49 protein-coding genes and 9 tRNA genes (2 of these 58 only partly in view) are annotated in these 56,710 nt (G+C 63.0%); 35 read left to right on the forward strand and 23 right to left on the reverse strand.

What is annotated here, in order from left to right:
- Both bufB and bufA2 read right to left on the reverse strand, forming a co-directional pair.
- Positions 1-446 carry the beginning of an MNIO family bufferin maturase gene (gene bufB / locus AC5WNI_RS01565; RefSeq protein ID WP_487885862.1) on the reverse strand. It extends 514 nt beyond the left edge of the window, so 446 of the gene's 960 nt are visible here — the first part of the coding sequence; the start codon lies at positions 444-446; its stop codon lies beyond the left edge, outside the window.
- A gap of 181 nt (positions 447-627) precedes the next feature.
- The gene (bufA2, locus tag AC5WNI_RS01570) at positions 628-894 is read right to left on the reverse strand and encodes a BufA2 family periplasmic bufferin-type metallophore (protein ID WP_487885863.1); all 267 of its coding nucleotides are present in this window, start codon (positions 892-894) and stop codon (positions 628-630) included.
- A 268-nt stretch (positions 895-1,162) separates the two neighbouring features.
- Here bufA2 and AC5WNI_RS01575 point away from each other — a divergent pair, with 268 nt between their 5' ends.
- On the forward strand, positions 1,163-3,661 hold the full coding sequence (locus tag AC5WNI_RS01575) for a fatty acid cis/trans isomerase (RefSeq protein ID WP_487885864.1): 2,499 nt from the start codon (positions 1,163-1,165) through the stop codon (positions 3,659-3,661).
- 170 nt (positions 3,662-3,831) lie between these two features.
- Here AC5WNI_RS01575 and fnr read toward each other — a convergent pair whose 3' ends face one another.
- The 4 genes from fnr to AC5WNI_RS01595 all read right to left on the reverse strand — a co-directional run bounded on the left by fnr (position 3,832) and on the right by AC5WNI_RS01595 (position 7,347).
- Positions 3,832-4,581: a fumarate/nitrate reduction transcriptional regulator Fnr gene (gene fnr, locus AC5WNI_RS01580; RefSeq protein ID WP_175090012.1), complete on the reverse strand. Its 750-nt coding sequence runs from the start codon at positions 4,579-4,581 to the stop codon at positions 3,832-3,834.
- A 368-nt stretch (positions 4,582-4,949) separates the two neighbouring features.
- Entirely contained in the window at positions 4,950-5,219 is a 270-nt protein-coding gene (locus tag AC5WNI_RS01585; protein ID WP_175090010.1) for a hypothetical protein, read from the reverse strand.
- Positions 5,220-5,242: 23 nt separating this feature from the next.
- Positions 5,243-5,860: a cbb3-type cytochrome c oxidase subunit II gene (locus tag AC5WNI_RS01590; protein WP_175090008.1), complete on the reverse strand. Its 618-nt coding sequence runs from the start codon at positions 5,858-5,860 to the stop codon at positions 5,243-5,245.
- Positions 5,857-7,347 (reverse strand): cbb3-type cytochrome c oxidase subunit I, encoded by a 1,491-nt coding sequence (locus AC5WNI_RS01595; protein ID WP_487885865.1) that lies wholly within the window; start codon positions 7,345-7,347, stop codon positions 5,857-5,859. Before AC5WNI_RS01595 ends, AC5WNI_RS01590 begins: the two co-directional genes overlap by 4 nt.
- 322 nt (positions 7,348-7,669) lie before the next feature.
- Between AC5WNI_RS01595 and AC5WNI_RS01600 the strand changes: the two genes are divergently transcribed.
- The 12 genes from AC5WNI_RS01600 (at position 7,670) to AC5WNI_RS01655 (ending at position 20,015) form a co-directional block, all read left to right on the forward strand.
- Positions 7,670-8,536 (forward strand): alpha/beta family hydrolase, encoded by an 867-nt coding sequence (locus tag AC5WNI_RS01600; protein ID WP_487885866.1) that lies wholly within the window; start codon positions 7,670-7,672, stop codon positions 8,534-8,536.
- Between the two features lie 216 nt (positions 8,537-8,752).
- A tRNA-Val gene (locus AC5WNI_RS01605) sits at positions 8,753-8,828 on the forward strand.
- Between the two features lie 78 nt (positions 8,829-8,906).
- Positions 8,907-8,983, forward strand: a tRNA-Asp gene (locus AC5WNI_RS01610).
- Positions 8,984-9,024: 41 nt separating this feature from the next.
- Positions 9,025-9,101, forward strand: a tRNA-Asp gene (locus AC5WNI_RS01615).
- A gap of 49 nt (positions 9,102-9,150) precedes the next feature.
- Positions 9,151-9,227, forward strand: a tRNA-Val gene (locus tag AC5WNI_RS01620).
- Between the two features lie 4 nt (positions 9,228-9,231).
- Positions 9,232-9,308, forward strand: a tRNA-Asp gene (locus AC5WNI_RS01625).
- Between the two features lie 461 nt (positions 9,309-9,769).
- Positions 9,770-11,797 (forward strand): FAD-dependent oxidoreductase, encoded by a 2,028-nt coding sequence (locus AC5WNI_RS01630; RefSeq protein WP_487886401.1) that lies wholly within the window; start codon positions 9,770-9,772, stop codon positions 11,795-11,797.
- A 203-nt stretch (positions 11,798-12,000) separates the two neighbouring features.
- Entirely contained in the window at positions 12,001-13,074 is a 1,074-nt protein-coding gene (locus tag AC5WNI_RS01635) for a 1-aminocyclopropane-1-carboxylate deaminase/D-cysteine desulfhydrase (RefSeq protein ID WP_175090003.1), read from the forward strand.
- A 199-nt stretch (positions 13,075-13,273) separates the two neighbouring features.
- A complete protein-coding gene (locus AC5WNI_RS01640; protein WP_175090001.1) occupies positions 13,274-14,359 on the forward strand; it encodes a threonine aldolase family protein in 1,086 nt (361 codons plus the stop codon).
- A 703-nt stretch (positions 14,360-15,062) separates the two neighbouring features.
- Positions 15,063-16,985: a PrkA family serine protein kinase gene (locus tag AC5WNI_RS01645; protein ID WP_175089999.1), complete on the forward strand. Its 1,923-nt coding sequence runs from the start codon at positions 15,063-15,065 to the stop codon at positions 16,983-16,985.
- A gap of 97 nt (positions 16,986-17,082) precedes the next feature.
- A complete protein-coding gene (locus AC5WNI_RS01650) occupies positions 17,083-18,366 on the forward strand; it encodes a YeaH/YhbH family protein (RefSeq protein ID WP_107335619.1) in 1,284 nt (427 codons plus the stop codon).
- A gap of 83 nt (positions 18,367-18,449) precedes the next feature.
- Positions 18,450-20,015 carry a SpoVR family protein gene (locus AC5WNI_RS01655; protein ID WP_254627129.1) on the forward strand — a complete coding sequence of 522 codons (1,566 nt, stop codon included), beginning with the start codon at positions 18,450-18,452 and terminating at the stop codon, positions 20,013-20,015.
- A 177-nt stretch (positions 20,016-20,192) separates the two neighbouring features.
- Here AC5WNI_RS01655 and AC5WNI_RS01660 read toward each other — a convergent pair whose 3' ends face one another.
- Positions 20,193-20,510, reverse strand: a complete 318-nt coding sequence (locus AC5WNI_RS01660; protein WP_487885591.1) for a high-potential iron-sulfur protein — start codon at positions 20,508-20,510, stop codon at positions 20,193-20,195.
- Between the two features lie 448 nt (positions 20,511-20,958).
- Here AC5WNI_RS01660 and AC5WNI_RS01665 point away from each other — a divergent pair, with 448 nt between their 5' ends.
- Positions 20,959-21,825, forward strand: coding sequence for a DNA/RNA non-specific endonuclease (locus tag AC5WNI_RS01665; protein ID WP_254627112.1), 867 nt, complete (start codon positions 20,959-20,961; stop codon positions 21,823-21,825).
- A 297-nt stretch (positions 21,826-22,122) separates the two neighbouring features.
- Here the strand turns inward: AC5WNI_RS01665 and AC5WNI_RS01670 are convergent.
- The 4 genes from AC5WNI_RS01670 to AC5WNI_RS01685 all read right to left on the reverse strand — a co-directional run bounded on the left by AC5WNI_RS01670 (position 22,123) and on the right by AC5WNI_RS01685 (position 22,735).
- Positions 22,123-22,209, reverse strand: a tRNA-Leu gene (locus AC5WNI_RS01670).
- A gap of 100 nt (positions 22,210-22,309) precedes the next feature.
- Positions 22,310-22,396 (reverse strand) — tRNA-Leu (locus tag AC5WNI_RS01675).
- A gap of 42 nt (positions 22,397-22,438) precedes the next feature.
- Positions 22,439-22,525: transfer RNA gene (locus tag AC5WNI_RS01680), tRNA-Leu, on the reverse strand.
- Between the two features lie 123 nt (positions 22,526-22,648).
- Positions 22,649-22,735: transfer RNA gene (locus AC5WNI_RS01685), tRNA-Leu, on the reverse strand.
- A gap of 339 nt (positions 22,736-23,074) precedes the next feature.
- Here AC5WNI_RS01685 and rnr point away from each other — a divergent pair.
- The 10 genes from rnr to AC5WNI_RS01735 all read left to right on the forward strand — a co-directional run bounded on the left by rnr (position 23,075) and on the right by AC5WNI_RS01735 (position 33,840).
- Positions 23,075-25,786, forward strand: a complete 2,712-nt coding sequence (gene rnr / locus AC5WNI_RS01690) for a ribonuclease R (RefSeq protein WP_285460547.1) — start codon at positions 23,075-23,077, stop codon at positions 25,784-25,786.
- A gap of 170 nt (positions 25,787-25,956) precedes the next feature.
- Entirely contained in the window at positions 25,957-26,868 is a 912-nt protein-coding gene (rlmB, locus tag AC5WNI_RS01695) for a 23S rRNA (guanosine(2251)-2'-O)-methyltransferase RlmB (protein WP_368448000.1), read from the forward strand.
- A gap of 310 nt (positions 26,869-27,178) precedes the next feature.
- Positions 27,179-27,559 (forward strand): 30S ribosomal protein S6, encoded by a 381-nt coding sequence (gene rpsF / locus AC5WNI_RS01700; protein ID WP_043334756.1) that lies wholly within the window; start codon positions 27,179-27,181, stop codon positions 27,557-27,559.
- A 26-nt stretch (positions 27,560-27,585) separates the two neighbouring features.
- On the forward strand, positions 27,586-27,813 hold the full coding sequence (rpsR, locus tag AC5WNI_RS01705; protein WP_024952281.1) for a 30S ribosomal protein S18: 228 nt from the start codon (positions 27,586-27,588) through the stop codon (positions 27,811-27,813).
- 12 nt (positions 27,814-27,825) lie between these two features.
- Positions 27,826-28,680, forward strand: a complete 855-nt coding sequence (locus AC5WNI_RS01710) for a hypothetical protein (protein WP_285460619.1) — start codon at positions 27,826-27,828, stop codon at positions 28,678-28,680.
- A 12-nt stretch (positions 28,681-28,692) separates the two neighbouring features.
- On the forward strand, positions 28,693-29,139 hold the full coding sequence (gene rplI, locus AC5WNI_RS01715; protein ID WP_175089989.1) for a 50S ribosomal protein L9: 447 nt from the start codon (positions 28,693-28,695) through the stop codon (positions 29,137-29,139).
- Positions 29,140-29,425: 286 nt separating this feature from the next.
- Positions 29,426-30,814: a replicative DNA helicase gene (gene dnaB / locus AC5WNI_RS01720; RefSeq protein ID WP_175089987.1), complete on the forward strand. Its 1,389-nt coding sequence runs from the start codon at positions 29,426-29,428 to the stop codon at positions 30,812-30,814.
- An 86-nt stretch (positions 30,815-30,900) separates the two neighbouring features.
- Positions 30,901-31,188 carry a hypothetical protein gene (locus AC5WNI_RS01725; RefSeq protein WP_043334752.1) on the forward strand — a complete coding sequence of 96 codons (288 nt, stop codon included), beginning with the start codon at positions 30,901-30,903 and terminating at the stop codon, positions 31,186-31,188.
- Positions 31,189-31,401: 213 nt separating this feature from the next.
- Entirely contained in the window at positions 31,402-33,264 is a 1,863-nt protein-coding gene (locus tag AC5WNI_RS01730) for a bifunctional diguanylate cyclase/phosphodiesterase (RefSeq protein WP_495928573.1), read from the forward strand.
- A 219-nt stretch (positions 33,265-33,483) separates the two neighbouring features.
- A complete protein-coding gene (locus AC5WNI_RS01735; protein ID WP_495928574.1) occupies positions 33,484-33,840 on the forward strand; it encodes a DUF6482 family protein in 357 nt (118 codons plus the stop codon).
- 16 nt (positions 33,841-33,856) lie between these two features.
- Here the strand turns inward: AC5WNI_RS01735 and AC5WNI_RS01740 are convergent, their stop codons facing one another.
- Complete coding sequence (locus AC5WNI_RS01740; RefSeq protein ID WP_054555274.1) at positions 33,857-34,243, reverse strand: thiol-disulfide oxidoreductase DCC family protein; 387 nt, start codon at positions 34,241-34,243, stop codon at positions 33,857-33,859.
- A complete protein-coding gene (locus AC5WNI_RS01745) occupies positions 34,240-35,922 on the reverse strand; it encodes a cryptochrome/photolyase family protein (protein WP_495928575.1) in 1,683 nt (560 codons plus the stop codon). Before AC5WNI_RS01745 ends, AC5WNI_RS01740 begins: the two co-directional genes overlap by 4 nt.
- Positions 35,923-36,117: 195 nt before the next feature.
- On the opposite strand from AC5WNI_RS01745, the gene hemH reads away from it, so the two are divergent.
- Positions 36,118-37,107: a ferrochelatase gene (gene hemH, locus AC5WNI_RS01750; protein WP_054555275.1), complete on the forward strand. Its 990-nt coding sequence runs from the start codon at positions 36,118-36,120 to the stop codon at positions 37,105-37,107.
- Positions 37,108-37,281: 174 nt separating this feature from the next.
- Here the strand turns inward: hemH and AC5WNI_RS01755 are convergent, their stop codons facing one another.
- The 6 genes from AC5WNI_RS01755 to AC5WNI_RS01780 are packed head-to-tail and all read right to left on the reverse strand — an operon-like array spanning position 37,282 to position 43,151.
- Entirely contained in the window at positions 37,282-37,683 is a 402-nt protein-coding gene (locus AC5WNI_RS01755) for a Na+/H+ antiporter subunit G (RefSeq protein WP_175089984.1), read from the reverse strand.
- Between the two features lie 18 nt (positions 37,684-37,701).
- On the reverse strand, positions 37,702-37,971 hold the full coding sequence (locus AC5WNI_RS01760; RefSeq protein WP_175089982.1) for a K+/H+ antiporter subunit F: 270 nt from the start codon (positions 37,969-37,971) through the stop codon (positions 37,702-37,704).
- Positions 37,965-38,465, reverse strand: coding sequence for a Na+/H+ antiporter subunit E (locus tag AC5WNI_RS01765; RefSeq protein WP_043334742.1), 501 nt, complete (start codon positions 38,463-38,465; stop codon positions 37,965-37,967). Before AC5WNI_RS01765 ends, AC5WNI_RS01760 begins: the two co-directional genes overlap by 7 nt.
- Positions 38,462-40,003, reverse strand: a complete 1,542-nt coding sequence (locus AC5WNI_RS01770; protein ID WP_175089980.1) for a monovalent cation/H+ antiporter subunit D — start codon at positions 40,001-40,003, stop codon at positions 38,462-38,464. The genes AC5WNI_RS01765 and AC5WNI_RS01770 overlap by 4 nt, the downstream gene beginning before the upstream one ends.
- Positions 40,003-40,359, reverse strand: coding sequence for a Na+/H+ antiporter subunit C (locus AC5WNI_RS01775; RefSeq protein WP_166019703.1), 357 nt, complete (start codon positions 40,357-40,359; stop codon positions 40,003-40,005). Before AC5WNI_RS01775 ends, AC5WNI_RS01770 begins: the two co-directional genes overlap by 1 nt.
- Positions 40,359-43,151: a monovalent cation/H+ antiporter subunit A gene (locus tag AC5WNI_RS01780; protein WP_495928576.1), complete on the reverse strand. Its 2,793-nt coding sequence runs from the start codon at positions 43,149-43,151 to the stop codon at positions 40,359-40,361. The genes AC5WNI_RS01775 and AC5WNI_RS01780 overlap by 1 nt, the downstream gene beginning before the upstream one ends.
- A 715-nt stretch (positions 43,152-43,866) precedes the next feature.
- Here AC5WNI_RS01780 and AC5WNI_RS01785 point away from each other — a divergent pair.
- On the forward strand, positions 43,867-45,543 hold the full coding sequence (locus AC5WNI_RS01785) for a deoxyribodipyrimidine photo-lyase (RefSeq protein ID WP_495928577.1): 1,677 nt from the start codon (positions 43,867-43,869) through the stop codon (positions 45,541-45,543).
- Between the two features lie 74 nt (positions 45,544-45,617).
- Here the strand turns inward: AC5WNI_RS01785 and AC5WNI_RS01790 are convergent, their stop codons facing one another.
- Positions 45,618-46,343: a 16S rRNA (uracil(1498)-N(3))-methyltransferase gene (locus AC5WNI_RS01790; protein WP_175089974.1), complete on the reverse strand. Its 726-nt coding sequence runs from the start codon at positions 46,341-46,343 to the stop codon at positions 45,618-45,620.
- Between the two features lie 197 nt (positions 46,344-46,540).
- Here AC5WNI_RS01790 and phaR point away from each other — a divergent pair, with 197 nt between their 5' ends.
- The 4 genes from phaR (at position 46,541) to AC5WNI_RS01810 (ending at position 50,103) form a co-directional block, all read left to right on the forward strand.
- On the forward strand, positions 46,541-47,059 hold the full coding sequence (gene phaR, locus AC5WNI_RS01795) for a polyhydroxyalkanoate synthesis repressor PhaR (RefSeq protein ID WP_175089972.1): 519 nt from the start codon (positions 46,541-46,543) through the stop codon (positions 47,057-47,059).
- A 164-nt stretch (positions 47,060-47,223) separates the two neighbouring features.
- Positions 47,224-48,516 (forward strand): phosphoribosylamine--glycine ligase, encoded by a 1,293-nt coding sequence (gene purD, locus AC5WNI_RS01800; protein WP_043334731.1) that lies wholly within the window; start codon positions 47,224-47,226, stop codon positions 48,514-48,516.
- A 259-nt stretch (positions 48,517-48,775) separates the two neighbouring features.
- Positions 48,776-49,231, forward strand: a complete 456-nt coding sequence (locus AC5WNI_RS01805) for an acyl-CoA thioesterase (RefSeq protein WP_495928578.1) — start codon at positions 48,776-48,778, stop codon at positions 49,229-49,231.
- Entirely contained in the window at positions 49,231-50,103 is an 873-nt protein-coding gene (locus AC5WNI_RS01810; RefSeq protein ID WP_043334728.1) for a phosphoribulokinase, read from the forward strand. The genes AC5WNI_RS01805 and AC5WNI_RS01810 overlap by 1 nt, the downstream gene beginning before the upstream one ends.
- A 34-nt stretch (positions 50,104-50,137) precedes the next feature.
- Here AC5WNI_RS01810 and AC5WNI_RS01815 read toward each other — a convergent pair whose 3' ends face one another.
- Entirely contained in the window at positions 50,138-50,968 is an 831-nt protein-coding gene (locus AC5WNI_RS01815) for an RIO1 family regulatory kinase/ATPase domain-containing protein (protein ID WP_495928579.1), read from the reverse strand.
- 221 nt (positions 50,969-51,189) lie between these two features.
- Between AC5WNI_RS01815 and AC5WNI_RS01820 the strand changes: the two genes are divergently transcribed.
- Positions 51,190-51,531, forward strand: coding sequence for a histidine triad nucleotide-binding protein (locus tag AC5WNI_RS01820; RefSeq protein ID WP_368448015.1), 342 nt, complete (start codon positions 51,190-51,192; stop codon positions 51,529-51,531).
- A 241-nt stretch (positions 51,532-51,772) separates the two neighbouring features.
- Positions 51,773-52,438 (forward strand): 2-polyprenyl-3-methyl-6-methoxy-1,4-benzoquinone monooxygenase, encoded by a 666-nt coding sequence (coq7, locus tag AC5WNI_RS01825; protein ID WP_205700843.1) that lies wholly within the window; start codon positions 51,773-51,775, stop codon positions 52,436-52,438.
- Between the two features lie 166 nt (positions 52,439-52,604).
- On the opposite strand, the gene AC5WNI_RS01830 is transcribed toward coq7, so the two are convergent.
- Both AC5WNI_RS01830 and AC5WNI_RS01835 read right to left on the reverse strand, forming a co-directional pair.
- On the reverse strand, positions 52,605-52,958 hold the full coding sequence (locus AC5WNI_RS01830; RefSeq protein WP_487885597.1) for a hypothetical protein: 354 nt from the start codon (positions 52,956-52,958) through the stop codon (positions 52,605-52,607).
- Positions 52,959-53,293: 335 nt separating this feature from the next.
- Positions 53,294-54,130, reverse strand: a complete 837-nt coding sequence (locus AC5WNI_RS01835; RefSeq protein ID WP_495928580.1) for a hypothetical protein — start codon at positions 54,128-54,130, stop codon at positions 53,294-53,296.
- Between the two features lie 258 nt (positions 54,131-54,388).
- Between AC5WNI_RS01835 and AC5WNI_RS01840 the strand changes: the two genes are divergently transcribed.
- The 3 genes from AC5WNI_RS01840 to AC5WNI_RS01850 all read left to right on the forward strand — a co-directional run.
- Positions 54,389-54,892, forward strand: coding sequence for a PepSY domain-containing protein (locus AC5WNI_RS01840; RefSeq protein WP_495928581.1), 504 nt, complete (start codon positions 54,389-54,391; stop codon positions 54,890-54,892).
- Between the two features lie 152 nt (positions 54,893-55,044).
- The gene (locus tag AC5WNI_RS01845) at positions 55,045-55,743 is read left to right on the forward strand and encodes a winged helix-turn-helix domain-containing protein (protein WP_285460537.1); all 699 of its coding nucleotides are present in this window, start codon (positions 55,045-55,047) and stop codon (positions 55,741-55,743) included.
- Positions 55,740-56,710 carry the 5' portion of a sensor histidine kinase gene (locus AC5WNI_RS01850; protein ID WP_285460536.1) on the forward strand. Its footprint extends 394 nt past the window's final position, so the window shows 971 of its 1,365 coding nt (coding positions 1-971); its start codon is at positions 55,740-55,742; its stop codon lies beyond the right edge, outside the window. Before AC5WNI_RS01845 ends, AC5WNI_RS01850 begins: the two co-directional genes overlap by 4 nt.

A 56,710-nucleotide genomic window follows, 5' to 3' on the forward strand; every position in this document is an offset into this window, starting at 1 on the left:
GCCAGGTGGTCGATGGTGGCATCGGTGTAGGGCAGCGGCAGCAGGTCATGGAACTGATGCGCGCCGGTACGCGTCCAGCACAGGTGGTCGGAGACCCACAGCGGTTCGATGCGCTCGCACAAGGCGCGCAGTTCGCGCAGGTAACGGCTGTCGACAGGATGGCTGCCGCCGATGGATAGCGAGACGCCATGCAAGGCGATGGGGTAGTGCTCGCGGACTCGCTCGAGATGATGAAGTGGCTTGCCACCGGCGCTCAATCCGCCTCCCCTCATGCCGCCGGATTCGCTGGCGCCGTGTCCCATGTAGTTCTCGCTGATGGCTTCGAACCAGTCGATATCCGGCAGCGTCGTCAGAATCTCGTGGTAGTACTCGGGGCGCAGGCCCAGCCCCTGACCGATGCCGGCGCTGGCGGGTGTGGGCAGGCGAGTGGTGACCGCTGTCGTCATGTGTGAGTCCTCTTCTGAGCGAAGGCAGAGGGCGCGGAAAAGGGCGAGGCAGATGGCGAGTCAGGAGGGCTGAAAGACACTCGCCAAGGCTCTCAGACAGAAACAGAATCAGAGCCAGAATCAGGAACGGGAGGACGGTGTGCCGTCCTCCCGTCGGTAATTCGCCAGAGGCGTCTGAGGATCAACCCTCGACGACACTACCACCTTCGCCGACACAGGATTCAGCGCTGGCAGTGTACGACCAGCCCTGGCCCTTGCAGGCGTTGTGGCCCTTGCAGGCGCTGTTGGCGGTCGCGCATTCGGAGGTGCCCTTGCAGGAGTTGATGCCGGAGCATTTCACGGCATTGTCACCGGCGTGCACCGGCAACGAGGTCAGAGCGGCAGTGGAGAACAGCGCGGCGGCAGCGGCGGCGAAGGTGGCAGCAGTAACGGTCTTCTTCATGGTCATGATGGCTTCCTATCGGGCAGGGCCCGTATTTTTTGAATTATGGATCAGGAACATCGTGGCACCCGCTGCGTCAGACAGCTCGTTCAGGCGGGTCATGACGTCATACGCCGTCAAAATAAAGTTGGATGCGGTAGCGCCAAAAAAATCTGACATCATTGTTCACTATGCTTGGAAAGGCAGTCTTGCCGAATTAGTGAGCATGCTTATGGTACGCTTTCGCCATCATCTGCCCGATTGCCGATATCCCTTCCTCTTGCTGGAGTTCCCCATGCCGGACCTACTTCGACGCCTGTGGCGCATACCGCGCTGGCGCTGGAGCATCGTGCTCGTTCTATTGTTGGGGGGCTGCAGTGCCGTCGCGATTCATCAGCTCGATGAGCGTTTCGGCCCCGCGTCACCGCGTGAGCGGGTGGTGTCTCACGACAGCCTTGCCGGGCGTCAGTGGGAGGATGAGGTAAAGCCGGTGATTGAGACGCGCTGCGTGGTCTGTCATGGCTGCTACGACGCTCCCTGTCAGCTCAAGATGTCATCGGCCGCCGGGATCGATCGCGGCATGAATCCGGCGCCGGTCTACGATGGCACGCGCTTGCTGGCGGCCAATCTGACGCGCATGTTCGAGGACGCGGACACCACTGAGCAGTGGCGCAGCATGGACTTCTCGCCGGTGCTCAATGAGCGCTTCGACTCTCCGGCCGCCAATCTGGAGGGCAGTGTGCTGTTCCGTGCGCTCAGCCAGAAGCGCAAGGCGCCGCTGCCGGTGACGGAAGATGGCCGGCTGCCGGAAGACCGTTTCGACCTGTCGCTCAATCGCAGTCAGGTATGTGCCCCCGTCGAGGGCTACGACAAGTTCGCCGAAGACCATCCTGACTGGGGTATGCCCTACGCCCTGCCACAGGTCAGTGATGAAGAGCACCGCACGCTGGTGAACTGGCTGGCCAAGGGTGGCGCGATGACGGGCCCGGCGCCGCTGCCCCAGGCGCTGATGCCGCACATCGAGCAGGCCGAGCGCTTCTTCAATGGCGACAGCCTCAAGCAGCGCCTGATGAATCGCTATATCTACGAGCATCTCTTCCTGAGCCATGTGTATTTCCCGGGCATCAAGGGCGCGGATGGACGGCCGATCTTCTTCAAGCTGGTGCGTTCCAGCACCCCGCCGGGCGAGCCGATCAAGCGCATCTCCACGCGCCGTCCCTACGACCCACCCTACGCCTCCTATACCGGCGATGAACGCGCGAGCATGCCCCACGATGACGCCGGGCGGCCGCGGGTCTATTACCGTCTGTGGCAGGAGCGCGCGACGATCCTGGCCAAGAATCATCTGCCCTATGCACTCAATGATGCTCGCTTCAAACGTTGGCAGGCGCTGTTCCTGACGCCGGATTACCCCGTGAATGACCTGCCGGATTACGACCTCAAGACGGCCTCGAATCCTTTCCTGACCTTCGAGGCCATTCCGGCCGAGTCACGCTATCGCTTCATGCTGGATGAGTCGCAGAACACCATCATGGGCTTCATCAAGGGGCCGGTCTGTCGCGGGCAGGTCGCGGTGGATGTGATCAATGATCACTTCTGGGTCGGTTTCACTGATCCGAAGATGTTCAGTCACCCGGAAGTGGAGCGCACCCTGGCCGAGGAAGGAAAGAACCTCAGTTTGCCCGCCGAGCAAAGCAGCAACGCGTTGCCTATCAGCTCCTGGGTCAAGTTCGAGAGCAAGCAGACCGCCTATCTCAAGGCCAAACAGCGTCTGATGTCCCAGGCCTATCGCGATGGTGACCTGCGCCTGGATACGCGAGTGATGTGGGACGGCAGCGGCTGGGCCGACGGCCCCGGGCAGGGGCGCAACCCCAACGCGGCCCTGACCATCTATCGTCACTTCGACAATGCGGCGGTAATGAAGGGGCTGGTCGGTGGCGTACCCAAGACGGGCTGGATCATCGATTACCCGATGCTGGAGCGTATCCACTACCTGCTGGTCGCCGGATTCGATGTCTACGGCAATCTCGGGCATCAGCTGGTCACTCGCCTGTACATGGACTTCCTGCGCATGGAGGGCGAGAACAACCTGTTGGTGCTGTTGCCGGCGGGCGAGCGCCAGGCGGTGCATGATAGCTGGTATCGCGACGTGAGCCCGGGGCTTGGGGGGCTGCTGTTCAAGAAACCGCCGCAGTTCGATGCGCCCAGTGACATTGTCTGGACACCGCAGGAACTCTCGTCGCCGGATCAGGCCCGCCTTGGCCTGATGCGGCGCATGCAGGAGCGCCTCGCGCCGGAACTCGGGCATGAGCGCAGTCTGAGCAATGTCGAGGATGAGCATGTGCGACATGAGCTGCAGGCCCTCGCTGCGGTGCAGGGAGTCTCGGCCAGCCTGATGCCGGAGGTGACGATCGTCGCGCTGGAGGATGGCACTGATGACTCGCCACGCCTTTACAGCGTGCTGCGCAATTCCGCCCACGCCAACATCACCAGTCTGTTCGATGAGGAGGAAAACCGCCGTCCTGAGGAAGACACTCTCGATGTCTTGCGTGGCGTGGCGGGCGATTACCCGAATGCCTTCTGGCGATTGACGCCTGACACTCTGACGGGGCTGGCAGAGCGGGTGGCGGCACTCGAGACCGAAGAGGACTACCGCGCCCTGCAGGCCGATATCGGAGTGCGCCGGACTGATCCGCGCTTCTGGCAGTTCTCCGACAGCGTGCTGCGCGTCAACTATGCTGATCGCCCTGTCGAAGCGGGCCTGCTGGACTATAACCGCCTCGAGAACCGCTGATTGCCAGCGGGGCTTGAGCGGCCGAGACACGCTCTGTCGTCAGGGCTGTCTGGGTTGTCGAACTGTTTCGATGACTGACGACTGGCCTCTGCCTTGTGTGGGGCCGACATGGCGTCCGGCGGTAGATCAGCGCAGTGTCGCACCGCGTGATGTGCTGTCAGCAGGCGTCATCAGCGACCGCCCTGACACTCGCCCTCGGCCAGCTCGATCAGGCCATCCAGATGCAGGATATGCACCTCGCGGGCACGAATGTCGACCAGCCCCTGGGTCTGGAAGCGGGTCAGGATGCGGCTGATGGTTTCGACGGCCAGTCCCAGATAGTTGCCGATATCGGCGCGTGCCATCGAGAGGCGGAAGCTGTATGGCGAATAGCCTCGGCGACGGAAGCGCTGTGACAGGTTGACCAGGAAGCTCGCCAGCCGCTCATCGGCTGTCTTGCGTGACAGCAGCATCATCATGCGGCGATCTTCGTGCAATTCCTTGCTCAGGCTCTTGAACAGCTGGGTTCTCAGCTCAGGCATCTGCTCCGAGAGCGCATTGAGTCGGTCGAAGGGAATCTCGCAGACGGTGGTGGTCTCCAGCGCCACCGCGGTGCCGGGATAGCAATTGCTGTCGATGGCATCGAGTCCGGCCAGCTCGCTGGGCAGGTAGAAGCCGGTCAGCTGCTCCGTACCGCTGTTTTCATTGGTGATCTGCTTGAGGCTTCCGGAGCGCACCGTGAAGACGCAATCGAAGGCATCGCCCTGGGTGAAGAGGACTTCCCCTTTTCTGAGTGGCGCGCGACGGCGGATGATGGCGTCAAACTGGTCGATATCTTCCATGTTCAGTGCCAGTGGCAGGCACAGTGAACTCAGCGAACATGTCTGGCAGCGGGCTTCATGGGCGCGCAAGCGGTGTGATGCCTGTGCATTGGCCGTCATGGTGACTCTCCTGAGGAATGTCACCGCTACCCCTGGGGTAGGGCAGCGGGAGGGGTCTTTCGGGCGCAACGAACGGTGGGGCGGGGCCTTGTCGCCCGCCGCTGCACTGCTGAGCCGCAGTGTATCGAGCGGACAGAGTCTGAGCGCTCATCGGCCGAGGCAGCGCATTCCGTGACGCCATAATATTAGATTTTGTTAATTCATTATCCTGCCCAACCCATGGGCGTTGCAAGGTGTGTGAACTTTAGGCCTGGTTGACCCCGCGTGACCATACCGCGACGACCTGCCTCAGCCGAAGGCGCGAGTCAGTATGCAGTGACCAGCACTCAGGCATCAGTCGCTGGTCATCCGTCGCTGGCCATCTGGGCTCAGCCAGCTGCGCCGAGCAGCAGGATCAGCGCGGCGGCCAGCGTCGCCAGTGCCAGAATGCCCCAGGCACGTGGCGCTGGTGTGTCAGGCTGACGTATGCCGTTGATGCGATGTTCCTGCATGGGGCCATCGCCTTCGCGCTCGTCGCTGTCAGCGCGCGAAAGACTGCCCAGCGCCAGCATGGCGAACAACACCAGGCTGCCCAGCGTGAGGGCCAGCACCCAGAGATTCCAGAACAGGGGGAGGCCAGTTGTCTCCAGCAGATTCATGTCGTGTCTCCTGAGGGGGGCTGTCATGGGCTACGGCTGGCGGTGTCGCTCGCAGGGGCGGCCTGCTGCAGGTAGGCGAGCAGAGCCGTGATTTCGGCAGTGCCACGCACGTCATTGGGGGCGGCGAGAATCTCGTCTTCCGCGTAGGGTACGCCCAGGCCTTGCAGGGCTCGCATGCGTGCCGCGATACCTTCGCCGCTCAACGCCCGCTCGAACAGCCACGGGTAGGCAGGCATCGCCGAACCCGGCACCTGACTGCGCGGGTCATGCAGATGCAGGCGCTGCCAGGCATCGTCATGCTGCGCAGGCAGCTGGCTCAAATCCGTCCCCCAGCGCTCGACGCCCCACAGCGAAGGGCGGTCGTAGAAGCGTGCCCGGGTGGTCGTCGCATCGCCGTGGCGCGCCGTGTCGCCCGGTAGATAGCGCACCATGCGTGTGTGGCACTGCTGACAGCCCTCGCGTTGATAGATGCGCTGACCCTCCAGCGCCAGGGCGCTCAGCGGTTTGAGGTCTTCGGGCGCGCTGGCGAGACTGGGGTGAGCTCCAAGCGGCACCAGCTGGGCGAGGGCGCCGAGGCTCATGGTGAGCAGGCATAGTGCCGTCATCAGGCCGGCGTGACGTTCGAGCAGGACATGTCTCATGCGTAGTGCCCTCCCGAGGATGTGGCAGGGGGCGTGGCAGAGGGTGATGCAGGGTGTATGGCAGGCTGTGATGATGTCTTCCGCGAGCCGGACTTCGGGAGCTGGCGCTCATGAGCGGCTTGCCGTTCGCTCTTGTGGACAGCCAGGGTGCGCATCACGTTGAGGAGCATCAGCAGCATGCCGAGCGCCCAGCAGGCGAGCCCGCCCAGCGAGATCATCATCGGCATGCGGGCCGCTTCCAGCACCTCGCTCAGGGTGTATAGCGGTCTGCCGTCATCTGCCAGCACATGCCACATGCTGCCTTGAAGCAGCGTGGTGGCCCAGCTGGCGGCAATGCACAGCAGGGTGCCGATGATGGCCAGCAGGGCATGGGTCTTGAGCAGCGCGAGGGAGCGCATCGGGGGCAGCAGGTGATAGGCCATCACGATGGCGACTGTCGCGACCACCCCCAGGCTTGCTGCCGGCGACAGGCTGTTGGTGGCACTGAAGGCCAGGGCATTGAGGGTCGGCAGTGACAGCAGGCTGTATTCAAGAACCGCAAGGGCGAAGCTGACCAGAGCTGCCGCCAGCAGGCAGATCAGCGGATCCCGGCGCAATGAGTGCCAATCCTCCTTGAGTGTCATCAGGCCATTGAGGCTGAGTGCCAGCCCCGGTGCCAGCAGCAGGAGGCCCATCGCCATGCCCAGCGTCTGACTCCAGGCTGGCAGGGCGCTCGCGAACAGCAGCGGAGCACCTCCCCATGTCACCAGCAGCACCAGCATCCAGAAGCTGGTGGTCGCCAGCCGATGCGAGTGGAGCGGCCGCCGCGAGCGGCTCATCACCATGTGATGGAGCAAGGCAATGAGGCCGAATGCGAACATGCCGCCGGGGAGTGGCCCGGCCTGCCAGCGCTGAATCAGTGCCTCGAGGCTGCCCGTGAAGAGCGGTATCGATTCAAGCAGGCCGATCGGCACGCTGAGCGAGATCAGCACATGCTGCATCAACACCAGCATCATGCCGGCGATGAAGTACCAGCAGGCCACCGGCAGGCGGCGCAGCGTGCGCTGTTCCAGTACCGTGAAGAAGACCCACGCCACGGCCAGCCAGACGAGGGTCATCAGTAGATCGACGAGCCAGGGGGCTTCGGCCATGTACTGGCTCGAGGAGTAGCCTGCGACAATCGCCAGTGCGCCGAGCGCGACCACGGCCTGCCAGCCGAGGAAGGTGGAATGCATCAGCTTGAGCGTGAAAGGGGGCAGTGCGATATCCGGTATCGCCGTCTCGGCGTCCGTGCGTGATTCGCGTTGCAGGACGCTGTGCATGGCGATGGAGTAACCACCGGCGATCACTGCCGAGCCGCCCAGACCGTAGAGCAGCAGGTGGTGCTGCAAGGGGGCGAGGCGGCCGTAGCTCAGCCAGGACACTTCCGGCCCCAGCGAGGGCCATAGCCAGATGAGGTTGAGCCATACGGCCAGACAGAGGCTGAGCAGGCCCCAGATGACGGCCATGCGAGCGAAATCATGGCTTACGTGATGATGATGGTTCACGCGGGGTTGGCAGGCCGAAGCCTCAAGAGCTGTACGCATATCACGACCTCGTCGGCAGTGGGCGAAAGCGCAGTGCTGGTGGCGACGGTGCTGGAAGCGGCGCTGCGGGAGCAGCCATATCACCGACGCCACTGTTCAGGGCGGCAGGGCTGGCGCTGACCGATATCACGCGCGACCATGGCCGACTGACAGGCCATCCCTCGCGCTGGAATGCAGCGTTTACCCTTCATCGGTTCCAGCGTTGTCTGGCGCGAGCCGTACGAGATCAACAGGAGAATTTCGCTTGCCCGCCGTCACTTCATCATCGGACGAAGATGTCAATGCGTCCAATACGGCCGAGGTTCCCAGCCCTTACGCAGAGGAAGGCTTTCGTGTCGCCAGCCTGGTCGACGTCGCCTCGGAGCTTGCTGCTCGCCAGACCATGTCCCACGACGCGCTGACAGCGCGAGGGCCGTGGCGAGGCTGGTTGGCGGAACTGGGCCCGCTTGAGATCCATGGACGTCCTGAGCGTGCCCTGCTGTTGCATGCCCATGGTGCCGGTGCCGGGCGTGAGACCGACTTCCATCAACGGTTCGCTGCTGCCTGCCTGGCGCATGACATGGCATGCCTGGCATTCGATTTCAGCTATCTCGTCAGGATGCGCTGCGAGCGTCGCCGCAGACCGCCACCCCGGCTGCCCGGGCTGATCGAGGAGATGGCGCGCTGGTGTCAGGCGCTGATGGCGTGTGTGGCAGACGTCGACTGCTTGCGGACGCTGCCCTGGCTGGTTGGCGGCAAGTCGATGGGCAGTCGTGTGGCCTCTCATCTGCTGGTGGAATTGGCCCAGGCGGCGCATGCGCCGTTGCCGGTCGGGTGGTACGCGCTGGGCTATCCCTTCCATCCCACGGGCAAGCCCGACAAGTTGCGCATCGACCATCTGCCGGCTATCCCGATGGCGGGTGTGATCTGTCAGGGCAGCCGCGATCCCTTCGGCACTCGAGAGGAAGTGACGGCATATCCGTTGCCGGAAAGCCTCACCTTGCATTGGCTGAATGATGGCGAACATGATTTCAAACCACGAAAAGTGAGTGGCGAGACTCGTGAAGGACTGATTTCGCGTGCGGCGCAGGCCTTGGCCCATCACCCGGCATTGGGTGGAAAGCGGCAGTGAATCATCATTATTCGAGGGGCATTACCCAGGCCTTCGATGGCGACAGCGGCATGTCAGAATGATGACGCAACGCTGATGTTTACTGGCCTGCAGGCAAGATGCAGCGGGAAAGTCCTGTCTTATCAATACTCTGTCGCGGGCGATTGCTGAAATTGCGCGTAAAAAAAGTATTGACTCATGGGCCGGATTCCGTAGAATGCAGCGCCAACGAGACAGGGGTGGTTAGCTCAGTTGGTAGAGCACCAGCCTTACAAGCTGGGGGTCACTGGTTCGAACCCAGTACCACCCACCATTTGAAAAAAGTCATTGCTTTTCAAAGCGTTACTTGATTAAATGGCCTGGTTCGTTAGCAGAAGCAAGCGTTTGTCGTGGACCGGTAGTTCAGTTGGTTAGAATGCCGGCCTGTCACGCCGGAGGTCGCGGGTTCGAGTCCCGTCCGGTCCGCCATTCTCGTTTGTCATGCGCCCGATGTTGAGTTGTTCTGAAGTGGACCGGTAGTTCAGTTGGTTAGAATGCCGGCCTGTCACGCCGGAGGTCGCGGGTTCGAGTCCCGTCCGGTCCGCCATCAGAATCGCGAGATATCACCGCTGCTTGCAGCAAAGATCGTTTGTGTTGGGTGATTAGCTCAGTTGGTTAGAGCACAAGCTTCACATGCTTGGGGTCACTGGTTCGAATCCAGTATCACCCACCAATGCGGACCGGTAGTTCAGTTGGTTAGAATGCCGGCCTGTCACGCCGGAGGTCGCGGGTTCGAGTCCCGTCCGGTCCGCCATTCGATCTACAAGAATTCGTGAAACCCGAGCTTTCGAGCTCGGGTTTTTGCGTTTCTGGCTGTCGAAAAGTCTTCAGTACTGATCCAGCCTCGCTTGTCTCCCGTTCTTGCCTCTCTACGTCTCGATCTGGCCCTGTTCCCGGCTTGTCGGCCTTCTCGGTGGACATCGCGACGCTCCCCTCCCCCCGTTGATGGGTATCCTGCACGGTTTTCCCCTCGCTGCTGTCATCTCTGGTCTCATTCGCGATGTGGCCTTTGGGAGTATTGAGCCCGGGGCGCGATGCTCTACACTGGGATCATTCGTTTCATACGACCGTTTGCCATCTGACCTCAGCCGTTGATGTCCTGACGACCTGTTACTGCTGATGGCCATGACTCATGAGTGTTGCTGATGAGAATGGCGGCGGCGCGATACAACAATGATTGTCCGAGGTGCTCGAGACAGCCAAGGAGAGACCGCAATGACTGCCTATCCGAATATCTTCCGTCCGCTGACGTTGGGCCATATCACGCTCAAGAACCGTGTGCTGATGGGCTCCATGCACACGGGGCTTGAGGAGACTCCCAATGGCTTCGCGCGCCTGGCGGCGTTCTATCGTGAGCGTGCACGCCATGGTGTGGCGCTGATCGTCACGGGCGGTATCGCGCCGAACGCGGAAGGGGCTGTCATGCAGGGGGCCGCGAAGCTGACCACCCCGGAGGAGGCGGAGCACCATCGCGAGGTCACCGAGGCGGTGCACGCCGAGGATGGGCGCATCTGTCTGCAGATCCTTCACGCGGGGCGTTATGCCTACTCACCGGATCAGGTCGCGCCCTCGGCGATTCAGGCGCCGATCAACCCCTTCACGCCACGCGCGCTGAGCACCTCGGAGGTCAAGGAGCAGATCGCCGACTACGTGCGCTGTGCCAGCCTGGCACGCGAGGCCGGCTATGACGGCGTCGAGGTGATGGGCTCAGAAGGCTATTTCATCAACCAGTTCATCTGTCGGCGCACCAATCAGCGCGAGGATGAGTACGGTGGCAGCTTCGAGAATCGCATCCGCCTGGCGGTGGAGATCGTCGCCGGTATCCGTGCCGCGCTGGGTGAGGACTTCCTGATCATCTATCGCCTCTCGATGCTGGATCTGGTCGACGAGGGCAGCACCTGGGATGAAGTGGTTGCGCTCGGCAAGGCCATCGAGGCGGCGGGGGCGAGCCTGATCAATACCGGCATCGGCTGGCATGAGGCGCGTGTGCCGACCATCGTCACCAGCGTGCCGCGCGCTGTCTTCACCGGGCTGACCCAGCGCATGAAGCAGGAGCTCAGCCTGCCGCTGATCACCACCAATCGCATCAACATGCCTGAGGTTGCCGAGTCGGTGCTGGCCGAGGGCCATGCCGACATGGTGTCGATGGCGCGACCGTTCCTGGCGGATCCGCGATGGGTCAGCAAGGCCAAGGCGGACGATGCTGCCATCATCAATACCTGCATCGCCTGCAACCAGGCGTGTCTCGATCACACCTTCCAGATGAAGCTGACCTCTTGCCTGGTCAATCCGCGCGCCTGTCATGAAACCGAGATGGTGATCGAGCCCGCGCGACATGAGCGCCGTGTGGCAGTGGTAGGCGCAGGGCCTGCCGGCTTGTCTGCCGCCGTGACGGCGGCAGAGCGTGGCCACGAGGTGGTGCTGTTCGAGGCGCAGTCCGAGGTGGGGGGCCAGTTCAATTTCGCACGCCGCATCCCCGGCAAGGAAGAGTTCGACGAGACACTGCGTTACTTCAACGAGAAGCTGGTGCGTTGTGGGGTCGAGGTGCGTCTCAATACCCGCGCCACCGCCGAGATACTGGCGGAATTCGATGCCGTGATTCTGGCCTCGGGCGTGAAGGCGCGGACGCCGGATATCGAGGGTGTCGAAGCCGGTATCGAGCGGGGTCAGGTGCTCAGCTATGCCGAGGCGATCAGCGCACCGGAGCGGGTCGGGCGTCGCGTGGCGTTGATCGGGGCTGGCGGGATCGGCTTCGATGTCGCGGAGCTGATGACCCACGTCGAGCCGTCGCCCTCGCTGGATGGTGAGCTGTGGTGCGAGGAGTGGGGGGTAGATCTCTCGGTCAGCACGCCTGGCGGCCTCAAGGCGCCCGTGATACCGCAGGCGCCACGTGAGGTGTGGCTGCTGCAGCGCAAGACCTCCAAGCCCGGCAAGGGGCTGGGCAAGACCACTGGCTGGGTGCATCGCGCGACCCTCAAGCAGCGTGGCGTCAAGATGGTCGCCGGCTGTGAGTATCGCTCGATCGACAGCGAAGGCCTGACCGTCAGCCTCAATGGCGAAGAGCAGCATCTGGCGCTGGACAGCATCGTGCTGTGCGCCGGGCAGGATTCGGTGCTGGAGCTCAAGGCGCCTCTGGAGGCGGCGGGGGTGGAGCTGCATATCGTCGGTGGCGCCGACAAGGCGGCAGAGCTGGATGCCAAGCGTGCGATCGCGCAGGGCACCATGGCGGCCGCTGCCCTTTGAGTTGACCGCGATCACGCATGGGGATATTCAGCGTTGAGCTGAGCCTGACCACTGCCTAGACTGATGGAAGCCACCGCGGACGCCGTGCCTTTGTTGCATGTGCCTCCGTGGTGGCTTTGTCGTCTTCAGAGTTTGCCTCGGGCGCCGCGCCAGCGGCTCGATGCGCTCTGATTTCTGCCTTGCCGCCACGATGGGATCTGCTCATGTCACCGCACGCCGCCGCCTCACGCCATGCCACCGTTGAGGCTCTGATGCCGGACACCGAGGACAGTCCTTTGCCGCCGAAGAGGGAGGGCGCTCGGGCTTCATCATCGCAGGCCGCCTCCCCGCCGGTAGCCGAGACGCTGGACAGCCTGCTGGATCTGTTCACGCCGCCAGCGGTCGAGCGCCTGGCGTGGCCGCTGGCCGATGAGGCCGGTGTGATCGTCGAGTGCCTGCGCGCCGACACGCTGGATAGCGAGATTTCCGGCAACAAGGCCTGGAAGTTGCGTCTGCCGCTGGCCAGGGCGTTGAGCGAGAAGCGGGGTATCATCAGCTGTGGAGGGGGGTGGTCGAACCATCTGCATGCATTGGCGGCGGCGGGTGCCAGATTGGGCATCGAGACGCATGGCCTGGTGCGCGGGCACCCCGAAGCGCCGCTGACGCCCACGCTCGCCGATGCACGTGACAATGGCATGCGCTTGAGTTTCGTCTCGCGAGCAGAGTACCGGCAGCGCGACCAGCCTGATTTTGCCAGGCGCCATGGCGAGGGAGTATGGATTCCCGAGGGTGGCGGTTGCGCGGAGGGTGTCGCCGGGCTGGCACCGTTGGCCCAGGCGTTGGCCGAGCCGGTGCCGGGCGAGTCTGCGCCGCAGCTGGTGCTGCTGGCCTGTGGCAGCGGCACGACGCTCGCGGGGGTGCTGAGTGCGCTGGGTGAGCGCGATGGGCTGCGGGTCATCGGGGTGCCGACCATGAATCATGGCGATCAGCTCTATCATCGTGTGCGTCGCCTGCTGGCGGAGAGTGGCGGCAGCCAGCAGAAGACGCCGGAGTGGGGCTTGTGGCTGGGAGCGCAGGCCGGCGGCTTTGCCAAGGCACCTGACTGGTTGATCCAGTTCATTCAGCGCTTCGAGGCCGAGACAGGCGTTGCGGTGGAGCCGGTCTACACCGCCAAGCTGTTTGCGGCGCTGGCGCACCATCTGGTCAATGGTCTGATCGCACGCGGTACGCGCATTCGCGTGCTGCACAGCGGCGGCTTGCAGGGGCGGCGAGGTTATCCGGCGTTGCAGGCCATCTGAGGGTGCTGGCGAGGCGAGTGTCATCTGGCTCGTCTCCTCTCGCTAGGCGCCATCCGGTGGCTTGCGTGCAGCATTCACCTGCCACTGGCGGCGGCGTGCAGCGCTGTTATGATGGAGTTTCTGCAGCGGCTCCTGCCATCCGGGAGCCGTGTCTGTTTCACCGGACAGGGTGATCCCCTGTCCCGCTCTGGAAATTCCCATGACGACTGACGCCATTGCCCCGACCCCCGCTGCGACCTCTGCTGCCGATGAAGCGTGCACTTCACGCTTTCTGGCCAGTGACAACACGTCCGGTATCTGTCCCGAGGCGATGGCGTACATGATGCAGGCCAATCGTGATGACGATCTCGCCTACGGCAATGACCGCTGGACGCAGCAGGTCACCGACAGCTTCCGTCAGCTGTTCGAGACCGAGTGCGAGGTGTTCTTCGTCTTCAATGGCACCGCCGCCAACTCCCTGTCGCTGGCCCATCTGTGCCAGTCCTACCACAGTGTCATCTGCCACGAACTGGCCCATATCGAGACCGATGAATGCGGCGGGCCGGAGTTCTTCTCCAACGGGTCCAAGTTGCTCAACGCGCCGGGCCCCAACGGCAAGCTGACGCCGGAAGGCATCGAGCAGCTGGTCACCAAGCGCAGCGATATCCACTATCCGCGTCCGCGGGTGATCTCCCTGACCCAGTGCACCGAGGTCGGCACCGTCTACAGCCTGGAAGAGCTGCAGGCAATTCGTGAAGTGGCAGACCGTCATGACCTCCAGATCCATATGGATGGTGCCCGTTTCGCCAATGCCTGCGCCGCGCTGAGTGTCTCGCCCGCTGAGCTGACCTGGAAGGCGGGCGTGGACGTGCTGTGCTTCTCCGGCACCAAGAATGGTCTGGCCATGGGAGAGGCGGTGATCTTCTTCGATCGCAAGCTGGCACGCGATTTTGATTATCGCTGCAAGCAGGCCGGTCAGCTGGCCTCCAAGATGCGCTTCATCGCGGCGCCCTGGATGGGGCTGCTGGAAAATGATGTCTGGCTGAACAACGCCCGTCATGCAAACGGCATGGCGCAGTATCTGGCCGAGCGACTCGAGGCGCTGGAGGGCATCGAGCTGCTGTTCCCCAGCGAGGCCAACAGCGTGTTCGCCAGCTTCCCCGAGCATGTGCTGGCGGCGCTGCGTGAGCGTGGCTGGACCTTCTATACCTTCATCGGTGCGGGCGGCGCGCGCTTCGTCTGCTCCTGGAACACCACCACCGAGTTGCTCGATGCCTTGCTCAAGGATATTCGCGACGTGCTGTGAGTCTCTCGATTCAGGCGGTCCCCAAGGCGTGAGCGCCTCCCTCGAAATCCCCATCGCCCCGGCGATGGGGATTTTTTTATAGCCTGTTGTCCGGTCTGGTCAACGTCATGTGTGACTGAGGCAATAGTCTGATCAGGTTGGTAGCCACTTCGTCGCCAGTCTTTGTCTTCATGGTCTTTGTGGCGAAGCAGGAGGCTGTGTGAAGAGCGGCGGGGGTGGTCGGGTGAGAGGTGTGGACGCGATCATTCTTGCTCGACTGGCTGGTATGCAGTGTCGTCTGGGCGTGCGAGTGACTGGCGTCAACCGTCAGTCTGTTCCTATGCTCAGGGTGTGCTGCGGTGCAACATGACATGAGTGAATCACCCGCGACAGCAGAAGCATTGGTCGAGTTTTCGCGTCTTTCAAAGCTTTCTTCAACGCGTTGTCAGGGGCATTGAGGCGCGAACGTAGTGTCTGCTGACCCACTGGCTGCCGTAGATGCTGCGGTGCTTGGCAGAACTGGCTCCGCCGGCGGAAAGTTCGTTGAATGCATTCACTCACTGTATTGGACACCTGCACCCTATATCGACCTATGCTGATAAACACGCCGAGGCAGCCGTCCTGCGTACGCTATCCAGGCTGAGCGGACGAGCGAATCTTGCGGTCTTACCTGAGTGGGCCCGGCGATGGTCCCAGCGACTGATGTCGCGACAAGGAGGCTTCCATGAGCATCTTCGATCACGTGCAGAGCCGCTATGAGCGGATTCAGCAAGAAGAGATGAGTCTCCAGGAGTACCTGGAGTTGTGCCGGCAGGACGCTACTGCCTACGCCAGCGCTGCCGAGCGCATGCTGGCGGCCATCGGTGAACCGGAGGTCATCGATACCGCCAAGGACCCCAGTCTTTCCCGTATCTTTTCCAACAAGCTGATCCGCCGTTATCCAAGCTTTGCCGAGTTCTATGGCATGGAAGAGGCTATCGAGCAGATCGTTTCCTACTTCCGGCACGCGGCGCAGGGGCTGGAGGAGCGCAAGCAGATCCTGTATCTGCTCGGCCCGGTGGGCGGCGGCAAGTCGTCTCTGGCGGAGCGCCTCAAGCTGCTGATGGAGCAGATCCCCTTCTATGCCATCAAGGGCTCGCCGGTATTCGAGTCTCCGCTGGGGCTGTTCTCGCCGGAGGAAGATGGTGAGCTGATCGAGAAGGAGTACGGCATTCCTCGGCGCTGCATGCGCAGTGCCATGTCGCCGTGGGCTGCCAAGCGGCTCAAGGAATATGGCGGAGATATCAGCAAGTTCCGCGTGGTCAAGCTCTATCCCTCACGCCTCAATCAGATCGGTATCTCCAAGACAGAGCCGGGCGATGACAACAACCAGGACATCTCTGCGCTGGTCGGCAAGGTCGATATCCGTCAGCTGGAGCTCTATGCCCAGGACGATCCGGATGCCTACAGCTTCTCCGGCGGGCTGTGCAAGGCCAACCAGGGGCTGATGGAATTCGTCGAGATGTTCAAGGCGCCGATCAAGGTGCTGCACCCGCTGCTGACCGCGACCCAGGAGGGCAATTACAACCCGACGGAAGGCATGGGCGCGATTCCCTTCGATGGCGTGGTGCTGGCGCACTCCAACGAGAGCGAGTGGCAGGCATTTCGCAACAACCGCAACAACGAGGCCTTCCTTGATCGCGTCTATATCGTCAAGGTGCCTTACTGCCTGCGTGCCTCCGAGGAGGTCAAGATCTACGCCAAGCTGCTGGAGCATTCGTCGCTGAATCAGGCGCCCTGTGCCCCGGATACGCTGCGCATGCTGTCCCAGTTCATCGTGCTGTCACGTCTGCGTGAGCCGGAGAATTCCAGCGTCTACTCGAAGATGCGCATCTATGACGGCGAGAACCTCAAGGATACCGATCCGCGCGCCAAATCGATCCAGGAATACCGCGACAGCGCCGGTGTTGACGAGGGGATGGACGGGCTCTCGACGCGCTTTGCCTTCAAGATTCTCTCCAAGGTCTTCAACTTCGATGCCAGTGAGGTCGCGGCCAATCCGGTCCATCTGCTCTACGTGCTGGAGCAGCGCCTCGATCAGGAACAGCTGCCCAAGGAAACCCATGAGCGCTACCTGCGCTATATCAAGGAATACCTGGCACCCCGCTACGTCGATTTCATCGGCAAGGAGATCCAGACCGCCTATCTCGAGTCCTATTCCGAGTATGGGCAGAACATCTTCGATCGCTATGTGACCTATGCCGACTTCTGGATCCAGGAGCAGGAGTATCGCGATCCCGAGACCGGCGAACTGCTGGACCGTCAGTCACTCAACGAGGAACTGGAGAAGATCGAGAAGCCCGCGGGCATCTCCAACCCGAAGGATTTCCGTCACGAGGTGGTCAACTTCGTGCTGCGCGCACGGGCGCAGAACAACGGTACCAACCCGAGCTGGCAGTCCTATGAAAAGCTGCGTGCGGTGATCGAGAAGAAGATGTTCGCCAATACCGAAGAGCTGCTGCCGGTCATCTCCTTCAATGCCAAGGCCTCGGCATCTGATCAGCGCAAGCACGAGGACTTCGTGGCGCGCATGGTGGATCGCGGCTACACCGAGAAGCAGGTGCGCCTGTTGTCCGAATGGTACCTGCGTGTACGCAAGTCGCAGTAAGCCCTGCCGACTGACGACAGGCCTGCCGGCGGGCTCGATTGCCGCCGGCACTTGCCATCCGGCCATCCGCTGAGGGCGGGGCCGGCAAGGAGGGCGAATGAGTTATTTCATTGATCGACGCAGCAATGCACGCAACAAGAGTGCAGTGAATCGACAGCGCTTCATTCGGCGCTATCGCAGTCATATCAAGCGGGCGGTGGAGGATGCCGTCAATCGGCGCTCCATCACCGACATGGAGCGCGGTGAGGAAGTCTCCATCCCGACGCGTGACATTTCCGAGCCGGTGTTCCAGCACGGGCAGGGCGGCAAGCGGCGTGTGATCAATCCCGGCAACAAGGAATTTGTCGAAGGGGACCGCATGCGCCGTCCCGGTGGTGGCGGCGGGGGAGGTGGCAGTGGCGAAGGCCAGGCCTCCAATCAGGGCGAAGGGGAAGACGACTTCGCCTTCACCCTGTCGCGTGAGGAATTTCTCGAGTTCGTCTTCGACGGGCTGGAACTGCCGCATCTGGAGCGCAAGCAGATCGCGGACATGGAAGAGGTGCGCCCGGTACGCGCGGGGATTGCGCGTGACGGCACACCGGCACGTATCAACATCGTTCGCTCGATGCGCTCGGCACAGGCGCGGCGCATCGCGATGCGTTCCCCGATCAAGCGGGCGCTGAAGGAGGCTGTCGAAGCGCTGGAGCAGGAGGAGCGCAAGGACCCGGTGCTGCGCAACAAGGTGCGCATCAGTGAGCTCAAGGCGGAAATCGAGCGGCTCGAGGCGCGCCTCAAGGCGGTGCCGTTCCTCGATACCTATGATCTGCGCTACAACCACCTCATCAATCAGCCGATGCCGTCCAACAAGGCGGTGATGTTCTGCGTGATGGATGTCTCGGGGTCGATGACCCAGGCGCACAAGGACATCGGCAAGCGTTTCTTCCTGTTGCTGTATCTGTTCCTGGAGCGCAACTATGAGAAGGTCGAGCTGGTCTTCATCCGTCACCACACCGCTGCCAAGGAAGTCGATGAGGAGGAGTTCTTCTACTCCCGCGAAACCGGCGGCACCATCGTGTCCAGTGCCCTCACGCTGCTCGATGAGGTGATCGAATCGCGCTATCCGGCCGGTGAGTGGAATCTGTATGTGGCGCAAGCCTCGGATGGCGACAACTGGGACGATGATTCCACCAACTGTCGCGAACTGATGATAAAGAAGCTGATGCCGCGCCTGCAGTACTACGCCTATGTGGAGATCACGCCGCATGCCCATCAGGCGTTGTGGGAGGAGTACGAGCGGGTCGAGGCGGAATTTCCGGAACGTTTTGCCATGCAGCAGATCGTCGAGGCAGGCGATATCTACCCGGTATTCCGCGAGCTGTTCAAGCGCCGCATCAGCGCCTGATCACATCATGCGACGTGCCCGGCAGTCGCGCCGGGTCAGGAGGCCTCATGAGCCATGGTCTTGATGGCGGTCTTGATGACCGAATGGGCAAGCACATCGATAGCCGGTTCGAAGATACCCAACCGGCCAGCGGGTCGGATTGGACCTTCGAATTGCTCGAGCATTTCGAAAGCGAGATCGCGCGCATCGCCGCGCAGTACCATCTGGATATCTACCCCAACCAGATCGAGGTGATCACGTCCGAGCAGATGATGGATGCCTACGCCAGTATCGGCATGCCGGTCGGCTACCATCACTGGTCGTTCGGCAAGCAGTTCCTGTCGGTGGAGCAGGCGTATCGGCGAGGGCAGATGGGGCTGGCCTACGAACTGGTGATCAACTCCGACCCGTGCATCGCCTATCTGATGGAAGAGAACACCCTGATGATGCAGATTCTGGTCATGGCACATGCCTGCTATGGCCACAACAGCTTCTTCAAGGGCAATTATCTGTTCCGCACCTGGACCGATGCCTCGGCGATCATCGACTACCTCGTCTTCGCGCGGAAATACGTATCCGAGTGCGAGGAGCGTCATGGCGTGGACGCCGTCGAGCAGCTGCTCGATGCCTGCCATGCTCTGCAGAACTATGGCGTGGATCGCTACAAGCGTCCATCGGCCATCTCGCCGGAAGAGGAGGTCCAGCGTCAGCAGGAGCGTGAGGCCTATCTGCAGGCCCAGGTGAATGCGCTTTGGACCACGATTCCCCAGGCGGGCGAAGAGGATGAGGTGGTCGATGAGGTCAATGATCCTCTCGGTCTGCATCGTCGCGGCCGCTATCCGCCGGAACCGCAGGAGAACCTGCTCTATTTCATCGAGAAGAATGCCCCGTTGCTGGAGCCCTGGCAGCGCGAGCTGGTACGTATCGTGCGCAAGCTGGCGCAGTACTTCTACCCGCAGCGCCAGACGCAGGTGATGAACGAGGGCTGGGCGTGTTTCTGGCACTACACCATCATGAATCAGCTCTACGATGAGGGGTTGATCGGCGAGGGCGTGATCCTCGAGTTCCTGCAGTCGCATACCTCGGTGGTGCAGCAGCCCGGCTTCGATCACCCGCATTACAACGGCATCAATCCCTATGCGCTGGGCTTCGCGATGTTCACCGATATCAAGCGTATCTGTGAGCACCCCGACGATGAGGATCGTGAGTGGTTCCCGGATATCGCCGGCAGCGACTGGCTGGAAACGGTGCACTTCGCGATGCGCAACTTCAAGGATGAGTCCTTCATCCAGCAATTCCTGTCGCCCAAGGTGATCCGGGATCTCAAGCTGTTCTCGCTGGTCGATGATGACAGCGATGAGCATCTCGTCATTGACGCCATTCACGACAGTCGTGGTTACAAGCGCATTCGTGAGGCGCTGTGCGTGCAGTACGCGCTGAGCCACCGTGAGCCGAATATCCAGGTGTGGGCCGCCAACATTCGCGGGGATCGCTCGCTGACCCTGCGCCATGTGCAGGATGATCGGCGCCCGCTGGCGCGCAGCGTCTACCCCGTGATGCGCTATCTGCATCAGCTGTGGGGCTTTCCTGTCCATCTGGAGTCGATGGAGAACGATGAGGTGGCAAGGCGCTACCAGTGGCCACTGCCGGAGGACGCCAATCCCGGCTGACAGGGCTTCAGGTGATGCTCATGGCGGGTCGAGTAGGTGTCGAGGGATGCCAGCCCTGATCGGCGCGCAATCGGCATAAGGCAGGCATGAAAAAACCGCCGTGAGGACACCCTCGCGGCGGTTTTCTTGTTTCAGTGGGCTCTAGTGCTCACAGCCAGAGGGTTCCGGTTGAGCATCTCAGGCCGGGCGCTTGGTCCAGGACTGACACCAGCCCTTCGGCTCGACGCTATGGCTTGGGAAAAGCTGGCAGCCTTCGTTCTCGGGCTTGTAGAACATGCAGTTGGCGCAGTCCGAGCCCGGCTTGAAGGTAGGGTGGTCCTCGGCTTCACTGGCGACTTCCACGTAGTTGAGCGCCTTGGCTTGTGGGTTGGAGGTATCCAGTCGCGGCAGGTCGGCGGCAAGGGCGCGGGGGGAGAGCATGGTGGCGCCCAGCGGCAGGGCAGCAAGCCCCAGCAGGCTGTTGCGCATGAAGTTACGGCGGCTCTGATTGGCCATGGTCGGATTCCTTCTCATCAATGGAGCACAACCGTCGGGATGTGCTGCGGTCACGGCTCGCCTGTCAGGAGGCGCTTGCATGTCAATCGTTGCAGTGTCGCGGGTGCCACCGGTGCCTTGAGGGGCACTCTGTGTGGCATTGCTGGCCGCTTGCTGACATTCATGGATGCAGGTGGCATGCCAGATGCTGAACGTGTGGTCAGGTTCTGCGCCATCAGTGTTCGGGCAGACTTGTCAGGAGGTCTCTGCTTGCCGATGGTGCATCAAGCGGGTGCTACCTGCTTATTGTGGCTTGAGTTGGGGCAACCGTCAGCCTCGCTGGCATAACTCTGGCATGATGGAAGCCACGCAGTAGCGTGAATGACATCGCTGTGGCCCGCGAGCCATGGCGAAATGATGAATGCATGCCTTGCCGAGGTAACTGCAACGACAAGAAGGAAATGGCGGGATGCTGGATGTGATGGATGATATTCGCTCGGCCGGCCGCAAGCTGTGGCGAGGCTTCGGGGTCAGCGTGGTGTTTGCTTTGGTGGGAGGTGGGCTCTGGTGGTGGCAGGAGCGCGACTACCAGCAGTTCTACGTCTGGCAGGGCGTGCCGCAGGCGCGTGCACTGGATTGGAAGACGCTGGCGCGCGGCTTGCGCAGCGACGCCTATCTGGTGGGCTGGTCTGATCTGCGTGCCAACCCGTTATGGGTGACATGGCGACTCGAGAATACCCAGGGGTCGCGGCTGGGGGAGCGTCCTGACGAGTTCGAGCGCGACTGGCGCTCACTGTGGCCCGTCACGCCGGATAGCTATCGCAACAGTGGCTATGACCGTGGGCATCTGGCGCCCAACTACGCCATCGGCAAGATCTACGGCGTCAAGGCGCAGCATCAGACCTTCCGCATGACGAATATCTCGCCACAGACACCGGCACTCAATCGCAAGCTCTGGCAACGGCTGGAAGCCGCCATCATGGACAGCATCCTGCCGCGTGAAGGCGCGCTGTGGATCACGGCAGGACCGGTCTTCAGCGGCAGTATCGAGCGGCTGCCCAATCTGATCGAGATTCCCGATGCCTTCTACAAGATCATCATCTCGCCCGGTTCGGGCCGGCAGGCACCGCGTGCGCTGGCATTTCTCCTTCCGCAGCAGGTGAGGGGAGATGAGCCGCTGGATCGCTTTCTGGTCAGCATCGACCGCATCGAGTCTCTGACAGGGCTGGACTTCTTCCATGAGCTTCCCGATGACGTCGAGCAGCGCCTCGAGGCGCAAGTCGTGCGCGATGGCTGGCAGGTGGACAGTTTCAGTCGTACGCCATCACGTTATTGAGCGCACAGGGAGAGGCAGGTGACATAGGAGCCTATCAGCGCCAAGCCAAGGTCCGACAGAACCAGGTCTGACGAGAAGAGGGCGGCTGAAAAGAGTTATCCACAGCGCCAGGCATGGCAACGGGTGTGGACAAGTTGCGCATGAGGAGGGCGGTATTATCGTCGGGGCATGCGAAAGACAACGCAGGGCGCTGTGGGGCTGGGCAAAACAAGAGGGTGAGGCAATCAGGGTATTGCGAGGGGGAGTATCGCGATGTGAGCAGCAGGCGCTGCGAGGATGCATCGGATATCAACTTGATGGTGCCCAGAAGAGGACTTGAACCTCCACGTCCATAAGGACACTAGCACCTGAAGCTAGCGCGTCTACCAATTCCGCCATCTGGGCATCAAGTTGTGTGCTGAAGCCTCAAGAACTGAGTCTTGCAGCTGAACGAGCATGAGATCCTTGGTAGTGGATGCCATGTTCCCTGTTCGAGTGCGCATCGTGGTGCCCAGAAGAGGACTTGAACCTCCACATCCTTACGGATACTAGCACCTGAAGCTAGCGCGTCTACCAATTCCGCCATCTGGGCGAAGCGCGATACAGGAGTCGTTCGTTGTGAGTCTGACGTCCGTGGTGCCCAGGAGAGGACTTGAACCTCCACGTCCATAAGGACACTAGCACCTGAAGCTAGCGCGTCTACCAATTCCGCCACCTGGGCAGACATCAGAACTCGTTTCGGTCCGCAGACCCGGATCAGCAGTCAAGTTATTGAAACTTAAATGCTTTACCCGTTTTCTGGTATCCATCTTAACGTGTGTCACGCCAACATGAAACCTGAAATTGGTGCCCAGAAGAGGACTTGAACCTCCACGTCCATACGGACACTAGCACCTGAAGCTAGCGCGTCTACCAATTCCGCCATCTGGGCAAGTGGTGCCGAATAATACGGATGTACTGAGGGAATGCAAGCTTTTTCTTTCATGCCTGCTGATCTAGCCGCAGAAAGCCTCTCTCGCTTCATGAGGATAGACAGAGGGCAGAGAGAGGACAGACAGATGAAGCTCATCGATTGGCGAGCTTTCAGACTTGAGAGTCAGGCCTCGGGGCGCCATTGAGAGCACTGAATGGCCCCTCCGCCGTGATGAGTGGCGGGGAATGGTTGGGTCGGCCCAAGGGTAGAGGCTATAATGCGCGGATGAGAGACAACCTGTCATTCCGTGCCGCGATCGCTGCCCGTCTCGAATTCATCGTCAAGGAATCCTGATTAATGACCCAATGGACGCTCAGCGACGACCCGCACGCGGAACGCGAAGCCCATAAGTACGACAAGCCCATCCCCAGCCGAGAGTTCTTGCTCGACAAGCTGGAAGAGTATGGCAAGCCCATTACCCACGAGAACATGAGCCGCATGCTCGGTTTCGAGGACGAGGAGCAGCAGGAAGCTGTGCGTCGTCGTCTCAATGCCATGGAGCGTGACGGTCAGGTGCTGCGCAATCGTCGCGGCGCCTATGCCCTGATCGACAAGCTGGACCTGATCCGTGGCCGCATCGTCGGTCACCGTGACGGCTTCGGCTTCTTGGCGCGCGAAGATGGCGTCAAGCCGGACCTCGCCGTGCCGCCGCGCCAGATGCGTCGCGTCTTCCATGGCGATCAGGTGCTGGCGCGCGTCAGCGGCCGTGACCGTCGTGGCCGTGACGAGATCACCATCGTCGAGGTATTGGCGCGCAACACCCAGACCCTGGTCGGCATCTATCGTCAGTCCGAGCCGGACTTCGGTGTGCTGATTCCCGAGAACTCGCGCATCGCGCAGGAAGTCATCATCCCCAACCGCGTGGCCAATGGAGCCAAGGACGGCCAGGTGGTGTCCGTGCGCATCACTCAGCAGCCCGCTACACGCGTTCAGCCGGTGGGTGAAGTGGTCGAGGTGCTCGGTGAGCGCATGGACCCGGGCATGGAAATCGATATCGCGATCCGCTCCCACGATATCCCCAGTGAATTCCCGCCGGAAGTCGAAGACCAGATCTCGACCATCTCCGCCGAGGTGCTGGAAGAAGACAAGAAGGGTCGCATCGACCTGCGCGAGACACCGCTGGTCACCATCGATGGCGAAGACGCAAAGGACTTCGATGACGCCGTCTGTGCCTGGCAGGACGACAGCGGCAACTGGAAGCTGCTGGTCGCCATCGCCGATGTCTCCCACTATGTGCGTGGCGGCAGTCCGCTGGATCAGGAAGCCTACGTGCGCGGCAACTCGGTGTATTTCCCGGGGCAGGTCGTGCCGATGCTGCCGGAACTGCTCTCCAACGGTCTGTGCTCGCTCAACCCGCATGTCGATCGTCTGACACTGGTCTGTGAGCTGACCATCTCCGCCGGCAGTGGCGAGATGCTCGACTACCGCTTCTTCGAAGCCGTGATTCGCTCGCATGCACGCCTGACCTACGAGAAGGTCGGCACCATGCTGACCGACCCGGAAAGTGAGGAAGGTCAGGCACTGTGCCAGCAGTACAATGAGCTGCTGCCGTCGCTGCACAACCTGCATGCGCTGTACGGTGTGCTGCGCAAGGCGCGTGACAAGCGTGGTGCCATCGACTTCGAGACCACCGAGACGCAGATCCTGTTCAACGATGAGCGCAAGATCGAGCAGATCGTGCCGCGTACCCGCAACGATGCGCACAAGCTGATCGAGGAGTGCATGCTGGCGGCCAACGTCGCCACGGCACGCTTCCTGGATGAGCACGATCTCCCGGCCCTCTATCGTGTCCACAAGCAGCCGGCACCGGAGCGTCTGAACAACCTGCGTGCCTTCCTGGGCGAGCTGGGTCTGACGCTGGAAGGTGGTGACGAGCCGGCACCCAAGGACTTCCAGGCACTGCGTGCCTCGATCGCCGAGCGTCCGGACCTCGACATCATCCAGACCGTGATGCTGCGCAGCATGACCCAGGCGGTCTACTCGCCGCAGAACGAAGGTCACTTCGGTCTGGCCTACGATGCCTATGCGCACTTCACCTCGCCGATCCGTCGTTATCCGGATCTGCTGGTGCACCGTGCGATTCGCTCCGTCATCCGTGGCCCGCGCAAGACCGACACCGTGCTGCGCGCTGAAGACGCCGTGACCGAGCGCCCGACCAAGTGGTGCCCGTACACCTTCGAGCAGATGCTCGAGCTGGGTGAGCACTGCTCGATGACCGAGCGCCGCGCCGATGAGGCGACGCGTGACGTCAACGACTGGCTCAAGTGCGAGTTCATGAAGGACAAGGTCGGCGAAGTGCTGGAAGGCACCGTCGCGGCGGTCACCCAGTTCGGCCTGTTCGTGCGTCTGGATGCCTACTACGTCGAGGGCCTGCTGCACATCTCCTCGCTGCCGTCCGACTACTATCACTACGAGGCCGAGAAGCACCGCCTCAAGGGTGAGCGTGCCGGCGTCAGCTATGGTCTCGGCGATGGCGTCACCGTCCAGGTGGCCCGTGTCGACATGGATGAGCGCAAGATCGACTTCATGCTCAGCGACCCGACGCCGCGTCCCAAGCGCAAGCCGCGCAAGTCGCGCAGCAGCGAGCGAGAGGGTGACAAGTCATCTGCGGCCAAGAGCAGCTCACCTACCGGCAAGGAGTCCTCTTCCAAGGGACGCCCCGGCAAGCGTGAACGCGAGCGTCTCAAGTCCCTGACTGAAGAAGTCAGCCAGGAGGGCAATGGCAGCGCGGCGGCGGCCGAAAAACCGTCAGGTGAGCGTCCGCCGCGCAAACCGCGCGGTGAGCGCAATGACCGCTCAGGCCGTGGAGAGCGCAAGCCGTCTGCTGGCAATGAGCGTGAGTCTGCGCCTGAAGCGCCGGCGGCAGCGCGTCCGGCCGTGCCGAGTGGCCCGGAAGCAGCCGACAGTCCGTTCGCGCCGGTGGCACCGATGGGTGCCGCAGGCAAGGACGATCCGTCGCGCAAGCGGGGTTCGCGCTCGCGCGGGCGTCGCGGTAACGGCCGTAGCTGATCTCGGCTCGGCTCCTCGCGCGTCATTGCAATTGCATCAGCCCCGGCTCCGGTCGGGGCTGATGCGTTGGGCAGTCGTCAGACTGCACGATTTCAAGGCTGTCGCGTCGGCGGCAGCTCAGTTTCCGTCAATGTGACAGGGCCCGTCGGGTCATCAGTCAGGAAGGCACAATGAGTCAGGACAAGGGGCGCAAGCCCGGCCGCGGCAAGCCCGCCGGCGAGCGTGCTAGCCACGCCAGAAGTGAGCATTCCCGAGGCGAGCGCAGCGGCGCTCAGCGTCATGAGCGTGGCGGGGCGCGCAAGGGTGGTGCTCGCGCCGCCGCGCCGAAGATTCCCGGTGGGCTGGAAGCCGTCTATGGCGTGCACGCCGTGGAAGCCTTGCTGGCACGAGATCGTGCACCCAGCGAGCTATGGGTGCAGGCGGGCGAGGCCGAGCTGCGCCTGAGCGAGATCATCGAGCAGGCGCGTGCCGCCGGCTCGCGCGTCACCCTCAAGGGGCGCGAGGAGCTGGATGCACTGGCCGTCGGCGGTGGTGCCCATCAGGGGCTGGTCGCGCTGTGCGCGCCACTGGCCACCGAGAACGAGACCGGCCTCAAGCTGCGTCTTGATGGTTGGTCCCACGAAGAAGCTCCGCTGTTTCTGGTGCTGGACTCCGTCACGGATCCGCACAACCTCGGTGCCTGCCTGCGCAGCGCCGATGCCGCGGGCGCCCATGGCGTCATCGTGCCCAAGGACAAGTCGGCTTCCCTGAACGCGACCGTGCGCAAGGTGGCCTGTGGGGCTGCGGAAGTGGTGCCGGTCTATCAGGTCACCAATCTGGCCCGCACGCTGGACGCCATGAAGGAAGCCGGTGTCTGGGTGCTGGGTACGGCGGGGGAAGCCGAATCCATGGCCTTCGAAGCCGACTTCACCGGCCCGGTCGCCATCGTGATGGGGGCCGAGGGCAAGGGTATGCGCCGTCTGACCCGCGAGCACTGCGACAGCCTGATCAAGCTGCCGATGGCGGGCAGCGTCTCCAGCCTCAATGTCTCGGTTGCCGCGGGCATCTGCCTGTTCGAGGCCGTGCGTCAGCGCCGCGGCTGAGGCAATTGTCGGCAGGGGATAGTCAGGCAGGCAGGGCAGAGGCAAGAGAGAGGCAAGAGAAAGACGGCCGGCGGAACGAGCGGGCTGTCTTTCACGGCCCGCTTGCCAAGCCCTTGACTCCTCTCTACAATACTGCGGTTCTGTGAAGTGCAGTCTGCAGTGAATGCGCGGCATGGGGGCACCTGTCCTTGCCCGCGCGCGTCTTTCGTGGCCTTCGGGTCTGAATGGCACAACCGTAGTAATCACTCCACTCCTTGCTTCCCGGCCCGAGACGCGCCGTGGGGGCTGTCAAACCGAAAGGAGCCAAGCCATGCGTCACTACGAGATCGTGTTCATGGTCCACCCGGACCAGAGCGAACAGGTTCCGGCCATGATCGAGCGTTACACCTCCATCGTGACCGAAGCCGGCGGTACTGTGCATCGTCTGGAAGATTGGGGTCGCCGTCACCTGGCCTACCCGATCAACAAGATCCACAAGGCCCACTACGTGCTGATGAACGTCGAAACTACCGGTGAGGTGGTTGAAGAACTCGAAACCATCTTCCGTTTCAACGACGCCGTCATCCGTAACCTGGTTGTGCGTTCAAAGGAAGCGGCCATCGAGCCGTCTCCGATGATGAAGCCGGCTGAAGAGAAGCGTCCGCGTCGCGAAGACAAGCGTGACGAATCCGAAGCTCAAGACGCTAACTGATACCGCACCCCCAGGAGGTCATTGCAATGGCACGTTTTTTCCGTCGTCGCAAGTTCTGCCGCTTCACCGCTGAAGGCGTGAAGCAGATCGACTACAAGGACATCGAAGTCCTGAAGTCTTACATCACCGAGACCGGCAAGATCGTCCCGAGCCGTATCACTGGCACCAAGGCACGCTACCAGCGTCAGCTGGCGACCGCCATCAAGCGTGCTCGCTACCTGGCTCTGCTGCCGTACAGCGACAGCCACCAGTAAGGCGACACCATGATGCTGGCACTGGCACGCTGGGCCATGCGCGGCCCCCTGCAATGCATCGCGATTGCATTGCTGACGGGAATCGTGCCCTGGTTCTTCTGGTTCAGTGCCGCCATCAGTGCGCTGGTCACGCTTCGGCGTGGCCTTGCGCCTGCCGCACCCGTAGTCATCGCCGCCGCCGTTCCGGCCGGTTGGTGGTGGGTACAAGGCGATCCGGTGCCTCTGGCAACCGTATTGCTGGTCACCCTGATGGCAACCCTGTTGCGCGCTCGCGTGCGATGGGGTGAGGCGCTGATAGGCGCCAGCCTGACGGCGGCACTGATGGTGCAGTCCGGGATATTCCTGCCACCAGGCGGAGCCGGTCCACTGCTTGAGAGCATTCGCGAGAATGCCCCTGAGCTCGACGCACGCTTGAACGACTTTGCCGCTCAAGGTGTACCGACTGAACAGCTCGCAGGGCTGGTCATCGGTGGTATTACCGGGTTGGTAGTCCTGCTGGCCGCCACGGGCTGTCTGGCCCTGGCGCGTAGTTGGCAGTCCGGGCTCTACAATCCGGGTGGGTTTCGCCGCGAATTCCATGCCTTTCGGCTGAGTTTGCCCGAAATCCTGATACTGGCAGCCTGCGGGATCATTGGCGTACTGCTCAATGTGCCTGCAGTGCTCCTGCTGATCTGGATACCGCTGCTGGTGGCGGGCATTGCCCTGGTACATGGTTACATCGGGTTAAAGGGGATGAGCGGGTTATGGCTCGTCGGCGTCTATTTCATGATGCTGACCACCTGGCCCACGATTCTGATTTTGCTGCTGTTGGCGCTTGTGGACGTCTTTGCGGATTTTCGCGCACGTCTCGCCGGCAGTCATCGATAAGAGGTTTACGAGATGCAAGTCATTCTGCTCGACAAGATTGGCAAGCTGGGTAACCTGGGTGACCAGGTTTCCGTCAAGGCTGGCTTCGGTCGCAACTACCTGCTGCCGTACGGCCTGGCAGTTCCGGCCACTGCTGAAAACCAGGCAGCTTTCGAAGCTCAGCGCGCTGAGCTGGAAGCACAGGTAGCAGAGCGCAAGGCCGAAGCTGAAGCGCGTGCCGCTCAGCTGAACGAAATCGAACTGTCCCTGGTCGCCAAGGCTGGCGATGAAGGCAAGCTGTTCGGTTCCATCGGTCCGCGTGATCTGGCCGAAGCTATCGCCCAGTCTGGCATCGACGTCGCCAAGAGCGAAGTCCGCATGCCGGAAGGCCCGCTGCGCAACACTGGCGAATACGACATCGTGCTGCAGCTGCACGCTGAAGTGACTGCCACTGTCCGTGTGGTCGTGGTCGGCGAGTAATCGCTGATTTGCAGTGGCTGGCCGGTGATCCGGTGTAGCGACTGCTGCGGTACCCAAGCCGCCTTTGCATCCTTGATGCGAAGGCGGTTTTTTCATGGGCACGATTTGTCATCGGCATGGCATTTGCCTTGTCGTCGGCGAGGCGATGACGCACAAAATCCGGTAGAATGCCTGCCCTCGTCAGGAAGAGGCTTCGGCGTGGGCGCGGCGGTTGGCAGGCTTGCGTCAATGCGTGAAACTAGAAGCCCCCGCGGGCATGTCAGTCATCAGCAGGAGTCAGTCAGGCATGAGCGAGATTCAGGATCAGGATCGCGAGACGGCAGCGCTCAAGGTGCCGCCCAATTCGCTGGAAGCCGAGCAATCGGTGCTTGGCGGCTTGATGCTGGACAACAGCGCCTGGGATACGGTTTCCGAGCGTCTGGTGGCCGACGACTTCTATCGCTATGAGCATCGTCTCATCTACAACGCCATGTCTCAGCTGGTCGGCGGCAGCCGCCCGTTGGATGTAGTGACGTTGTCCGAGCTGCTGGAAAGTCGTGATCAACTCGAGTCGGTCGGCGGGCTGGCGACCCTCGCCGAGCTCGCGCGCAATACGCCCTCGGCCAGCAACATCAAGGCCTATGCCGACATCGTTCGCGAGCGCGCCACGCTGCGCAAGCTCATCCAGGCGGCCAACCAGATCGCCGAGAGCTCCTTCAGCCCGCAGGGCCGTGATGCCGATGAGCTGGTCAACGAGGCCGAGCGCCTGGTGTTCCAGATCAGCGAGTCGCGGCCCAAGAGCGGCGGCCCCAAGGGCATGAGCCAGCTGCTGACCGGCGCAGTGGACCGCATCGATGAGCTGTTCAACCTCAAGGGCCAGATGACGGGCCTGTCGACGGGTTTCCGTGATCTCGATGACATGACCTCCGGTCTGCAGCCGTCGGATCTGGTGATCATTGCCGGGCGTCCCTCGATGGGCAAGACCACCTTCGCCATGAATCTGGTCGAACATGCCGTGGTCTCCGGCGACAAGCCGGTCGCCGTGTTTTCGATGGAGATGCCCGCCGAATCGCTGATGTTGCGCATGATCTCCTCGTTGGGCCGCATCGATCAGACCAAGGTGCGTACCGGTCAGCTGGAAGACGAGGATTGGCCGCGTCTGACCTCGGCGGTCAACCTGCTCAAGGACAAGCAGCTGTTCGTCGATGACACCGCAGCGCTATCGCCCAACGAGATGCGCTCGCGCTGTCGACGCATGGCGCGTGAGCACGGCGGTATCGGTCTGATCATGATCGATTACCTTCAGCTGATGCAGGTGCCGGGGCTTTCCGAGAACCGTACCGCCGAGATCTCCGAGATCTCGCGCTCGCTGAAGGGCCTGGCCAAGGAATTCGACTGCCCGGTGGTGGCGCTCTCACAGCTGAACCGCTCGCTTGAGCAGCGCCCCAACAAGCGCCCGGTGATGTCGGATCTGCGTGAATCCGGCGCCATCGAGCAGGATGCCGATGTCATCGCCTTCGTCTACCGTGATGAGGTTTACAACAAGGACAATCCCGACAACAAGGGGCTGGCCGAGCTGATCATCGGCAAGCAGCGTAACGGCCCCATCGGTACCGTTCACATGGCCTTCATCGGCAAGTACACCCGTTTCGAGGACCTGGCACCCGACAGTTATGGCCAGGCCTTCGCTGAATAACGTGATGCGTACGCGCGTCAATCATGTACCCGGGCGGCGGCATCGCCGTTGCCTCGCAAGACCCGCACTGACGGGGAGGAGATAGCATGGCAGGTGGATTTGGGCGCGGACGCGCACGTACCCCCAAGCTGCAGGGCCGCGGTACGCTGGAGAGCCTGGAGCGTGAAGGGCCCTTCAAGGAGTGGCTGGGCATGCCGGACCTCTACCGCTTCACGCTGGTCGTGGAGGGTGAGAGCTACAGCTACCAGACCGAAGACAGCGAAGTGCCGGTAGTGGCTGGCGACATGGTCGTCTTCCGTTACAAGGAGACCAAGGCGGGCAAGTGGATCGACCGCAACTCCCTCGGCAAGGCCATCGACCCCAACTCGCTGTAAGCGTCGCTCTGGCGCATGAGAATCACGCCATGCCGGCTGCCAGGCCGGCATGGCGTGATCCTGTTTTGATCGAGATAGTCGGTACATCGAGATAGTCGACACCTCGAGTGAGTCGTTCTGGCGTCTGGCATCCCCTCTGGCGGATGAGGCGTCTCATGCGCCGCGTGACACCTTTGTCACCCCTCTGTCATATCTGCATGTTCAGATTCTGACATGCTCCCATCCCCGTCCCTGCAAGCCGCTCATGGTCAGCCAGCCATCGAATCCTGTCATGCACTGGAGACGTTGCTGCGTCTGCGCCAGGTGAGCATGCATTTCCAGCCCATCGTGTCGTCCAATGGCCGAGAGGTCTTCGCCTATGAGGCGTTGGCGCGCGGAAGTGCGGCAGGGCCACTGGCCTCACCGCTGGCAATGTTTTCGGTGGCGCGCGAACACGGCCGACTGGTGGAACTCGACAGCCTGTGTCGCGAACGTGCGCTCGAGCAGTGGTCGACGCTGGGTTTGACGGAGCGGCTGTTCATCAACGTGTCTCCCGGTGTGCTGCTGGATGGCGCTCACTCGTCCGGCCTGACGCGACGCCTGCTGCGGCGCTTCGGCCTGCGTCCGCATCAGGTGGTGATCGAGTTGACCGAGCAGACGCCGGGGCTGGATTCGGCGCTGATGCGGGAAGCCGTCAGCCATTACCAATCGATGGGCTTCGCCATTGCGCTCGATGATCTCGGGGAGGGCTATGCCAGCCTCAAGCTGTGGTCGTCGGTGCAGCCGGATTTCGTCAAGATCGACCGTCACTTCATCAGTGGCATCCATGCCGACCCGCTCAAGCGGCGCTTCGTGCGCTCGATCATCGATATCGCCCACGGCAGTGGCAGTCAGGTGATCGCCGAGGGCGTCGAGCATGAGGCGGAAATGGAGTGCGTGCGACAGCTGGGGGCCGACTACCTGCAAGGCTGGTTGTTCGCGCCGGCCGAGGCCGACCCACGCGGCCAGCGCGCCGCGCTCGACCGGTATCTGCGCCGACTGAGTCGCAGGCTGCATCACCGCCCGCCGCCTGGCCGCAGCATCGGCAGTCTGGCGCGCGCCGTGGCGCCTGTGCAGCAGGATGTCACCGTCAATGAGGTCGCCCAGCGTCTACATGCCGAGCAGGAGGTGATGTCACTGGCCGTGGTGGACGAGCAGCAACGTCCAGTGGGTCTGATCATTCGCCATCGCCTGCTGGGGCTGCTGAGCCAGCGCTTCGGGCCGGAACTGCATGCGCGTCGCTTGATCCACGAGGTCATGCAGACCAGCCCACTGCGCGTCGAGGCGGATGAGATGCTGGAGCGCGTCTCGGCCAAGGTGACCGGCCGCGAAGGCAGCGATCGCGATGAGGACTTCATCATCACGCGAGGCGGGCGTTATCAGGGGTTGGGGCGCACCCTGGATCTGCTGCGCATCATCACGGAGCTGCAGGTGGCCAGCGCCGAGGAGGCCAACCCACTGACGCGCCTGCCGGGCAACGGGCCGATCGAGCGTCAGTTGCTCGAGTGCGTGGCTGGCGAGGCTGCGGGAATAGGTGAGGGGGCGGGTGTGGACAGCGGTGCGCGCAGTGCCGAGTGGGCGGCGATCTATCTGGATCTCGACAACTTCAAGCCCTTCAATGACCGCTTCGGTCACGCGCAGGGTGACCGCATGTTGCTGGCACTGGCGACGGTATTGCGCGATGCGCTGCAGGAGGGGGACTTTCTCGGTCATGTCGGCGGCGATGATTTCGTGATGACGCTGTGCATGACCGAATCTCACCGGGCACTGCGCCTGACAGCGCTCGAGCAACGCCTGGCCGGCCTGCAGTCGGCATTTCAGCATGCGGTCGCCAGCCTGTATCCGGCCGATGTGCTGGCAGCGGGGGGCTTTCAGGGGCACGACCGCTTCGGTACCACGCGCTTCTTCCCGCTGACGCGACTGTCACTGGTGGCGCTGCATGGTCTTGCCGGGTGCGAGACGACCCGGATCTCCGCGCGCTGGAGCGAGCTCAAGAGCGAGGCCAAGGCGCGGGACTCCGGGCGGGTCATCGAGGCGTGTGCATCGCCGGTGCATTGATCTCTGCCTGCGAGTCACTCAATCGTCATCCGCCTGCCCCATGACTGTCATCGCTGGCCATCAGTCTGGCGTGAAGTCTTGAAGTTTTCCCTGAAGCGTCTGTCGGGCTGCTGTGGCATCTGATTCGCTCAGCACCTTTTTTTACGGGCTATTCTTGTTCCACGTCGTCGTCTTGCGGCCTCACCATGCGCAGTCCCCTGGATGCGCAGGAGTCTTTACATGTCCAGAACCGCCAGCATCTTTACGCCGTCCGCCATCTTTGCCAGTAATCTACAGTCACTGATGGCCGAATATCCGGCGTTGGAGGCGCGCGTGATCAGTCATGCCGCCAGTCGTTTCTATCAGGTTCAGCTGGTGCTGGAAGCCGCCGGCGAGGAAGGGGAGGAGCGCAGTGAGCTGCTGATGAAGCGCGGCAAGCCGATGCTGTTCCGCTCGCTGGAGGATGTCTACAGCGAGCTCAAGCGGGGCGGGATGTCACGGGCGTGGCTGGTCTCGCAGGTTGCCAATGACGAGATGATCGGACGCCCGCCGCAGTACCATCAACCCTTGAGCTCGCGTATCCCGCTGAGCTTCTGAGCCCGCGCCTCCTGGCTCAGGTGTGCTTTTGAGGCACCCAGCGGCCAATGCGCTCGCGATGGCGGGCGAAGAAGCGGTAACTCAAGTCCATCAGCGGGCGCAGGCCCGGCAGCAGCGACAGACGCACCAGGCGCCGATAGCCGAGTACCGCATAGAGTGCTCGGCTGGCATCCATGCCGACATACCACTCCCCGCGTGCGTCCTGCACATGCAGGCGGCCCATCATCGTCTCGAAGCTCAAGCCCAGCGCCTGAGGCGAGAAATCTGGTGCACGGATATCCACCGTTCTGACCCGCTCCCGCCCGGGATGCCTGGCCAGCCAGGCGACCTCGCGCTGGCACAGGGGACACTTGCCATCGTGATAGAGCGTGACCGGTGCGCTGGCTTGCCAGATGCGACTCATGGGGATTCCTTGTCGGTCGTGAGACTGGAGGGCGCTGCGTAGTAACCGGCGCGATGGGCATCACTGCCATAGTCCACTGCGCTGTCGAGGCGAGCCAGAAAGGCGTCGGCCTGTTGCAGCAGGGCTTCGCGCTTGTCGTCCTTCATGCGTCGCCAGCTGCCGTAGACCAGTGACATGCGCGGATTGCGTGACAATGCCTCGCGATGGCGCTCGATGAAGTGCCAGTAGAGGCTGTTGAACGGGCAGGCATGCGTGCCGGTGACCTTCTTCGGCGAGTACTGGCACCTGTCGCAGTGATTGGACATGCGGTCGATGTACTTGCCCGAGGCACAGTAAGGCTTGGAGCCCATCAGGCCACCATCGGCATGCAGCACCATGCCCAGCGTATTGGGCAGCTCGACCCACTCACAGGCGTCCACATAGACTGCCAGATACCAGTCGCATAGCGCCTCGGGCTTCACGCCGCACAGCAGCGCGAAGTTGCCCGTGACCATCAGGCGGCGAATATGGTGGGCATAGGCATGCTCGCGGGTGCTGGCGATGGCCTGATCCAGACAGCGCATGCCGCTATCCCCCGTCCAGAAGAATTCCGGCAGGTTGCGGCTGGCTTCCAGCCGGTTCTCGCGCTTGTAGCCGGGCATGCGTGTCCAGTAGATGCCGCGCACATATTCACGCCAGCCGAGTATCTGACGAATGAATCCTTCCGCCGAGTTGATCGGTACATCGCCGCGCCGCCAGGCAGCGTCCACGGCGTTGCAGACCTCCTGCGGGCTCAAGAGTCCGATATTGAGCGCGGCGGACAGACGTGAATGGAACAGGAAGGGGTCGCTGTCCTCGATGGCATCCTGATAGCGGCCGAAGTCTGCCAGGCAGTGATCGAGAAAATGCGTGAGGTCAGAGCGGGCCTGGGCGCGGGTGACGGCCCAATTGAAGTTCTCGAGGCTGCCGAAGTGGCGATCCTTGTCACTGGCCTGTTCCCCGAAGCGCGCCGCGACCAGCGCCAGCACCTCGCGAGTGGTCGCATCTTCGTGATGGGCATGCACCGGTGGTGGCGGGGCATGGAAGTCGTCTGGAATCGGTTCGCGGTTGTCGTGGTCGTGATTGAACTCGCCGCCGGCGGGTTCGTTGCCTTCCATCAGCAGGTCGGTGTCACGGCGTTGTTCGCGATAGAAGTATTCCATGCGCAGTTGCTTGCGGCCCTCGGCCCAGCCGGCGAATGCTGCCGGCGTGGTGAAGAAGCGCGTGTCCTCGAGGACTTCCCAGCGCACGCTGCCGGCTTCGCGTCGCGCCATGAAGTCGTCCAGCAGACGCCACTCACCGGGGCGGGTCACCAGCACGCCATCACACTGATACAGGGCGGCCAGACGCTCTGCCTCGCTGGTTAGACGCTGGAGGTTATCCGGGTCCTCCAGTCGGCTTTCATGTACCTGCCAGCCACATTCCCTGAGTTCCTGGGCGTGATGGCGCATCGCGGCCAGCATCATCGCGATCTTGTGCGGGTGGTGCGGTACGTAGCGGCCTTCCTCCTCGACCTCGCAGAAGGCGATCACGCTGTCGGCTGGCGCCTGCTTGAGGCTTGCCAGCTCATGGCTGAGCTGGTCGCCGAGAATCAGCACCAGTGGCCGCGCAAAGTCATGACGCGTCGCCAGACGCAGAATAGCGGGGATGGGATCGGGCACGAGGCCTCCGGAGGGTTGTGACAATAATTGTCTTAAAGCTATACAAATCGTGATGATAGTATAACTTCATCCCTCACGCACAGGGCGAGCTGGTAATATGGCTGCGCTGTCGGTGAAGTTTGCTGCGTTGTCGGTGAAAGTGGATACGCTGCCGCTTTACCTCTCTTCTTGCCCTTAGTCAGGAGTCCATCATCCATGAGTACCCCGCGTTTTGGCGTCATGCTGGTCAATCTCGGCACCCCCGATGCCCCGACCCCCAAGGCGGTGCGCCGTTACCTCGCGGAGTTTCTCGGTGATGTGCGCGTGATCGACCTGCCGCGTCTGCTCTGGCTGCCGATTCTGCATGGCCTGGTGTTGACGACGCGTCCCAAGAAGGTGGCCGAGGCCTACGCCTCGGTGTGGACGGAAGACGGCTCACCATTGATGGCGATCGGCAAGCGTCAGCGCGCCGCGCTGGAAGCACGCCTGGCCGAGTCACTGGGCGAGGATATTCCCGTCGAGCTGGCGATGACCTACGGCAAGCCGACCATGGAAGAGGTGGGGCGCAAGCTCGCCAGCCGCGGTGCCGACCGCATGCTGATCCTGCCTCTCTATCCGCAGTTCTCGCGCACGACCACCGCCGCGGTCTTCGATCGCCTGGCGCGTGCGCTCAAGCCGTGCCCGCATCTGCCGGAGCTGCGTTTCGTGCGCGACTATCACGATCATCCGGATTACATCGCGGCGCTGGCCACCAGCGTGCGTGAGCACTGGGAGAAGGAAGGCCGGCGGGGCAAGCGCCTGCTGATGAGCTATCACGGCATTCCCAAGCGCTATGCCACCGCAGGTGACCCCTACCCGACGCAATGCGAGCGAACCAGCCAGTTGCTGGCCGAGGCGCTGGGGCTTGGTGACGATGAATGGGCGATGACCTATCAGTCACGTTTCGGCAAGGCCGAATGGCTCAAGCCGTACACCGACGAAACGCTCAAGGCGTGGGGCGGTGAAGGGCTGGAAAGCGTCGATGTCATCTCGCCGGCCTTCGCGGCTGACTGTCTCGAGACGCTGGAAGAGCTGGAGGAAGAGAACCGCGGCTACTTCACCGAATCCGGTGGTGGCGACTTCCGCTACATTCCGGCGCTCAATGATCGCAGTGATCATATCGATCTGCTCGAGGCGCTGTGTCGCCAGCATACTCAGGGCTGGTAACCAGCAGGCCCGTCAGACTTCCATAGCCTGAGAAATGAAAACGCCCCACCAGTCATCACTGGTGGGGCGTTTTCATGTTGCTTGTCTGTTGTTCGTGAATCTGCTCCTGCGAATCAGCGCTCGTGGCTCAGAGCGAGGAGGGTGATAGCCTGTCTGGCGAGACCCGAGAGCCGATCACGGCAGGCGGGATTCGCTGGCCTCGGCGTTGACCTCGTCCGGCTCCTCGGCGACTTCAAGTCGCTCCGGCACGTTGCGTGTGCGCTTGTCCGCCACCAGCTTCTGGTGCAGCGCCGCCTTGGACAGCAGATGAGCAGTCACGGGGGCGGTGATGAACAGGAAGATGGACACCAGCATTTCCTGGAAGCTGAAGTGGCCGGTGGTGGCGCGGAAATAGATCATCGACGCCATCAGCACGCAGCCGACCCCCAGCGTGGTGGTCTTGCTGGGGCCGTGCAGGCGCATGTAGAAGTCCTTCAGGTGCGTCAGTCCCAGAGAGCCGATGAAGGCAAACAGGCCGCCGGCAACCAGGAAGAAGGCGATCACGCCTTCGAGGACAGGATAGAACCAGGTGGGCATGGGGAATCTCCGCTCAGGTCATTCGATGATGTCGCCGCGCAGCAGGTACTTGCAGACTGCCACGGTGCTGACGAAACCGAGCATGGCGATCAACAGCGCCGCCTCGAAGTAGGACTTGCTGTTGAGCTGGATGCCGAACAGCACGATAAGGGCGATGGAGTTCACGTACATGGTGTCCACCGCCAGAATGCGGTCCGGCAGGTCCGGCCCGATGGCGAGCCGGAAGACGTTGAGCATCAGTGAGGCGGCGAACAGTGCGATGCTGATCCACAGGGCGATGTCTAGCATTCGAAGATCTCCTTGAGCGGACGCTCGTAGCGCTGGCGGATCTCGTCGATCAACTCCTGCTCATCCTCGACATCCAGCGCGTGGATGATCAGATGGCGGCCATCCAGCGTCAGATAGGCCGAGACCGTGCCCGGCGTCAGCGTGATGGTGCTCGACAGCAGGGTGATCGGGAACTTCTCCTCAAGCTCCAGCGGGTAGCGCACGAAGGCCGGGCGGAACTTGGCGCGCGGATTGAGGATCAGGTAGGACACCTGCAGGTTGGCGATGATGATGTCCATGATCACGCGCAGGAAGTAGCTGATCAGCCGCCAGGGCTTCTGGAGGTCGGGCTGCGGCTCCCAGAAGCGGTAGGTCAGGATGGGAATCGCGATGGCCAGCACTGCTCCGAGCAGAATCTGTCCGGGCGCGACGCTGTTCTGCAGCATCAGCCAGACGATCAGCAGCAGCACCGACAGCATCGGCGTGGGCAAGAGACGGGAACGAGGCTTGATCATGAGACATCTCCCTTCAGCGGCGGTGCGGTTTCAGGGGCCGCGTCCTTGCCGAGCAAGGATTCAAGATAGGGGGCCGGGTTGGACAGCTGCTCGGCGGTGGCCTTGGTCCAGTTCGACAGAGGCCCCGCGAGGATGACCAGCATCAGTGCGGCCGAGATCAGCCCGCCAGTGGCGATGCCGCGGGCCGCGCCGACTCGCTCGCCGCTGGGTTCGGCCTTGCTGGTGCGCCAGAACACGCTGGAGCCGGCGCGCGAGCAGGCGACCAGCGAGCACAGACCGGCCAGCAGCAGCAGCGGCCACAGCCAGATCTGTTGCTCCGGCGTCGCCGAGGCGAGAATCAGCGCCTTGCCGATGGCGCCCGAGAACGGCGGCAGCCCCGCGGCAGCGGCGGTACCGATCAGGAAGAGGCCGCCCAGCAGGCCTGCCTGCAGCAGCGGGCGCGAGCGCACGATGCGTGCCCCGGCCTTGCCGCGCTGAGCGGCGACCACGTCGACCAGCAGGAAGAGCCCGCCGGTGACCAGCGTCGAGTGGATCAGGTAGAACAGCAGGGCGCTGTCTGCCTCGATCGTGTTCATGCCCAGCGCCGTCAGCAGCGTGCCCACCGACACCATCACCAGATAGGCCACCAGGGTGCGCAGATCACGCGCCGAGAGCACGCCCAGCATCGCCACCACCAGGGTGGCGAGACCCGCCCACCACAGCCAGTCACGACCGAGGTCCGCCAGTGGGCCAGCATTGTCGGTGAAGATCAGCGAGTAGACGCGCAGGATGGAGTAGATGCCGACCTTGGTCATGATCGCGAACAGCGCCGCCACAGGTGCCGAAGCCGCGGCATAGGCGCGTGGCAGCCAGAAATACAGCGGCAGCATTGCCGCCTTGAGGCCGAACACCACCAGCAACAGCAGGCCACCGGCTTCCATCAGACCGGCCCGGCCCGGGTCCAGCGTGGTGACGATGACTGCCATGTCGGCCATGTTCAGGGTGCCGGTCACGCCGTACAGGATACCCAGCGCGATCAGGAAGAACGCCGAACCCATCAGGTTCAGCACCACATAGTGCAGCGCTGACAGCGTGCGTGCCTTGCTGCCGCCATGCAGCAGCAGGGCGTAGGAGGCGATCAACAGCACCTCGAAGAACACGAACAGGTTGAACAGGTCGCCGGTCAGGAAGGCGCCGTTGATGCCCATCAGCTGCAGCAGGAACAGACCATGGAAATTGGAGCCGGTCTCATCGATGCCCGCCGTGGCGTACAGACAGGCCAGCAGTCCCAGCAGCGAGCTGAGCAGCACCATGGTCGCCGACAGGCGGTCCAGCACCAGCACGATCCCGAACGGCGGCTGCCAGTCGCCCAGCGCGTAGTAGCGGATGGTGCCATCACCGGCCTGCACCACCAGCGCGATGGCGATGGCCACCATCAATGCCTGGACCACCAGGCTGACCGTGCGGCGCAGGGTCGGTGAAGTGGCACGACTCAGCAGCAGGCCCGCCCCCACCAGCAGCGGCAGGACAATCGGAAGGACAATCAGGTGTTGCAGCATCACTTGGTGTCCTCTTTCTCTTTCGAATCATCTAGGCGATTGCCGTTGACGTGGTCACTGCCCAGGTCGCCGCGCGCGCGCATCGCCAGAATGACCACGAAGGCCGTCATGGCGAAGCCGATCACGATGGCGGTCAGCACCAGCGCCTGGGGCAGGGGGTCTGCCGTGGGTGAACCTGAGCCGACCACGGCCGGTGTGCCGTGCATGGCCAGGCCGCCCATGGAGAACAGGAACAGGTTGACGGCGTAGGACAGCAGCGTCAGACCGACCACGACGGGGAAGGTGCGGCCGCGCAGGGTGAGGTAGACACCGCAGGCGGCCAGCAGGCCGGTGGTAGTGGCGTAGAGGGCTTCCATCACATCTTCTCCTTGGTCGGGCGATGCGGAGTCGTCAGCTTGCCCAGATTGGCGAGAATCATCAGGGTCGCACCGACCACGGTCAGGTAGACGCCGAGGTCGAACAGCAGCGCGGTGGCCAGCTCGATTTCCCCGATGACGGGCAGGGTGAAGTGGCCGAAGGAGGATGTCAGGAACGGATAGCCGAACACCCAGCTGCCGGCGCCGGTCAGGCCGGCGATCAACACCCCGGCTGCCGCGACGGGCTGATAGGGGAAGCGCAGCCAGCGCTGCGTCCAGTCCACGCCTCGCGCGATGTAGAGCAGGATGATGGCGACTGCCGTCACCAGACCGGCGATGAAGCCGCCGCCCGGCGCATTGTGGCCACGCAGGAAGATGTAGACCGAGACCAGCAGTGCCAGCGGCAGCAGCGTCTGGGAGACGGTGGCCAGGATCATCGGATGGCGATCCGGCGACCAGCCACGGCCATCCAGGTCACTGGATGGCATGAACAGGCGCAGGCGGTTGAGCAGCTTGAAGATCGCTAGGCCCGCGATGCCCAGTACGGTGATCTCACCCAGCGTATCGAAGCCACGGAAGTCGACCAGAATCACGTTGACCACGTTATGGCCACCGCCACCGGAAACCGCATTGGCCATGAAGAAGTCGGAGATCGACTCCACCGGGCGGGTCAGGATGGCGAAGTTGAGGCTTGCCACCACTACGCCGAAGGCACTGGCCAGCAGCACGTCGCGCATGATGCGGCGCGCACTGGATTCCTTTGGCGTGCGCTGGGGCAGGAAGAACAGCGCCAGCATCAGCAGGATCATCGTCACCACCTCGACCGCCAGCTGGGTCAGTGCCAGGTCCGGCGCGGCGAAGCGGGCGAAGGCCAGCGAGGTCATCAGACCGACCACCGAGAGCATCAGCAACGAGATCAGACGCTTGCGGTGGGTGATCGCGGTGCCGAGACCGGCCAGGCCGGTGATCACGGCGCCGGTCAGCAGCATGCCGTCGAAGGGCTGTTGCTCAAGCTCCCCGCCCAGTCGCGGCACGGCCAGCAGGCCGATGCCGACGAACAGCAGCGCGGTCAGCAGCAGCCACAGCATGTAGCGCTGCAGCGAGCCATTCTCGAAGCTGTCCATACTGCGCTCGGAAAGACTGACGAGGCGTTGCACGTTGGCCTCGAACACCAGCAGGGCGTTGCGCGCGCGGAACTGACGCTGGAAGGAATAGAGGTGGTGGCGCAGGGCATAGATGGCGACACCGCCCGCCAGCGCGATACCACTCATCAACAGCGGCAGATTGAAGCCGTGCCAGATGGCGAGACTGAAGTCCGGTACCGGCCCGGCCAGCACGCTGGCGGAGGCATTGACCAGCAGGTCCTTGATCACCAGCGACGGCAGGATACCGACCAGCAGACAGATCAGTACCAGCACTTCGATGGGCAGCTTCATGTAGCGCGGCGGCTCATGCGGGGTCTTGGGCAGGTCCTTCGGCTCGCCATTGAAGAAGACGTCGTGGATGAAGCGCAGCGAGTAGGCCACCGACAGGATGCCACCGAGGGTCGCCAGTGCCGGAATCAGCCACGACAGGCCACCCAGCAGCTGGGCATCGAGACTCTCGGCGAAGAACATCTCCTTGGACAGGAAGCCATTGAGCAGCGGCACACCGGCCATCGAGGCCGAGGCAACCATCGCCAGCACCGTGGTATGCGGCATGTAGCGATACAGGCCGTTGAGCTTGCGGATGTCACGCGTGCCGCACTCGTGATCGACGATGCCGGCAGCCATGAACAGCGAGGCCTTGAAGGTGGCGTGATTGATGATGTGCAGCAGACCCGCGACGGCGGCCATCTGGCTGTTGAAGCCGAACAGCAGCGTGATCAGGCCCAGGTGACTGATGGTCGAGAAGGCCAGCACGCCCTTGAGGTCCTGCTTCATCAGCGCGAACCAGGCGCCATACAGCAGGGTGGCCAGGCCGGTCAGGCTGACGATGTAGAACCACAGGTCGGAGCCCGCGAGCACCGGATGCATGCGCGCCAGCAGGAAGACACCGGCCTTGACCATGGTGGCGGAGTGCAGGAAGGCGGACACCGGTGTCGGTGCCGACATCGCGTGGGGCAGCCAGAACTGGAACGGGAACTGGGCCGACTTGGTGAAGGCGCCCAGCAGTACCAGCACCAGCGCGACCGGATAGAGCTCGTGGGAGCGGATCTGGTCCGCCGCGGCCAGCACGTCATCGAACTGGTAGCTGCCGACGATATGCCCGATGACCAGGATACCGGCCAGCAGTGCCAGGCCCCCGGCGCCGGTGACGGTCAGGGCCATGCGGGCACCCTTGCGCGCCTCGCTCAGCTGGTACCAGTAGCCGATCAGCAGGAAGGAGCTCAGGCTGGTCAGCTCCCAGAACACCCACATCAGCAGCAGGTTGTCTGCCATCACGATGCCGAGCATCGCGGTCATGAACAGCATCAGGAAGCTGTAGAGGCGTGCCAGTGAATCCTCGCCCGACAGGTAATAGCGGGAATAGAGGATGATCAGCAGGCCAATGCCGAGAATCAGCAGCACGAACAGCCCCGACAGACCATCGAAGCGCAGCGACAGATTGAGTCCCAGCTCCGTGATCCAGGGCAGATGGAACTGGGGCACCATGCCCGAGAAGACGTCCCCGAGGTGGAAGACGGCGATACCGAGTGCTAGGGCAGGTGCCACCGCGGTCAGCCAGGCAAGGCGTGCACGGGGCAGATTTCTGGCCATCAAGGGCACCAGGGCACCGAGTAACGGCAATAGCACGATCAACAGCAGGGTCATGGAAGACTCGCTCCAGTCGTTGTTGTAGTACGTAGTCCGTCATTCGTGGGCAGCGCAGACACAGGCTCAGGGCCGGACTGCCAGCTTCGAGATCGGGAGGCGGAGTTTCGGCCACTGGGTGCCGACAGAATAGGCGAGCGCACTGCAGGTTGCCGCGATGAAGTGCCGGACACACGAGACTCTGTCAGGAAGACGTTCTCATGGGGCCATGCGAGACACGACATGCGTCACGCGGCAGCAAGGTCTGACAGTGGCTGGCTCAGGCTGCACGGAGGATCTGGCGCGGGTTCAGTGCGTCAATCGCTCCGGGCATGACGTTACCGTCGCAAGGGGCGGATCCGTCAGGAAGGGGAGTCGCACGGCACGGGGTGCCAGCATCCAGGATGGGATGAGGTCCGCAGCGCGTCCCCGGCTGCCCGCAACGGGCAGACGGCGAATATGCCGGGTTGGTGCGGTCATGTCATGTCTTGCGAGCATGGCCGTATTCCTCCTGAAGCCCCTGGATGACAAGTGTGTGTTCGAGTGGAGACACTTGCGCGATCTTGTTGAAAACATTGATGGAACGTGACCTAACCTCTCGAATGTATCACGCACTTGCACCCCTCGCCAGCGCATGCCCGACGCGCCGGAACGCGACATGCACCGTGTGAAGTGTTGTACAAGATGTCGTTTTTCTTGTACAAACATTGCACGCCATACGTTCCACGGAGTCACCATGCACGAGGTCGCCAGCATGAATTCGGGCAACGCACCGGAAACCTCTCTGGTGTGGTTGCGTCACGACCTGCGGCTGGAAGACAACCCGCTGTTCGCGCTGCCCCTGTCACGTCGCCCGCATCAGATGATGGTGATGTATGTCTTCGACCGTCGCTGGCTGAGACCGAGCGACGGCTTGCCACGCCTGGGGCCAGCGCGTCTGCGCCTGCTGTGGCAGAGTCTGATGAACCTGCGCGGCATGCTGCTGCGCCGTGGCAGTGACCTGCTGGTGCGCGTCGGGGACCCTGTCGAGGAAGTGCTGACGCAGGTCGCCCAGCATGATGTCCAGTGTCTGGAGGTCAGTCTCGCCGCCGCGCCGGAAGACAGCCGCGCCCTGCAGCAGCTCTCACGGCGTCTACCGGCCTCGACCCGGCTCCACTGTCACCCGCCTGACCAGATAGCCTTCGACAGCCAGTTGCTGGATGGCCCAGTGCTTGATCGCCAGCTGCCGGGCAGACTCCCTCGAGAAGAGACGGCTCGCCTGCGCATGGAGCATGAAGCGTCCTGCGAAGTTGACGAGTGTGCGGCTCCCTCCAGTGATTTCACTCTGCGTGACACGGCCCCTGCTGACACAGGCGCCTCAGGCGATCATGACGCCCTGACGACCTGCGCCGCGCTTGCCTCGCAGGTGCTGCACGCCAGTGGTGGCGTTGATTCTGGCGTGGCTGACCTGATGCTGCCTCCTACCGCTGTGCTCACGCCGGTACCCGGTGCCATGCAGGTATGCCCTCAGCGCGAGGCTCTGTCTCAGTGCGAGGCTTTGCCGACGGGGCTGAACGATGAGCAGTGGCGCGCGCTGTGCGAGGCGCAGCCACCCTTGCAGGGGCTGCCCTATTCCCTGCCGCCGTGGCCTGATTCTGCCTCGCGTGGCCTACCGCCGCTGGATGCCATCTGTGGCTCGGCGCAAGCCTGGCAGCCGGCGACTGCCAGGCTTGCGGAGCTACAGGGCGGCGAGGAACCAGCCCGCGCATACCTGTCGAGCTTGCTGTGGGGCAAGGCCTGGGTGAAGGGAGATGCCGGCAACGGCGATGGCGACTCGATCGAAGGGGCGTCCTATCAGCGATCGCACTCTGTCGATGGCGAAGGCGCTGGTGTGCCGACGGGACTGGCACCCCAGCGGGAGGCGGGGAAGACGCTGGACGATATGCAATTGATGACGCGCCCGGCGGATGCATGGCCATTGGCAGCATGGTTGGCGCTGGGTTGCATCAGTCCGCGCCGCATCCTGCAGATGCTGGATGCCCGCCGCCGTGAGGCGGGTGATGAGGCGATCAATCGGCAGCTACTGGCCATCGTGCTGCAGCGTGAATGCTGGCAGCGCATGCTGCGTGACAAGAATGAGGAGGCTCGCGCGGCCTGGTATGGCGCCGCGTTGCGGGAAGATGCCGCAAATGATGCCGCCTTTGCGCGCTGGAGCGAAGGGCGAACAGGCGATGCCCGGGCCGACAAGGCCATGCAGGTGCTGGTACGTGAAGGCTGGTTGCCTTGGTCAGAGCGCAAGTATCTGGCCGGCGTCTGGCTGGACGGCGGCGGCGACTGGCGGTTGGGTGCGCGCTGGTTCGAGCGTTGTCTGCTCGATTACGACGCCGCCACCCACTGGGGAGAATGGCGGCATCTGGCGGGCTTCGATGTGTAAGGAGGTGTCGATATCACGCGAGTCGTACGAGCAGAGCCAGCCCCGGGCGGCTCTTCTTTACAACCTGTCGCTCTTCAGCCCAGGCGCGCCAATAGCGCCGTCACGGCTGTCTCGACGCGCAGAATGCGCTCGCCCAGATGCACCCCTTCAAAGCCTGCCGTCATGAATTTCTCGACCTCATAGTCCACGAAGCCGCCTTCCGGGCCGATGGCCAGAACCACCGGCTCGCTGACGGCGCGTGGGCACTCATCCGGCATGCCCGGATGGGCGATGATGCCACGCGGAGTCGTGCCTGATGATGGCGTCATCAGTGCCGGCAGGCGGTCTTCCACGAAGGGTTTGAATAGCTTCTCGTGGGTCACCGTCGGCATGATGGTGTCACGCGCCTGCTCCAGTCCCAGCACCAGATGCTGGCGAATCTTGTCTTCCTTGAGCTCCGGCGATTGCCAATAACTCTTCTCGACCCGCCGTGTATGCAGCAGGGTGATGTGTTTCACGCCCAATGCCGTGACGTGTTCCAGCGAGCGTGCCAGCATGCGCGGGCGCGGCAACGCCAGCAGCAGATGCACGTCGAGCGGTGCCGGCGGCTGCCGGTCCAGCGTCAGGCTGAATTCAGCGACGTCCGCGTCCAGCCGCTCCAGGCGGCCACGGCCGATCAGGCCGCCCTCCACCCCCAGCGTCATCTCGTCGCCGATGTTGGCACGATGCACCTCACGCAGATGGCGCAGGCGGCGTGGGTCCGTGACACGTGCGTGGTCCTGAGCGGTCAGGTCGTCAGCGCCGAGCAAAATCAGATTCATGGCAATACCGGGGCAGTGGGGAGCGGGGTACATCGCTTACAGACAGCGGGAAGCGGGCGTTATTCTAGCATGTCGTGCATGCTGACCCGACGGGGACAGCGCTGGCTTGGCGCCAATGGCTGACGCGTGGAGACGCCTTTTCTTGCAGTCCCCCCCCTTGAGTGCACAATGAAGAAAAATCGACAGGAGCCTGACACGTGCGAGTGATCCGCAAATATGCCAATCGGCGCCTATACGATACCGAGCAGAGCCGCTACGTCACCCTGGAGGACCTGCGCAGCCTGGTGCTGGCGGAAGAGGTCTTCAAGGTCGAGGACGCCAAGAGCGGTGAGGACCTCACGCGCACCATCCTGCTGACCATCATCATCGAGCAGGAGCAGGGCGAGGGCGAAGCCGAGGTCTTCTCCAACGAGCTGCTGGAGCAGTTCATTCGTATCTACGCGATGGCCAAGCCGTTGCCGCTGGCCGGTTATCTGGAGCAGGGCACGCGTCTGATGATGGAACAGCAGCAGCGCATGCAGGAGCAGTGGTCCCAGGCCATGCGTCACTCGCCGATGGAGATGATGCGCGAGGTCGCCGAAGAGAATCTGCGCTTCTGGCAGCAGGCCATGGGCGGCGGCATGGGCGCTGGCAAGAGCGCCTCACGCTCACAGCCGAGCGATGCGGATGCGGCGCCTGATGAGTCGGATACACCGCCGGACGATGAGCGTCGCTGAGTGTGACATCGTGTCAGATCCAGCTTTCACATGAATTCATCGTGATGTGAAATGGGCGCCCCGAGCAGGGCGCCTTTCTGCCATAATGCGCAGCCTGATATTTCCTCGGTAGCTCGCGCCCTGCGGGTCGCCCTGATCCTCACTGGCTCATGAAGGTTGAAAAGATGAAGGTCCTGATCATCGGCGGCGGTGGCCGCGAACATGCGCTGGCCTGGAAGGCCGCCCAGTCATCCCGTGTTGAGGAGGTCTTCGTGGCGCCCGGCAATGCGGGCACGGCGCGCGAGTCCAAGCTGACCAATCTGGCGATTGCCGCTGACGATCTCGATGCGCTGGTCGCCTTCGCGCGTGACAATGCCATCGAGCTGACCATCGTCGGCCCGGAAGCGCCGCTGGTGATCGGCGTGGTCGATCGCTTCCGCGAAGCGGGTCTCAAGTGCTTCGGCCCGACGGCCGGTGCCGCCCAGCTGGAAGGCTCCAAGGCCTTCACCAAGGACTTCCTGGCGCGTCATGCCATCCCGACCGGCGACTACGCGACCTTCGCGGAGGTCGATGCGGCGCTTGAGTACCTGGCGGCACATCCGGCACCCATCGTCATCAAGGCCGATGGCCTGGCGGCGGGCAAGGGGGTCGTGGTCGCGATGAGCGACGAGGAAGCTCGCGCCGCCGTGCGTGACATGCTCGAGGACAACGCCTTCGGTGATGCCGGCGCACGCGTGGTGATCGAGGAATTCCTCGACGGCGAGGAAGCCAGCTTCATCGTGATGGTCGACGGCGAGAACGTGCTGCCGATGGCCACCAGTCAGGATCACAAGCGCGTCGGCGAAGGCGATACCGGCCCCAACACCGGCGGCATGGGGGCCTACTCTCCGGCTCCGGTGGTGACGGCTGACGTTCACCAGCGCGTGATGGATGAGATCATCCTGCCTACCGTGCGTGGCATGGCGGCCGAAGGCCACCCCTATACCGGCTTCCTGTATGCCGGTCTGATGATCGATGCCCAGGGCGCGCCGAAGATCATCGAATACAACTGCCGTTTCGGTGACCCGGAAACCCAGCCGATCATGGTGCGTCTGAAGTCCGATCTGGTCGCGCTGTGTCTGGCTGCCGAAGACGGGCGTCTCGACACCCAGACCTGCGAGTGGGATTCCCGCGCGGCGGTCGGCGTGGTGCTGGCAGCTGGCGGCTATCCGGCCAGCTACCGCAAGGGCGATGTCATCAGTGGCTTCGATGCTGCCGAAGCGACCGGTTGCAAGGTCTTCCATGCCGGCACCGCCGAGCAGGACGGCCAGGTCGTCACCAGCGGCGGTCGCGTACTGTGCGTCACCGCACTGGGTGACAGCGTCGCGGCGGCCACCGAGCGTGCTTATGAAGGCGTCGATGCCATCAGTTGGCAGGACATGCTGGTGCGTCGCGACATCGCCTGGCGCGCCATCGCTCGCGAGCGCGGCGATAGCTGAAAGCGCTGAGTCGCATGGGCCATCACCCCACGACATGCCTGCTTCACGACAAGACCCGGCCTCAGGCCGGGTCTTGTCGTTGGGGTGACTCTCGACGTTCTGCGCGCCTACGACCATCGTGTCGGGGTCTGGTCATGTCGGTGCCGGGCATGCGATAACCCTAGTCATCCTCTATTCCTTCTTGAGGCTGAGCGGCGTCGAAAGATGGCGTCGCCGTCCGCCCTGAACCTTTTTCCTGTCTCGCCGACAAGGAGTCTGCATGGACCGCATCCGGCTTGAATTTCCGGTTTCCCGTCTGGTACATCGCCACCCGATGACGATTCGGGTCAGCGACATCAACTATGGCCAGCACCTGGGCCACGACAGCGTGGCCAGCCTGGCGCACGAGGCGCGGGGCCAGGCCTGGCAGGCGCTGGGCTTCCCCGAATGGAACATCGATGGGCTGATGAGCATCGTCGCGGATCTCGCCGTGCAGTATCAGGGCGAGGGCCGGCTGGGTGACGCCCTCGTGGTGGAAACGGCCATCGACAGCGTGTCCGGCAAGGGGCTTGGTGTCCATCACCGTCTGCTGCGTGTCAGCGATGACGCGGTACTGGCGACGCTGCGCGTCGGGCTGGTGTTCGCTGGCGAGCAGGGGCTGGCGGAACCGAGCGCGCGCGCCAGTGCCGCCATCGAGCAGGCCGTCTCTGCCATGTCTTCCCGAGAAGCCAACTGATGTCGCGGGAATATCCGATCATCGCCGTGACGGGGTCTTCCGGCGCGGGCACCACCACGGTCATGCGAACCTTCGAGCGCATGTTCTCGCGTGAGGCGATTCATGCCGCCTACGTGGATGGGGATGCCTTTCACCGTTATACCCGTGATGAGCTGGTGCGCATGTTCCAGGAGGCGCCGGAGCGCAAGCGCGAGTTGTCTCACTTCGCGGTCGAGGCCAACCAGCTGGATCGTCTGGAAGCGCTGTTCGTCGAATATGGCGAGCAGGGCTCCGGCACGCATCGTCATTACATCCATGCCGAAGACAAGCGCATGATCGAGGCCGGCTACAAGGTCGGCACCTTCACCGAATGGCAGTCGCTGCCGGATTGTACGGACCTGCTGTTCTACGAGGGGCTGCATGGTGGGCTGGTGACGCCGGAGCATGACATCGCGCGTCATGTCGATCTGCTGATCGGGGTGGCACCGACCATGAATCTGGAGTGGATCCAGAAGATCGATCGCGACACCAAGCTGCGCGGACATTCCCAGGAAGCGGTGGTGGACACCATCCTGAGCCGCATGGATGACTACGTGCGCTACATCCAGCCGCAGTTCTCACGCACGCACATCAATTTCCAGCGCGTGCCGACGGTGGATACTTCCAACCCTTTCGAGCCGCAGGATATCCCGACGGATGCCGAGTCGATGGTCGTGATCCACTTCCGTGACCCCGGCAGTGTCGACTTCCCGTTCCTGCTCGCGATGATCCAGGGCTCGTTCATGTCGCGCCCGCATACGCTGGTGGTGCCCGGCGCGTTGATGGCACTGGCCATCGAATTGATCATCACGCCGCTGGTCAAGAGCCTGCTGGCGCAGCGGCGGTTCCGCTAGCGAGAGACATGAAGGGGTCTGGGCTCGGGCTGGCTCAGTGCCTGCGGCCCTTGAGGCGTGGCAGGATACCTTTCTTCCAGACGCGCAGGGTGCGATTCAGGCGGCCGCTGCGGATCAGCAGGCGTGCCTCGCGGGTGCTCAGCGGCAGGCCGAGGGTGCGTTGCTTGAGCTTCAGCGAGTGACGCAGATCGAAGCGGCGCATCATGCGCGCGAGGCTGGCTGTGCCCGGCAGGCGTGGCAGGCGCACGGCAGAGGTGAAGTCGATCAGGACCGGCACGCCATCGCGCAGCACGACGTTGGAACCACGGATGTCGTTATGGGCCATCTGGCGCTGATGGAGTTGCTGCACGACGAGAATCAGCTGCTGACTGAGGCGGGCGTCCGTCACGTCATCCAGGGCGGCGTCACTCAGCAGCGGCCCGGGGATGTACTCCATCGCCAGCGACAGCGGTGACAGGCGTGCCACGGCGCGAGGGGCGTGTGCCCAGTCGCCCAGACGCTCTAGCATCTTCAGTTCGTGGCGTACCAGCCAGCGTGCCACCAATGCCGCCGGCGTGCCGGCATAGCGGCGATAATCCTTGCAGACCACCGGCTGGCCATTGAGGTGCGTGATATAGACCTCGGCCTTGAGAAAGCCCTTGGCACGCTGCAGGAACTCGCCCGGGGCCTGCTCGCCGTCAACACGCGTGACCCTGGGCGCGGCACGCAGCGCCGCCCGCGCCTTCTCGGCGCGCGTGGGGGCTGCGCGTTCAGTGGCGGGGGCGCCGACAGTGGCCGTTCGTGTCTCGCCCTGAGCGCCAAGGCCGGCCTCCAGTTCGTGGTTGGCCTTGCGCAGGGAGGAATCTTGGCGAGTGAACACGGGCATGACAGGCGACTTCTCGTTAGCGGGTTAACAATGATTATCCTACTGTTTTCCTCATTCGCCCACTGGCAGCGGTGAATCAGTCTGTTTCCCTGAAGGCGACATTGTCCTGTCCGCCAGCTGGCCCGCATATTCCTGTCTCTGCCCTTGGCCTGTTGCCCGGCTGGCGCTACGCTGGCAGGCCACGCTGCCGTGGGCAGCCCCACTTCAAGGGAGAAGGTGTCATGGACTGTCTGTTCTGCAAGATCATCAACCGCGAGATTCCCGCCGATATCGTCTATGAGGATGATGAGGTGCTGGCCTTCAATGACATCAATCCGCAGGCGCCGACCCATGTGTTGATCATCCCCAAGCAGCACATCGCCACGCTCAACGATATCGAGGAGCATCAGCTGGCCACGGTAGGGCGCCTGCAGTACACCGCCGCCAGACTGTCGAAGGACTACGGTTTTGCCGAGGGCGGTTATCGCGTGGTGATGAACTGCAATGAAGATGGCGGCCAGACGGTCTATCATATTCATATGCACCTGATGGGTGGTCGCCGCTTCACATGGCCGGCTGGCTGAGCCGGCGTAGAGCAGGCGCCTGTACCGGCGGTTCGCGGGCAGGTAGCGGCTAGCGATAACAAGCGCGCGGCACACAGGCGCATACCGGCAATGTCGTGAAAACGGCGTTGCCGGTTTTCATTGGGGAGGGCGCAGCGCAAGGGTGCCGGTCAGGCCTCGCCCGGCGACACTCTGCCCCTTACCGTCGCGGGCTGGCTTGCGTAAGATGGCCTCATTGCTCACGCCGTGCAGGAGTCTTCCCATGCCGCATTCCGATGCCATTTCGGCGCAACGTCATCACAGCCGCGCCGATCAGTTGATCCATCAGTTCGACACCGTACTGCGTACCCTGGTGCCACATGCCGCCCAGCCGTCGCGTCCCTCTCCGGCGGGCGACATCCATGATGAAGCGATCAGCGATGAAGAGCGCCAGCACGCCGCTGGCCTGATGCGCATCAATCACACCGGCGAGGTGTGTGCCCAGGCGCTCTATCAGGGGCAGGGGTTCACGGCGCGTCTGCCCGAAACGCGCACGCAGATGGAGCTGGCCGCCCAGGAAGAGATCGACCACCTGGCCTGGTGCGATGCACGACTCGTCGAGCTGGATGCCAATACCAGCCTGCTCAATCCGTTGTTCTACATGACGAGCTTCGCGCTCGGGGCAGCAGCGGGTGCCATCAACGACAAGGTCAGCCTCGGGTTCGTGGCCGCGACCGAAGAGCTGGTCGGCGAGCACCTGTCGAAGCACCAGCAGACGCTGCCCGAGGGCGATCAGCGCTCACGCGCCGTATTGCGCCAGATGGAAATCGACGAAGCCCATCATGAGCAGTGGGCGCTGGAAGCCGGTGGCCATCGCTTCCCGGGGCCGCTGAAGAGCGCCATGCGCCTGATGTCCAAGGTGATGACGGCCAGCGTCTATCGGGTGTGATGATCAGATGCCTGAGCCTGCCTTTGCAGCTTCAGGACGGTGCAAAACACAAAGGCCGCCCCATGGGGCGGCCTTTGTGTTTTGGGCGAACGTCGTGATGATCAATGCGAGACGTTCAGTGTGAGACGTTCAGTGTGAGAGGTTCAGCTGTCTCTGGCGTCAGGGCTTATTCCTTGACCTGGTATTCACCGTCCAGCGTCTCGGTGCTGCTGCCGTCTTCACGCGTGGCATCACGCGAGTAGTTCTGGCGGCCATTGGCCCTGTCCTGAGCCTCCTGCATGCGCTGCTGCATCTCGCTCATGCGCTTTTTCATGCGACGGCGGATGAAGGGCAGCATGATGATGCCGAGTACCATCATCACCAGCGCTGCGAACAGGCTGAAGATCATGACCACACCACCGATCAGCCAGGCGGCGACCAGCTTGAGGCCGGACAGGCCATTGGAGGGGCGTTGGTTGCCTGCATTGGCCTGCCATTGGCGAGCCTGATTCCACAGTGTGTTGTGCTGTTGGCCTTGCATGTGTCTTCTCCACGATAGAGCCGGGCCGTCAGGCCGGGCGAGGATGACCCGATAGGTAAAAGTGGGTGGTCGGGGATATCGGGTCAGGAAACGGGGGTATTGCCCTCCCGGCGCAACTGTCATTCGTGCTCTGGGCCGGGGGATGGGGAAATGGGACTCGATGCGACGCACTTTTGCATGAGGCGTTTGATGGCATCGGGCGGCCGGTTGACTCGTTCAGCATCGAAGTTGGCATCGTTGCCGTCAAGCGGCTTCGGCGTTGATCCAGCGCTGGGAGTCGGTTCAATCCTTGAACCACTTCAAGGCACGGCGGCTGGTCAATCGGGTCGATCAGTTCATTGCCGATAATCCGGATTCATGGACACGCTGGCGGCGAAGTTGAAAGCGTTGTCCGGCAGCGGCATGTTCAGTGTCATCCGTTGCGGCCTGCCTTGCGCATCGCGCCCGTGAATCTGGATGGTGTGCGCAGCGACGTCGACGCTCTGTACACTCTTGATGCCGTCGACAGCAGCAAAATTCAAGGTCTGGCGCATGCTGTCGCCATCGATGGCCTTGTCGCCGGGCACCGAATCACTCTGGCGCAGCGCTTCGCTGATGAATTCTCCATCGGCGAGATTGATGGCCAGTTCCATCTGCCACCCATTATGCCCCCAGCCCGTGAACTGAACATGATCGTCACGGATATCCAGCGTGCTGAATTCCATCATGCCCTTGCGACTGGCGTGGATCATCATCTGCGTGAGCAGCTCTGGCGCGAGTCCCTGAGTCGACGCGGCGTCAGAGATATCCGTCGACGGCTTGCCGGCCATGCGGGTGGCGGCCGTGTCCAGCGCGCTATCCCCGGCATCATCGCCGAGTGTGACGTGCGCCTTGCCGTCATTCGAGTGCTCGGTGGCCGAGGGGCCATTTGCGGAGAGTCCGGAGGTCGAGAGCTCTGCCGCCGACAGCTGATGGCGCACCGGCAGGTCCTCGATGCCATTGGCATAGGCGGGTGCCGAGCCCAGCATCAGGCCGAGTGCACTGACGCCCAGGCCGTGTCGCCAGTGCTGGACCGCGCGGCTGGCGAGCCAGAAGCGAGACGGGCCGGTACCTGCGCCTGCGGACGGCGGCTGTCGGGATGCGGAGTCTGATTCACGCGCGGGAGCAATACGGGACGCGGCCGATGGGGACATGACACCCTCCTCAAGGTTGGCTGGGCATGGCACTCACTGTGGGCCAGGCGACCTTGCGCGACGCTGAGACGTGAATTCATCTGAGGTTCATTGCCTCCTGTCAGTCTCTGCATCACAGGGTCAGTGGTTGCTCTCGGGATGGTCCGCGTTGTTCCAACGCAGGTTTGATTGCACATTCCGTTGCTAGATTGCTCGCCACGCGCAAGCGCCCGCCTTGGGCGTACACCAGCCCCGCCGTCATTCACGAGGTTCCCCTTCATGCAGACTCCCCACAAGGCTCAGCCAGACGCCAATGCAGCGCGTGGCAGTCAATGGCGGCAACGTTATGTCTGGCTGTGCCTCGGGCTCGGGAGCCTGCTGGTCGGTGCGCTGGCACTGCCGCCGCATGCGCTGTGTGACAGCGAGCGCTGGCGCAGCCTGCACGATGAAGTCGCTGCCGGACGTGTCATCTCGTTGTCCGAGCTGCTGGATAGCCTCGAGCGCGATTGGCTGGGTCAGGTGGTCGAGGTGGAGCTCGAAGAGACGCACGGTGAGCTGATCTATGAGGTCGAGATGCTCGGGCCGCAGGGCCAGATGGCCAGATTCACCGTGCGCGCCTCGGATGGCAGTCTGCGTGAGGTGCGCGGGGTCAACCTCGATGCCATGCGTCGCGCTGGCAGCGGTTCCTTGTCCGAGCCCCTTACCAAGCCCCCGACCAAGCCCGAGACCGACGACACGCCGCTCGTGACTGACGGCGGCAATGCTGAGGCCGAGCGTCAGTAGGATGAGGCAGGCAGTGGCCAGGCCAGGCAGTGCCAGCGCAGGCTGTGACAAGGGCGTCGAGGGTGCCTGGCGGCCCTGAGGAACGGTATGCTAGTGCCATTGTCCATTGCGCCACCGGTAGAGCGCCGCTTGCGTCAGGAGCCCGAGAATCGATGAAGATATTGCTGGTTGAAGATGACATGCCGTTGGCCGAAGCGCTGATGGCGCGCCTGGGGGAAGCCGATGTACTGGTCGAGCATGCCACCACCGGGGGAGACGCCGACTTTTTGATCCAGACCGAGAGCTACGATGCCGTCGTGCTGGACCTCGGCCTGCCGGACGGCGATGGCACCCGCTGGCTGTCCCAGTGGCGGGAAGCCGGCATCGAGGTGCCGGTGCTGGTGCTGACCGCACGCGAGCGCTGGTCTGACAAGGCCGCCGGCTTCTCTGCCGGCGCCGATGATTACGTCACCAAGCCCTTCGAGACCGCCGAGGTCATCTTCCGTCTGCGGGCGCTGGTGCGTCGCTCACGCGGCCATGCCCACCCCGTGCTCAAGCTGGGCGATCTGGCCTGTGACACCCACGGCGGTACCGTCAGTCTGGCGGGGCGCCCCGTGTCGCTGACCGCCCAGGAAACGCGTCTGCTGATGCACCTGATGCACGCCGTGCCCGGTGTGGTCAGCCGTTCTGAACTGGTCGAGCATGTCTATGACCGCGACCATGAACCCGATTCCAACGTCATCGACGTGCAGATCAGCCGTCTGCGTCGCAAGCTGGGTGCCGAGCGCATCGAGACGCTGCGCGGGCGTGGCTATCGTCTGCGTGATCCGGATGCCGAGACACAGACGCCGACGGATGGCCGCGACGCATGAAGCCACTGTCCGTCGGCCGCCGCTTGCTGGGCGGCTCGCTGGTCATTGCCTTGATCGTCATGCCGCTGACCGGACTCGGTCTGGCCTGGAGCTTCCGTGATGCCGTGACCACCGCCTTCGACCAGCGCCTGTTGTCGCTGTCCAAGGTGCTGATCGCCGCCATCCAGTTCGACCGCGAGAAGGGCCGCCCCGGTCTGACGCGCTCGCTGGGTGACCCGCGCTTCGATCAGGCCTATTCGGGCTGGTACTGGCAGATTTCCGATCGCAACGGCAATGTGCTGACGTCGCGCTCGCTGTGGGATCAGCGCCTGCCGCCGCTGGAAGACATGGACAAGGGCGTCATCATCAGCCGTGACCTCAAGGGCCCGCGCCATCAGGTGCTGCGCTCCCTCGAGCGTGATATTCGCCTGCCCGGCCGCAACCAGCCACTGCACGTGATGGTAGCGGCCAGTCGTAGTGAGGTCGACGCCGAAGTCGCGCGTTTCGAGTGGCTGCTGGCGGGCGCGCTGGTGGCCTTGGCATCGCTTTTGGTGTGCGGCTCTGCCGCGCAGATCAGCTGGGGGCTGGCGCCACTGCGGCGCCTGCGGGCTCGCCTCAAGAAAGTCGCCGACGGCGAGGCGGAGCGGCTGGAAGAGACCCGGCTGCCGCCGGAGCTGACCGAGCTGACCCGCGCCATCAATGCCGTGCTCGAGCGTGATCAGCGCTTGATCGAGCGCGGTCGTGCGGCCGCCGGCAATCTGGCGCATGCCCTCAAGACGCCGGTCAGCGTGCTCAAGGCGCAGTCCGAGCGCTTCGACGGTGAGGACCGGGCGCGAATCGACGCCGAGCTCAAGCGCATCGATGAAGCCGTGCGTCACCACCTGGCGCGTGCCAGTGCCGCCGGTGGCGCGCATCTCAGCGGGCGCATCAGCCTGCGTGAGGCGGCGGGGCCGGTCTTCGAAGGGCTCGGGCGCTTGGCGAGCCGGCG

Source organism: Cobetia sp. PDI-12MA, from assembly GCF_059507695.1.

Coding starts and splice junctions, on each gene's coding strand:
- bufA2 (WP_487885863.1), bottom strand. CDS start 894: ATGACCATGAAGAAGACCGTTACTGCTGCCACCTTCGCCGCCGCTGCC.
- AC5WNI_RS01575 (WP_487885864.1), top strand. CDS start 1,163: ATGCCGGACCTACTTCGACGCCTGTGGCGCATACCGCGCTGGCGCTGG.
- fnr (WP_175090012.1), bottom strand. CDS start 4,581: ATGACGGCCAATGCACAGGCATCACACCGCTTGCGCGCCCATGAAGCC.
- AC5WNI_RS01585 (WP_175090010.1), bottom strand. CDS start 5,219: ATGAATCTGCTGGAGACAACTGGCCTCCCCCTGTTCTGGAATCTCTGG.
- AC5WNI_RS01590 (WP_175090008.1), bottom strand. CDS start 5,860: ATGAGACATGTCCTGCTCGAACGTCACGCCGGCCTGATGACGGCACTA.
- AC5WNI_RS01595 (WP_487885865.1), bottom strand. CDS start 7,347: ATGGCCGTCATCTGGGGCCTGCTCAGCCTCTGTCTGGCCGTATGGCTC.
- AC5WNI_RS01630 (WP_487886401.1), top strand. CDS start 9,770: ATGACTGCCTATCCGAATATCTTCCGTCCGCTGACGTTGGGCCATATC.
- AC5WNI_RS01635 (WP_175090003.1), top strand. CDS start 12,001: ATGTCACCGCACGCCGCCGCCTCACGCCATGCCACCGTTGAGGCTCTG.
- AC5WNI_RS01640 (WP_175090001.1), top strand. CDS start 13,274: ATGACGACTGACGCCATTGCCCCGACCCCCGCTGCGACCTCTGCTGCC.
- AC5WNI_RS01645 (WP_175089999.1), top strand. CDS start 15,063: ATGAGCATCTTCGATCACGTGCAGAGCCGCTATGAGCGGATTCAGCAA.
- AC5WNI_RS01650 (WP_107335619.1), top strand. CDS start 17,083: ATGAGTTATTTCATTGATCGACGCAGCAATGCACGCAACAAGAGTGCA.
- AC5WNI_RS01655 (WP_254627129.1), top strand. CDS start 18,450: ATGGGCAAGCACATCGATAGCCGGTTCGAAGATACCCAACCGGCCAGC.
- AC5WNI_RS01660 (WP_487885591.1), bottom strand. CDS start 20,510: ATGGCCAATCAGAGCCGCCGTAACTTCATGCGCAACAGCCTGCTGGGG.
- AC5WNI_RS01665 (WP_254627112.1), top strand. CDS start 20,959: ATGCTGGATGTGATGGATGATATTCGCTCGGCCGGCCGCAAGCTGTGG.
- rnr (WP_285460547.1), top strand. CDS start 23,075: ATGACCCAATGGACGCTCAGCGACGACCCGCACGCGGAACGCGAAGCC.
- rlmB (WP_368448000.1), top strand. CDS start 25,957: ATGAGTCAGGACAAGGGGCGCAAGCCCGGCCGCGGCAAGCCCGCCGGC.
- rpsF (WP_043334756.1), top strand. CDS start 27,179: ATGCGTCACTACGAGATCGTGTTCATGGTCCACCCGGACCAGAGCGAA.
- rpsR (WP_024952281.1), top strand. CDS start 27,586: ATGGCACGTTTTTTCCGTCGTCGCAAGTTCTGCCGCTTCACCGCTGAA.
- AC5WNI_RS01710 (WP_285460619.1), top strand. CDS start 27,826: ATGCTGGCACTGGCACGCTGGGCCATGCGCGGCCCCCTGCAATGCATC.
- rplI (WP_175089989.1), top strand. CDS start 28,693: ATGCAAGTCATTCTGCTCGACAAGATTGGCAAGCTGGGTAACCTGGGT.
- dnaB (WP_175089987.1), top strand. CDS start 29,426: ATGAGCGAGATTCAGGATCAGGATCGCGAGACGGCAGCGCTCAAGGTG.
- AC5WNI_RS01725 (WP_043334752.1), top strand. CDS start 30,901: ATGGCAGGTGGATTTGGGCGCGGACGCGCACGTACCCCCAAGCTGCAG.
- AC5WNI_RS01730 (WP_495928573.1), top strand. CDS start 31,402: ATGCTCCCATCCCCGTCCCTGCAAGCCGCTCATGGTCAGCCAGCCATC.
- AC5WNI_RS01735 (WP_495928574.1), top strand. CDS start 33,484: ATGTCCAGAACCGCCAGCATCTTTACGCCGTCCGCCATCTTTGCCAGT.
- AC5WNI_RS01740 (WP_054555274.1), bottom strand. CDS start 34,243: ATGAGTCGCATCTGGCAAGCCAGCGCACCGGTCACGCTCTATCACGAT.
- hemH (WP_054555275.1), top strand. CDS start 36,118: ATGAGTACCCCGCGTTTTGGCGTCATGCTGGTCAATCTCGGCACCCCC.
- AC5WNI_RS01755 (WP_175089984.1), bottom strand. CDS start 37,683: ATGCCCACCTGGTTCTATCCTGTCCTCGAAGGCGTGATCGCCTTCTTC.
- AC5WNI_RS01760 (WP_175089982.1), bottom strand. CDS start 37,971: ATGCTAGACATCGCCCTGTGGATCAGCATCGCACTGTTCGCCGCCTCA.
- AC5WNI_RS01765 (WP_043334742.1), bottom strand. CDS start 38,465: ATGATCAAGCCTCGTTCCCGTCTCTTGCCCACGCCGATGCTGTCGGTG.
- AC5WNI_RS01770 (WP_175089980.1), bottom strand. CDS start 40,003: ATGCTGCAACACCTGATTGTCCTTCCGATTGTCCTGCCGCTGCTGGTG.
- AC5WNI_RS01775 (WP_166019703.1), bottom strand. CDS start 40,359: ATGGAAGCCCTCTACGCCACTACCACCGGCCTGCTGGCCGCCTGCGGT.
- AC5WNI_RS01780 (WP_495928576.1), bottom strand. CDS start 43,151: ATGACCCTGCTGTTGATCGTGCTATTGCCGTTACTCGGTGCCCTGGTG.
- AC5WNI_RS01785 (WP_495928577.1), top strand. CDS start 43,867: ATGCACGAGGTCGCCAGCATGAATTCGGGCAACGCACCGGAAACCTCT.
- AC5WNI_RS01790 (WP_175089974.1), bottom strand. CDS start 46,343: ATGAATCTGATTTTGCTCGGCGCTGACGACCTGACCGCTCAGGACCAC.
- purD (WP_043334731.1), top strand. CDS start 47,224: ATGAAGGTCCTGATCATCGGCGGCGGTGGCCGCGAACATGCGCTGGCC.
- AC5WNI_RS01805 (WP_495928578.1), top strand. CDS start 48,776: ATGGACCGCATCCGGCTTGAATTTCCGGTTTCCCGTCTGGTACATCGC.
- AC5WNI_RS01810 (WP_043334728.1), top strand. CDS start 49,231: ATGTCGCGGGAATATCCGATCATCGCCGTGACGGGGTCTTCCGGCGCG.
- AC5WNI_RS01815 (WP_495928579.1), bottom strand. CDS start 50,968: ATGCCCGTGTTCACTCGCCAAGATTCCTCCCTGCGCAAGGCCAACCAC.
- AC5WNI_RS01820 (WP_368448015.1), top strand. CDS start 51,190: ATGGACTGTCTGTTCTGCAAGATCATCAACCGCGAGATTCCCGCCGAT.
- coq7 (WP_205700843.1), top strand. CDS start 51,773: ATGCCGCATTCCGATGCCATTTCGGCGCAACGTCATCACAGCCGCGCC.
- AC5WNI_RS01830 (WP_487885597.1), bottom strand. CDS start 52,958: ATGCAAGGCCAACAGCACAACACACTGTGGAATCAGGCTCGCCAATGG.
- AC5WNI_RS01835 (WP_495928580.1), bottom strand. CDS start 54,130: ATGTCCCCATCGGCCGCGTCCCGTATTGCTCCCGCGCGTGAATCAGAC.
- AC5WNI_RS01840 (WP_495928581.1), top strand. CDS start 54,389: ATGCAGACTCCCCACAAGGCTCAGCCAGACGCCAATGCAGCGCGTGGC.
- AC5WNI_RS01845 (WP_285460537.1), top strand. CDS start 55,045: ATGAAGATATTGCTGGTTGAAGATGACATGCCGTTGGCCGAAGCGCTG.